We start from the raw sequence: 57,671 nt of genomic DNA, 5'->3' as shown, positions 1-57,671 counted from the left end.
GCTCGGCCGGCAGGTTCGGGGTCGCGGGGGTCTCGGGCTCCGCGTGTGCGCTCGCCGCCAAGGGTCCGGCGACGAGAACCGCGGTGGCCGCGATCGCCGCAGTTCGGACAAGGGACCGCGGGCGTCGGCCCGCGGCAGGCATGGAGGCGCGCATACGTGGCAGGAGCATGGCCCCGACTATATGGTGTCCGGCCCGTTATGCCTACTTATTGCCAGATGACGTTTCGGTATTCGCCGAGCAAACGGCAGGCATGGGAGATTGACCCCCAATGCGGGGGATGTCCGATTTTCGCGGCCCGTCGCACCGGGCCGCGAATCCGTCACTCGGCGTGAATCGCTGACGGAGTGAATCACTCACGTGTGCGAGCGAGTCCGCACCTGAATTCCGCTGCCGACGCCGCCGCCCGAATTGGCGTCGATTTCGTTCAGAATCGGGCGCAGCGGGATGCCCAGCGACGCGGTGCCGCCGTACTGCGCGAGCTGCGTGTTGGCCTCGTTGCAGTTCGGTGCGTCCGCCGCGTTGGAACCGCTGGTGATGCCCAGCGCCAGGGTGCCGGTGACGATGGCGCCGCCGCTGTCACCGCCCAGGGTGCAGGCGCTGGAGGCGAAGCCGCGGATCGTCTTCGAATTGCCCTCGGTGGTGTAGAGCTGGGTCTCGACCCGGTCCGCCACCACGAAACCGCAGGTGAACGTGGACGACTGGCCCGACTTGCAGACCGGCGCGCCGGTGATCGGGTCGGCCACACCGGTAATGGTGAGAGTGGTGCCGTTGGCGCCGCGCACCGACGGCTGATCCATGCCCGCCTTCACCGCGTCGTCATTGAGCTTGATGACCGAATAGTCCAGTGCGCTGCTGCCGCCCAGGTTCGAGGTGACGAAAGTGCCGACCTTCGGACTGGACAACAGGTTTTTGACATTCGGCAGGTACACCTCGGCGCTGGTGCCCTTGTCCACATTCGGATTGCAATGCCCCGCGCTGATGTTCAGCGCATTGCCCGCGGAATCGACGCTGTTGAATCCGAACGAGCACACATCCACCCCGTGCAGCGAGGTGTCGAGCGGAGTCGGCGCGGTGATGTAGGTGTCGCCGCCCATCGGCCGCCGCTCCACCGGGCCGCCGGAGTTCGGCGACAGGATCACCTTGATATTGGCGATCAGGGTGGGCAGATTCAGCAAATGGCCGCCCGGGGTGTTGGCGACGCTGAGCACCAGCTGGCTGTTGAGGAAGTCGATGGCCACCGAATTGATCGCGCCCGAGATCTCCCGCGGCAGCGTGGTGATCCACTGGTTCAGCTGATCGACCGAGTTCTCCAGGCCGTCCGCGCTGATCGGGGCCAGCCGGGTCTGGTACCCGGCGGCCGCGGCGACCTTGGCGGCGTCGAGGGAGGTGACGGCCAGCACCGGCTTGCCGTCGGTCCCGATCCAGGCGCCGGCGAAGTCGTCGGGGCGCTGGGTGCGGAATTCGCTGGCGTAGTCCCGCAACTGCTGGGCCTTGGCCGCGCGGTCCAGGTATTCGGCCGGAGTCATCTTCAGATCGCGCTGGATGGCGGTCACCAGTTCGGCCGGAAGGCTCTCGGCGGCAAGCTGATCCGGGGAGGCCGGGTCTGCCGTGGCGGTGCTCAGAAGGGGCCCGATGAGAACGGTCGAGGCAACGGCGACGGTGGCTGCTCGGACCGCGGCGCGGCGCGCCATGAACTTGCGCATGGAGTCCCTTCGTAGTGCACCAGCAGACCGGCTTCGGCGGTGAAAGGTTCCCGGGTTACCTTCCGGAAGGTCGGTCAGCGCACCACTTTAGGGCACAAACCTCGGATGGTCGCTACGAAATCAGCGCTGACTCTGTCCCCACGGGTCCTGCAGCACCGGAGCAGGCGGCAGGCCGAATGTCGGTACCGGCGGGATCTGATAGATCGGCGGATACGGGCGGGTGGTGGTCGGCACCGTGGTCGCCGGAACCGGCGGCAGGGTGGTCGTCGGCTCCGGAGTGGTGGTGGTCGGCGGCGGCGTCGTCGTGGTCGGCGCCTCGGAGGTCACCGGGGCGTCGGCCGGATCGACGGGCGCGGCCGCGGTCGGATGCAGCGAACCGGTGGGCGGTAGCAGCGGCGGCGCCACTCCCGCGGTGGCGTCCGGTTCGTTGCGGACCTCGCCGCGCGGCGGGCCGGGGGTGGAGTCGTCCTGGCGCAACACCGCCGCCACTCCGACGCCAACGAGCAGCAAACCGATCAGCGCGGCCGCCCCGGCGATGATGTACGGGCCCCGGGAAGCACGGGGCGCGTGCGTGACCGCGGCCGCCGGAATCGATCGGGTGACCACCGGCTCGGCGGCGGTGGCGGCCGGAACCGCCGCGACCGCGGCCGAATAGGCCTGCGCCAGCGGCTCGGACGACTTCAGCGCGGGCAGCACATCGGTGACGTCGGCGGCGTTCACGGCGGACGCGGTGGCATCGGGCGGGGTCAGCCCGGCCGGTGTGGACAGCACCGCCGCCAGGGCCGCACGGGCCGCGTTGTAGGCGAGGGTCTTGCCGGTCTCCGCGTCCGCCTGCGGTAGGTCGCGCTCACTGACCAGCACCACCGACTTCAGGCCCAGGTAGTCCAGGGCCTCGCGCAGCGAGCGCACGTGCGGGTCGGTCCAGCCGGTCGGGTGTGCGAGATAGAATTCGGCGGGCCCGTTGAGGTGTTCGGCGGCCTGACTGATCAGGCAGAACACCGCCGTGGCCATCAGGTCCTCGGCCCGGTACGCCTCCCCGTCGTCCACCGCCAGCCCGGCCGGGTCGCCGACCGCGCCGACGAAGCCGCGAATGGAGTGCGAATAGCCCTCCGGCGCGTCCCCGCCCAGCACGGCGTCCCCGTCGTCGGACATGTGCAGCACCGATTCACGCACGGTGTAATGCACCGGGAGCGTGGCGTCGTCGCCGGTCACCACGGCTACGACGGATTCGTCGTCCGCGATCCGCAGGCCCACGCCAGTGGCCATTCTCGTTACCTCACTCGGTGCGTCCGGTCTCTCCGCGCCCGGATCAGACCAGGAGTGAACCGTGACCCATGGCGCGGAGCATTGACAATAACTCCGAACGCGACCCCGCACCGATTCGACGTCTCATCCGGGCCACGTGATGTTCCACGGTTTTGGCCGAGATGTAGAGCCGGGCCCCGATCTCCCGGTACGTCAAACCCAGGAGCACCAGTTCGGCCACCTCGCGTTCGCGTTCGCTCAGCACGGTATCGGTGACCGGTTCCGGGCGTGCCTGCGGGGCCGCGGGCTCGGGCACCCGGACCGGCGATTCCGGCGGCCGGGACTGCGCCCGCACCGTGCGGGCCAGCTTCAGCAGGGCGGTCGCGGTGGCGGCGTCGCTCGCCGCCAGCGCGGCCTCACTGGCCAGACGGGCGGCGTCCCAGCGCAGGCCGAGCCCGGCCAGTCGCGCCACCGCGCCCTCGACCCGATCCCGCACCACCTGTCCGCGCAGCACCAGCACCCAGGTGCGGCCCGCGTCGGCCAGCACGGCGGCCTGCGGATCGCCCGCCGAGGCGGCCGTCTTCAGCCGATGGGCGTGCGGCAGCAGCGCTTCCGGGCTCTCCTGGGCGATGGCGGCCTGAATCGCGTACCAGTGGAAGGCATTCGACCAGACCGGCGGTTCGCCGAGGCGGCGCAGCAGTTCGTCGGCGCCGGTCACCAGGGCGGTCATCCGCGCCTCGTCGCGCAAACGGATGCCGGCCAGCCACAGTTCGCCGATGGGCAGCAGCGCCAGCAGGTCCGCGCCGACCTCGTCGAACAGCGGGTAGGCCTGCTGCCAGGCCAGGGCCAGCGCGGCGTGGTCGCCGCTGCGGCGGGCCAGGCCGACGATCACGCCGTGCGCGAGCAGGCGATCACGCGGATCCAGTTCCGCCACCGGCACTTCCGACATGAGGGTGGCGGCCGAATGCTCGTCGCCGCCCAGCATGGCCACCCAGGCGCCGAGCACCAGGCTCTGCGGCGTGGGGCTCGCGCCGCGCAGGGCGTCGGCGGCGCGGCGGGGGTCACCCATGCTCAGGCACAGCAGCACCGCGATCGACACCGCCGAGCACGGCAGGAAGCGATCGCCGCCGTCGTCGGCCGGGGCCGGACCGGAGTGCGCCGCGTGGATCAGCGCCGACGCCGCCGACACGGCCGCACCGCGGCGAGCCTGCGCCGGATTGGCGAAACGCTGCCCGGCGAGGGTCGCCGGGGGGACAGCCCGCATCTCCGCGGTGAAACCGGTTGGGGCCGAGGCGGTTCCGAAGTCGCTGACCTGCGCCGGCGAATGCGGTCGGGCGCCCGTGACGGTGTGGCCGCGGTGGTCACCGGCGGCGAGCGCACCCGCACCGCCGGGTCCGCCGTTGCGCCCGGCGACCCCGTCGTGCGCGCCGCGGGCCGGGTCGGTCCCCGGCGCAGGGCGGTGGAAAGACGCGGGCGCCGAGGAGTATTCGGTTCCGGTGCGACCGTTGCCGGCCGCGCCGGGCGACGGTTGTCCGGTCCCGGAACGCCCGCCGCCGAGCGTTCCGGACGCGGTCACTCCGCGCTGCGCGGCACCGGGGCGGTGGGCCGGCTGGGCTCCGGGCGATCCGATCGAATCGGACAGGGCATGCGCGATGGACGCGGCCCGTGAGGTCGCCTCGGTGGGCGGCCACTGCCCGGCATTGACCGAGAGGGCCCGGGCGCCTCGGACATCGCCGGACAGGTACAGCACGGTGGCCGCCACCGCCCAGTCCGCGCCCACCCGGGCGGGCCCGAGCCACGTGTAGAGCTGCGCCGCTCGATCCGCCAGACCGCGCCGGGTCCAGACGCCCGCGCAGACACGGACCGCGACGGCCAGATCGGCGAGCGGGATCGCCGGATTCGCCAGGCTGGGCTCGGCCAGGCGCAGCGCGGTGTCGCCGTCGCCGCTGCGGGCCGCGGCGTCGGCCCAGCGGACCGCCAGCGCCTCCGGGTCCGCACCGGCGGCGGCCGCTGACGCGTAGTAGCGGACGGCCTCGTCACCGGCGCGTTCCGCGGCGGCGCACAGGAACGCGGCCAGCCGCTCGTCGCGGAGTCCGGATTCGGCGAGCAGCAGCGCGGTGTGGTCGCGCAGCAGTCCGGCCTCCAGGCGGGCGTGCAGCAGCCGGCGGGCGACGGTCAGGAAACGGCGGTCGCCGACGAGGGTGCGCAGCGGCGCGACCGCCGGGGCCAGCAGGAGATCGGCATCGGTGACCAGGGCGCTGCCCCGGGCCCGGTCCACCAGGCTCTGGGCGTCGGCGGGGGAGAGGTCGAGGACCTCGGTCAGTTCGCCGGTGTCCAGGCCCGCGCCGATGGCGGCCACCACCAGGGCGTCGAGCAGGTCCGGGTCGGAGTCGTCGAGCCGGGTCCGGGCCCACGCGGTCACCGCTTGATCGACGGCCGTCACGCCCGCGTCCAGGCGGGTCGCGCAGGCGGCGGTCAGGGCGGCCACCACGCCGCCGTGGATGCCGCCGGTCTGGCGATGGATGTGCTGGGCCAGGCCACGCGGCACCATCATGCCCAATTCCCGTGCGAACGGGGCGATCTCGGTCGCACCCAGGGCGCGCAGATCGATCACGCGGCCGCGGCGGGCCACCAGATCGGTGAGCCCGCGCAGCCGGGCGTCGTGCGGCCGCGACCGCAGCGCGATGACGACCGGGTACTCCCCGGATTCGGCCGCGGCGCGGAGCAGATCGAACTCGGCCGCGCCGAGGGTGTGCGCGTCGTCGACGACCAGGGCGGTCCGGGGGCGGCCGGTCTCCGCGCCGCCGGGACGCGGGGCCTGTGCCGGATGGTCGGTGAGCGCGACGCCGCGGGCGCGTAGCCGCGCCCGGATCGCGCCCAGCAGGGTGGACTTACCGGTGCCGGAACGGCCGCGGATGAGGTACAGCACCGCGCCGGAATCGCCGGAATCCAAGTCCCGGAATATCTCTCGCGCGCCCGGAAGTGAATCGAGCGCGACTGGGGTAACGCCTGTCACGAGGAACCAACTCTCAGCCGTGCGTACCGGGAATTTTCCCGAGTCCGTCGACGGCGTTGTTCAAGGCTCCCGTCGGGAGCTGGGGCGCCGGCACCTGCACGGGGGCGGGCACGGGAGGCTGCGGCAACTGCATGGTCTGCACCGGCGGCTGCTGCTGCGCCGGGGCGGGCTGCGGCTGGGTCTGCGGTGCGGGTTGCGGCTGCGCCTGCTGGGTCTGCGGCGACTGCTCCGGCACCGGATTCTGTTGCTGGGCAGGGGTATCCGACTGGCCGCCCGGGGCGGCCGGAGCGCCCACGGGGGCGCCGGAGGCCGGTGTGCCGGGCTGGGCGCCGCCCGGCTGGGTGGCGCCGGGCTGCTGGGGCGAGTTCACCGCGGCGATCGGACTGCCCGGCACGGTCGCGGCGGGCGCGCCGGAGGGGGTGGCCCCGCCGTTCGGCGCGGCCTTGTCCAGGGCCACCGCCGAGGTCGAAGGGGTCGGCGTCCCCGCGGGATTCGCGGGGGTGGACCGGTCGCCGGTGCCCATGGCCAGCGTGCCGGTCGCCACGGCGGCCACCGCGATGGCGGCCGCGCCGAACACGGCCAGCCGCTTCCAGTGCCGGAAGCCGCTCCGGGGTTCCTCGACGGGCAGTTCGGGCAGCAGCGGAATACGCGGAGCCGCGGCGGGTTCCGTCGTCTCGAGTCCGGCGGCCGCCGCCGGGGCGGCGTCGGCGGATTCGGGTAGGGAGCCGCCGCCGATGCGGCGGGGCATGCCCGCGGCGGTCCGGGGCGGAATGAGTGCGGTGCTGCCGTCGGCCTCGGCGTAGGTCGGGCCGCCGATCGCGATGGCCGGGTGGGCCTCGGTCTCGGTGATGTCGGCGAGCAGGTCGGCGGCCAGCAGGGCCGCGCCGTGCGCGCTCAGGTGGGCCGGGTCGGCGGCGGCCGCGACCGGGACGCCGAACTCGGTGGACAACAGCTCGGTTACCAGCGGGATGCTCGCGCCGCCGCCGATGAGCAGGAAGCCGTCCAGATCGGCGGCGGTCAGTCCGGCACGGCGCAGCGCCTCACGGACCAGGTCGGTCGAACCGAGGAGCGGACCCCGCAGCAGCTCCTCGATATCGTCGCGAACCAGTCGCACATCGGCGACGCCGAGCATGGGTAAACGTACCGGCACCATGGTGGCGGTATTTGTGGAGAGAGTTTCTTTCGCAATTTTGCAGCGTTCCCGGAGCGCCGCCAATTCTTGTTCCACTACCGGGTCGAAAGGATCGAAATCTTTTTCGCCGACCGCATAGGCGAGGACATATCTCATCGTCAGCAGATCGAATTCCGAACCCGCCACCGCGGTGCTGCGGACCGGTTCGCCGAGCAGGCCCGACATAGCGCCCGTGCGGGCCACCGAGACGGTCAGTCCGGTGGCTCCGAGGTCGTACACCACCATCGCGCCGTCATGGCTGGAGCCGTTCACGTCCTGCAGCCAGCGCATGGCCGCCGCCGGTTCCGGGACCAGGGCGACCTCGCCCAGTCCGGCCGCGTCCAGCGCGGTCCGCTGCGTTTCCACGGTGTGCTGCGACCACCAGGCCGGGTAGCAGGCGACCGAGGCGCCCGCCGGGCCCATATCCGTCACCACGCGGCCGATGGCGGTCGCCACCAGGTCCGCGGCCCGGACGACGGAACCGTCGCGGGTGCGGATGTCCACGGGATCCCCGACCCGGGACAGGAAACTCTCCGGAACCTCCGTCTCCGCGCCCAGCGTGCTGGGCCGGGTATGGAGCTTGTGCTGTCCCCCCGAAGTTGTCACGGCAACCGTGTTCGACGACCCGACCGTGATGCCGAGCGCCAGCCCCTGACTCATTCGAGTTCCCCTGTCATTACCGGACACGCGGTGGGTGTTGCGCGTGCCGCTCGAAAGCTCTTGGTCCGATATGTCTGAAAACCCTCTGTTAGGCCGGGCGGCCCACCGAGCCTGTCGGTTGCTGGGGGGTTCTCGTTACCGATTCCCCGGCAGGTTTGGGGAAATTCCCCTAATGTTCGCCGGACCCCCAAGGTGATCGATGGGGAAACCGGGGGAGTTCACCCCACACGCGTAACAAGTCGTCTTCCCAACGTGAAAGTCAATTCGAGCAGTGCGGGTCAACGGGGCCCGCCCCACCAGGGAGACGATTCATCATGAGCCCCAACGCAATTCTCGAGTTCATCCTCAACCTGCTGCGCGACCACGAGGCCGCCGTCAGTTATTGCACCAATCCGGGCGCGGCCCTCGCCGCCGCCGGCCTGGACATCGTGACCCCGGAGGACATCGCGGCCGTGGCGCCGATGGTGGCGGAATCCGCGCTGGTTGCCGGAGGTTCGCAGCTGTCGAGCATCATCGCCGCGGGCGGCGGGGCCGCCGGCCTCGGCGCCGCCACCGGTCTGGACGCCGGCCTCGGCGCGGACGCGGGTCTCGGCGCGAACGCCGGCGTGGGCGCGGTCACCGGAGTCGGTGCGAACGTGGGCATCGGTCTCGTCGACAACGCGGCTCTGAACCTCGGGGCCGCCACCCTCGCCGCCACCCAGGTCAACCTCGGCACCGAGGTCGGCACCGGCCTGGAGCTGGGTCTCGCCAACAGCGTCGGCGCGGCCGTGGACGCGGCCGCCGGACTCGGTGCGGGCCTGACCGCCGGACTCGGCGGTGCGCTCGGCGCGGCCGCCGACGTCGCGGCCGGTGTCGAAGCCAATCTGGGCGGCGTCCTCGGCGCACAGGCCGCCGCCGACCTGACCTCCGCCCTCACCGGCGGCCTGGCGGCGGGCGCGGGCCTGGAAACCGGCCTGCAGGGCGCGCTCGACGCGGTCGCCCACGGTGGCGCGGATCTCACCACCGGACTGACCGGAGCGATCACCACCGCCGCCGACCTGGAGGCCGGGCTCGGCGCGGGGCTCTCCACCGCCATCAATGCCGCCACCACCGCGGGCGCGGGCCTGCAGACGGGCCTGAACGGCGCCCTCGACACCGGCGCCGGTCTGCAGACCGGCCTCAATGCCGCGGTGACCACCGGTGCCGCCCTCGGCACCCAGCTCGGCACCGGCCTGGAGACCGGCCTCTCCGGCACCGCCGACGCCCTCCTCGGCGCGGGCACCCAGCTCGGCGCGGGCCTGGACACCGGCCTGCACGCGGGCGCGGACCTCGGCACCCAGCTGGGCGGAAACCTGGGCGCGGGCGTCGACACCGCTGTCGGTGCCGGCACCCAGCTGGGCGCGGGGCTGAACGCCGGACTCCAGGCGGGCGCGGATCTCGGCACCCAGCTGGGCGGCGGTCTCGGCGCGGGGCTGAACACCGCGGTCGGCGCGGGCACGCAGCTGGGCGCGGGTCTCGGGACCGGCCTGAACACGGGAGCGCAGCTGGGTACGGGTCTCGACGCCGGGTTGCACACCGGTGCGGACCTCGGGACGCAGCTGGGTGCGGGCCTGGGTACCGGGTTGCAAACCGGTGCGGACCTCGGGACGCAGCTGGGCTCGGGCCTGGACACCGGGCTGCACACTGGTGCGCAGCTGGGTACCGGTCTCGATGCCGGGCTGAACACCGCGGTCGGTGCGGGTACGCAGGTCGGTGCGGGGCTCGAGACCGGGCTCAATAGCGCGGCGAATGTGGGTACCGGGCTCGGCGCGCAGGTCGGAAGTGGTTTGGAGACGGGCATTTCCGGCGTGGGCGGTGCGGCGACCGGAATCGGCACCGGCGTGCAGGGCGGGCTCGACACCGGCCTCCACGGCGCTGTTGGCGCCGGGACCCAGGCCGGGACCGGTCTGGATGCCGGGGTGCACTCGGCGGTCGGCGCGGGTTCGCAGGTCGGCGCGGGTCTCGGCACCGGTCTGACCGGGGTCGGGAACGCGGTGGCCGGGCTCGACACCGGGGTCACCGGGGCGACGCAGGTCGGCGGCGGGGCCCAGGTCGGGACCGGTCTGGATGCCGGGATGCACGGCGGCGGCGCGGTGGACGCCGGGCTGCACGGCGCGGGTGCGAATCCCTGGGCCGGAGTGGATGTTTCGCAGGCCTTCGGTGGCGGAGTGCACACCACCGGTCCGGACGCGTCGCTGTTCGGCGACGGCGGCGCGCACACCGGGGTGGATCTCGGGGCCCACGCGGGCGGCGATATCGTCGGCGACATCCTGCACTCGTGACGCGAGGGGTCGCTCACCGCGGGTTCGCCGCGGTCAGCGACAGTCTCTCGAAGGTGCACTCGGAACACGGACGGCTGGAGCAGGTCGGTGAGCAAGCTGTGACAGGCATGGTGGCGGCGAATCCGCTGTTGACGATGGTCTCGGAGACCATTGCGGTGGCGCGGGCCGCGGAACGCGGCGACCTGGTCGCGCGGCTGGAGACGGTGGCGGGCAAGGTGCGCGATCCGCGCCGCCGGATCCTGGTGGCGGGCTTGGGGAATCAGGGCAAGAGCCGATTCGTCAATGCGCTGGTCAATCTGGATGTGTGCCCGGTCGCCGACGATATCGCCACCGCGGTCGCCACCGTCCTGTCCTACGGTCCGCAACCGCGCGCGACGGTGGTCGCGGCGGGCGCGGACGGCGGCGAGAACACTCGGGAGGCGGTGCCGTTCGAGGCCGTCCCCGCGCTCACCGCCCGCGGCCCGCAGGGCCGCGCCGTGCTCCGCGTCGAACTCGAGGCCCCGAGTCAGCTGCTCGCCGACGGCATCGTGGTGGTGGACACGCCCGGGCTGGGCGCGCACGGAACCACCGGCGCGGCAGGCGTTCTCGCGCAGGCCCCGGCCGCCGACGCCGTGCTGGTGCTCACCGACGCCTCCACCGAGCTGACCGATCCCGAGGTGGATTTCCTGCGGCAGGTGCGGGAGTTGTGCCCGGCCGTCGCGGTGCTGGTCACCAAGATCGATCTGTACCCGCACTGGCGGCAGGTGTTCGAGGCGAACCGGAAGCACCTGCGTGCCAATGAGATCGAGATGCCGATCCTGCCGGTCTCGGCGGTGCTGCGCTCCCACGCCATGCGCCTGCAGGACGAGGGGCTCGGCCGCGAGTCCGGGTTCGGTCCGGTCTTCCAGTTCCTGCGGGAGCAGGTGGTGGCGCGGGATCAGGCGGCCATGCAACGCGCGGTCGCCCTCGACATCTCCTCCGCCGCGGAGCATCTCGCGCTGGCGTTGGGCAGTGAGCTGGTCGCCTTGCGGGATCCGGCGCGCGGCGCGGCCGCCATCCGGGAACTGCACGCCGCCAAGGCCGAGGCGGAGAAGCTGCACCGCCACACCGCGGCCTGGCAGCAGACCCTCGGCGACGGCATCACCGATCTGGCGGGCGATATCGACCACGATCTGCGCAACCGGCTGCGGGACATCTCCCGCACCGCCGAGGACTGGATCGACGACCACGATCCCGGCAAGCACTGGGACAGCATGGACGAATGGCTCACGGCCACCGTCGGTTCCGCGGTCGGGGACAACCTGGTGTGGACCGGCACCCGGGCGGTGAAGCTGGCCGAGCGGGTCGCCACCCATTTCGCCGATCTGGGCGCGGTGGATCTGCCCGAGGTCCGCGACACCCTCGACGACGACTCCCGCACCGGGTCCTGCACTCTCGCCGATCTGGAACCGGATCTCGGCTTGAGTCACAAGCTGCTGGTGGGCGTGCGCGGCTCGTACGGCGGCGTGATCATGGCGGGCATGGTCGGCACCATGGCGGGGATGGCGCTGATCAATCCGCTCTCCCTGGGCGCGGGAGTTCTGCTGGGCGGCAAGGCGTTCAGCGACGACAAGAAGGCCCGCCTGGCCAAGCGCCGCGCCGACGCCAAGATGGCGGTGCGCCGCTATCTCGACGACATCGCCTTCCACAGCGGCAAGGAGACCAAGGACCGCCTGCACCGTATTCACCGGTTGCTGCGCGACCATTTCACCGCCATCGCCGACCGCACCCTGCGCTCCCTCGACGAGTCCCTGCGCGCCGCCCAGGAGGCCGCCAATGTGGAGGCCGCGCGTCGCACCGAACGGGCCGCCGAATTGGAACGCCGCCTGCACGTCGTGGGGGAACTCCGCCGCCACGCGGGCGCGCTCCTCGGCCCGGAGTCGCCCGGCGCACTGCCGCCGGGCAATCACCCCCAGCTCCCGCCCGCCGCGCGCTGAACCCGTCGCGCGCGCCGAGCCTCAGGGGGCTTGGCGCGCACGGGGAGGCCCCGGCGCCGGCCGGTGCGGCACACCGAGGCCGGGTCGGGGGATTCGCTCGGGGCCGGGCAAGATCAGGGTGTGGCGGACGGAGTCGTGTCCCCGGGCGGCGCGGGCCGATGCCCGGGCCTGGGAATCGGCTGTGAGACCCGGCGGGGTCTGATAACGATTCCGCGTGTCCCGGCGAATGCCTTGCGGATGCGTGGAGGTGCGGTGTGCTTCGGAATCGGGAGCCTATGAGGGACGACGCGAGCGGTGTCGGATACGGGCTGGTACCGGAGACGCGCGGGCTGCTGGCCGCGGCCCGGCGGGCGCTCGGCGAGCAGCCGCGGGTACGGGCTCAACTGGACGAGTGCGCGCGGCGGTTGGACGAGCCGCTGCGGGTGGCCCTGGCAGGTCAGCTGAAGGCGGGCAAGTCGACCCTGTTGAACGCTCTGGTCGGGCAGGACATCGCGCCCACCGACGCCACCGAGTGCACCCGCCTGGTCACCTGGTACCGCAATGGGACCGCGCCCCGGGTCACCGCGTACAGCGTGGACGGCGCCCGCGCCGATGTGGTGGTGCGCCGTGGCCGTGGGGCCGAGGGGCTGCCCGGCGCTCACGGTCTCACCTTCGATCTGTCGGCGCTGCGCTGGAATTCGCCGACCCCGCGCGAGGTGGATCAGCTGGCGGTGGAGTGGCCGTCGGCCGAGCTGGCGCAGACCACCATCATCGACACCCCCGGGATCTCGTCGCTGTCGCGGGAGGTGTCGGCCCGCACGTCGCGGCTGCTGACCCCCGGCGGCCCTGGCCCGGCGCTGCCGCCCGCCGACGCCGTGCTCTACCTCCTGCGCCGGCTGGACGCCGCCGATGTCGATTTCCTGGAGCGGATCGGCGGCGGTCACAACGGTAGTAGCGTTGCGCCGCAGGGTTTCTCGGGGCCACTGGGTGTGGTCGGCGTGGTGTCGCGGGCCGATGAGATCGGTGCGGGCCGCATCGACGCCCTGCATTCGGCGCGCGACGTGGCCTCCCGTTTCGCGACGGAACTGGAGCGAACGGGCCTGTGCCAGTCGGTGATTCCGGTGGCGGGTCTGCTGGCCTTCGCGGCCGCCACCCTCCGGCAGCGGGAGTACGACGCCTTCGAGACGCTGGCCGCCATCCCCGTCGACGACCTCACCACCGCCCTTCTCTCGGCCGACCGTTTCGCCCACCCCGACCTGCCCCTCCCGGTCCCCGCCGACCTCCGCGCCCACCTGGCCGCGCGATTCGGCCTGTTCGGTATCCGACTGGCCGTCACCCTGGTCCGCCTGGGCGTCCGCGGCTCGCAGGCGCTGGCCGCCGAACTCTCCAGCCGCAGCGGCCTCGACGAACTGCGCACCGTCCTGGATGTTCAATTCGCCCAGCGTGCGGACGAATTGAAGGCCCACTCGGCACTGACCGCGCTGGCCCGCATTCTCGCCGCCAACCAAGGCTCCCCGGCCGACGCCCTGCTCCCGCGCGTCCGCACCCTGCTGGCCGACGTCCACGGCTTCGCCGAACTACGTCTGCTGTCGCACCTCCGCTCCGACGAACTCCCTTTGCCCCCGGAGGATCTCGCGGAACTCAACCGCCTGATCGGCGGCACCGGCGTGGCCCCCACCCTCCGCCTGGGCCTGCCCGCCCACACCGACGTCCCCACCCAGCGCGAAGCGGCCTTGGCCGCGGTTCAGAAGTGGCGGAACCGGGCCCGCCACCCCTTGGCCGATCAGTTCACAGCGAATGCCTGCCTCACCGCCGCGCGCAGCGCCGAGGGCCTGCTGGAGATCCTCCACGAGCCCCCGACGACCCCGTTCCCGGCCCTGCGCCCCGGCCGATAACGTCCCCGGTCAGGGCGCGGTGCGGTCGCTGCGCGGGTCGATGAGGATCTTGGCGTGGTGCTCGGGGGAGGCGAGGGCGGTGAAAGCGGTGTCGATACCGTCGAGGCCCACGGTGCCCGTGATCAGCGGTGACGGGTCGACCTTGCCGTCGGCGATCATGTGCAGGGTGTCGCGGAATTCGCCGGGGTCGTAGCCGAGCACGAAGCGCAGCTCGATCTCCTTGTTGATCGCGGTGGCGGGATGGAACGCGTCCTGCTGCATGCACACGCCGACGACCACGACCCGGGTCAACGGCGGTGCGGCCGTGAGGATCTGGTCGATGATGCCGGGGACGCCGACGCATTCGAAGACGACCGGACCGGAGGGCCCGCGTTGGAGCGTGTGGGCCGCACGGAACAGGTACCACCACGGAATATTGGGGATGCGCCGCAGGCGTTCCATGGCGTCGAAGCCGAGGTTGAGAATGTCGGCGGCGCCCGTGATGCGGGACTTCTTCGGAGTGGACTCCCACGGGGATTCGGTGGCGGGGTCGACCACCACATCTGCTCCACAGGCCGCGGCCAGTTCCCGGCGGCGGGGGGAGAAGTCGCTGGCGACGACGGTGTGGACGCCCGCGGCCTTCAACATGGAGATGACGGCCAGGCCGATCGGCCCGCAGCCGATGACGAAAGCGGTCTGGCCCTTGGTGATCCGGCTCTTGCGGACCGCGTGCCAGGCCACGGCCATGGGTTCGGTGAGGGCCGCGTGGTCGGGGGAGAGGCCGTTGGGGACCGGGAAGGTCATGGGTTCCTGGATCAGGACCTGTTCGGCGTAGCCGCCCGGCGCGTGCGCGGACAGCCCCGTCAGTTCGGGCTGCCGCCCGGTGCGCAGGATCGGCAGGGCGACCACCGGGGTGCCGGGCTTCCAGCGCCGCCGGGTGCCGGGACCGTATTCCGCGATCTCCCCGGTGAATTCGTGCCCCATGACGATGCGCTGTTCGGACCGCATGAACCGGTCGTAGCCGGTGGCGGCGGCCAAGTCGGCGAGTTCGTCGCAGTGCAGGCGGGCGTGCAGGTCGGAGCCGCAGATGCCGCAGCGGGTGACGGAGATGAGCACTTGGCCCGGCCCCGGCACGGGAGTCGGGAGGTCCTCGACCTGGAATTCGCCCTTGCTGACCACGGCCGCGCGCATGACTGGCTCCTGTCGGAAGTCGATGATTCGTCTGGATTCTTCCCCGGAAGCGGCCGCCGGTCAGAGGAATTCCCCGAACCGGCGGCCGTCGCGCGTGGCGGTCAGACCCCGAGCAGGTCCTCCTCGGCCGCCATCTCGTGCTGTTCGAGCCGGGTGTCGCGCGGCAGCGCCAGGAATCCGACGCAGACCAGGGCCATCAGCCCGATACCCCACCACAGCGTGTACTCGAAGGTGTGCGCGAAGTTGACCGCGTTGGCGTCTTCGCCCGCCCGCGTCAGGATCCCGCCGATCGCGGGGTCCGCGGGAGCCGACTGACAGCTGGGCGGAACCACCGATGGGTCCACCGCACCGGAGCGGTCCCGCACGCAGGCGGAGAAGCCCGCGAGAATCTGCTCCCGCGCGCCGTCCGGCACCCCGGCGGCGGCCAACTCCGTGCGGGTCTGTGCCGCGACGGAATCCACGCCTCGTGCCGAGTCGTGATCCAGCTGCCCGAAGAACAGGATCCCGACCAGCGCCACGCCCAGCGCCAGCCCCAGCTGCTGTCCGGTGTTCAGCAGCCCCGACGCGGCCCCGGCCTCACGGTCGGGAATCTGCCCGAGCAGCATGTCGATGGTCGGCGCGACCACGATGCCGAATCCGATACCGGTTACCACCAGCGGGAACACCATTTGCCAGGAGGCGAAATCGGATTCGTAGCGGGTGGCGAGCACACCGTATAGGGCGAATCCGCCCGCGGTGATCAGCCCGCCGACCAGCAGCACCCACTTGCCGAACCGCGGCGCGAGGGCGCTCACCGAGACGCCCGCCCCGATGCCCGCGCCGACCGCGAAGAACGCCGAGGTGAGTCCGGCCCGCATGGGCGACCAGCCGAGACCGGCCTGCATGAACAGGGTCCAGATCAGGAAGAACCCGCCGAAGCCGATCCAGAACAGCAGCCAGCTGGCCAAGCCGACCGTGAACGGCCGCGACCGGAACAGCTCCAGGTCGATCAGCGGCGACCCGGTGGTGCGGGCCCGCCACCGCTCGTAGACCAGGAAGGCCGCGAAGGTCACCGCCGCCGCCCCGATCATGACGAAAGTCCAGGCGGGCCAATCCAATCGGCGGCCCTCGGTGAGCGGGTACACCAGCAGTAGCACCGCGGAGATGGCCAGCACCATGCCGACTATGTCCAGCCGCGGCGCGTGCGTGGACCGCGAATCCCGCATGACGACGGCGGCCGCACCCAGCGCGAGCAGCCCGACCGGCACGTTCACCAGGAAGATCGGCCGCCAGTCCAGGTCGAACAGATTCCACTCGACGAGCAGCCCGCCCAGTGACAGACCGACCGCCGACGCGGACCCGCCGACCCCGCTGTACACGGCGATCGCCTTGGCGCGCTCGTCCTTCGGGAAGGTGACCCGGATGATGGCCAGGATCTGCGGCACCATGAGCCCGGCCATCGCGCCCTGCACGAACCGGGAGCCGATGAGCATGCCGGGCGAAGTCGCCAGGCCGCAGGCCAGCGAGGCCGCGGTGAATCCCGCGACGCCGATCAGGAACAGGCGTTTGCGGCCGTAGATGTCGCCGAGCCGGCCGCCGGTGATGAGCACCGCCGCGAAGGACAGCACGTACGCGGCGATGATCCATTCGATCTGCGAGTAGGCCGCGCCCAGGTCCTTCTGGATGCTGGGGACGGCGACATTGACGATGGTGACGTCGAGCAGGTCCATGAATCCCGCGGCCAGCACGACGGCGAAGGCGATCCAGCGGCGTGGATCGAGGGTGGGGGTGTTGTCGGTATCCACTGCGAACTCTCTTCGATTCGGTGTGGGTGGAGGTCTGCCTCAAACTATGCACCTGAAGTGATTATCAATCAAGAGGGCAATCATGGATCGGGCATTGCTGTAGTCTGTGCCGGTGACCGATGCCGATCCCCAGCACTCGCCGCTGTTCGAAAGTCCCGCATTCCTCTTGGGGCAGTTGGGGTCGCATTCCGCGTACCGGTTCGATCAGCTGCTCGCGCCCCTGGGGATCAAGCCCCCGCAATACGGCACGCTGCGGCTGCTCGAGGCCAATGACGGCCGCACCCAGCAGCAGTTGTGCGACACGCTCGGAATCCACCGCAATGTCATGGTCAGCCTGATCGACGCCCTGGAGCAGCGGGGTCTGGTCGAGCGCCGCCGCCACCCCGTCGACCGTCGCGCCCACGCCGTGCATCTGCTGCCCGCCGGCCGCGAGGCCATCGCCCGCGCGGCCGAGCTCGCCGAACAGCTGAACGCCGAGCTGCTGGCCCCGCTGGAACCGGAGGATCGGCCGCGGATGCTGGCGCTGCTGCAGCGCCTGGCCGTCGGCAATGGCCTCACTCCGGGCGTCCACCCGGGTCTGACGCTGAAGCCGGGCGCGATGTATGACCCAGGTCACAGCTGAGGGCTGTCACAAGCCGTCCGGGCGTGTGTCCAACCAGGTGTAGGCAACTCACCCGGAAGGACACCACGATGGCCACCATCGACGTTCTGGACTCGTTCATCAACTACACCGACACCGGCAGTGGGCCCGTCGCGGCCGGTACCGTCCCCGTCGTCTTCCTGCACGGCAACCCCACCTCGTCCTACATCTGGCGCGATGTGATCCCGCACGTGAGCGGTGAAACCCGCGTCTTCGCACCGGATCTCATCGGCATGGGCGCCTCCGGCAAGCCGGACAGCGACTACCGCTTCGTCGATCACGCCCGCTACCTGGACGCCTGGTTCGAGGCCCTGGGTCTGGACCAGGTCGTCATCGTCGGTCACGACTGGGGCGGCGCGCTCGGAATGGACTGGGCGGCACGGCATCCCGAACGGGTGCGCGGCATCGCCGTGGTGGAGACCTTCCTGCGCCCCATGAGCTGGTCGGACATGCCGCCGCAGGGCGCGGAACTGTTCCGCCGCTTCCGTTCTTCCGAGGGTGAGGAGATGGTGCTGGAAAAGAACATGTTCATCGAGTTCAACCTGCCGGCCTCGACCCGCACCCTCACCCTGGAGGCGCTCGACGCCTACCGCGCGCCGTACCCGACGCCGGAGTCGCGCAAGCCGATGCTGGTGTGGCCCCGGGAGTTCCCGCTCGACGGCGAGCCCGCCGACGTGGTCGCCATCATCGAGAACTACGACGCCTGGATGGCGGCCAGCCCGGAGGTGCCCAAGCTGCTCATGCACGTCGAGGACGGGGTCGGCCTGGGTTCGCCGGAGGCGATGGAGTGGGCGGTGCGCACCTTCGCGTCCGCCGAGCTCGCCAATATAGGCCCGGCCGGACACCACTGCCCGGAGGATCAGCCCGACGCCATCGGCCTGGCTGTCGCCGGCTGGCTGCGCGAGCACGCCCTGCTCACCGCGCCCGCTGTCGCCTGAGTGGCGGCCGACCTGACGGCCCCGCGATGTCGGACCCGGTCCCTATGCTGGCGGTATGGAGACCGGATCGGAGATCGACGAGCGCGATCTCGTCGCGCGGGCCGTCGGCGGTGATCGCGCCGCCGTCGCGGATGTGGTTCGGCTGCTGCAGGATCCGATCTACCGGCTGGCGCTGCGCATGGTGTGGCGGCCCGCCGACGCCGAGGACGCCACCCAGGAGATTCTGCTGCGCGTGGTCGGCAATCTGGCCAGCTGGCGGGGCGAGGCCAAGCTCACCACCTGGGCGTACCGCATCGGCGTCAACTATCTGCTGAATCTGAAGCGGCAGACGCCGCAGGAGCAGCGGCAGCTCAGCCTGGACGAGTTCGGCGAGGGACTGCGGGAGGGCTTGGCGGAGGAGGACTATCGCGGTCCGGAGGCCACGCTGCTCACCCACGAGGTCCGCCTCAATTGCAGTCAGGCGATGCTGCAATGCCTGGGGCGTGACGAACGAGTCGCGTACGTGCTCTCCGATGTGTTCGAGGTGAACTCGGAGGAGGCGGCCTGGATCGTCGGCGCGACACCGGCCGCGTATCGGAAACGGGTGGAGCGGGCCAAGAAACGGCTCGGCAACTTCCTGCGGTCGACGTGTGGCCTGGCGAATCCGCAGGCGTTCTGCCGGTGCTCACGGCGGGTGGAGAAGGCCGTCGAACTGGGGCGGGTGGATCCGAAGCGCCCGGCTTTCGCCGCACACCCGGTGACGCCGGGCGGCCGGAGTGTGGCGGAGGCGGAGCGGCAGATGATCCGGCTGCACGACGCCGCGGCCGTGCTGGGCGCGCACCCGGATTACGCTGCACCGCAGGCGAAGATGGAGGCCATCGCCGGGTTGCTGGCCTCGGGCCGGTTCCCGCTCCTGGAGTGAGGTTCTCCGGGATGAGGCTCCGTCAGGAGCGCGACGCCGAGGTCCCGTACTTCAGTTCGTACGCCCACGGCGAGAGTTCCGCGGTCACGTCCGACAGCTCGGGTGTGGCATCGCAGTCCGAACATTCCAGGCGCAGGGCGACTTTCCCGCCGCAGCCGGTGTGCCGGTAGGTGACCGGCGGCCCGTCCGGCGCGGCCCAGCGGTCGCCCCATTCGGTGAGCGCGAGGATGGCCGGTTTCAGGTCGAGTCCCTTGGCGGTGAGCAGGTATTCGGGATGGCCGCCGGTGCTGCGCTGCTCGAAGATCCCGGCCTCGACGAATTCGGCGAGCCGTTTGGTCAGGATGTTCGGTGCGATGCCGAGCGCGCGCTGGAACTCGGTGAACCGGGTCATGCCCGCGAACATGGCATTGCGCACGATCAGCAGGCTCCAGCGCTCGCCGACCAGCTCCAGCGTGCGTGCCGCCGAGCAGACCTCCCCGTCGTACATGCGTCCCAACATGACTCCAGGGTGACTTATCCGCTTGTGTGATGCAAGCAACGCCGCTATCGTGATGCAAGTAAGTTCTCGCGAGACAGTCCCCCATCAACCCGCCGACCCCTGAGAGAAGAGCCGGGACCTGCCATGACTGATCAGAACTTCACCACCTCCATCACCGTCGACCGCACCCCCGCCGAGGTCTTCGCGGCCGTCCTGAACGCCCGCGGCTGGTGGTCGCCCGGTATCAAGGGCGGCACCGAACGGGCGGGTGACCGTTTCGTCTTCGAGGCTCCCGGCGTGCACCGCAGCGAGATCGAATTGACCGAGGTGGTGCCGGACGAGCGCGTGGTCTGGCTGGTGAAGGACAACTTCATGTCCTTCATCGAGGACCAGACCGAATGGGTGAACACCGAGATGCGCTTCGATATCGCCGCGACCGACGGCGGCACCGAACTCACCTTCACCCACGTCGGCTTGGTGCCGGACTACGAGTGCTACGACGCGTGCTCCCCGGCCTGGACCTTCTACATCACCGAGAGCCTGCGCGACCTGGTCACCACCGGCGTCGGCCAGCCCAGCGAGTTCCCGGGCCAGATCGAGGCCGAGGCCGCCGCCGCGGCCGCGCAGAACTGATTCGTCGCCGAGCGGAGCCGGATCAGAGCTCCGCCAACAGCTTTCGCGCGAGGGGCACCACCTGTCGCGCGAAGCGCTGCACCTGGTCGACATCGAATCCGGGCGGCCAGTAGATGAAGGTGTCGAATCCGCCCGTGTGCGCGAGGTTCGCGATGATGCTCGCCCATTCCTCGGGCGATCCGTGAATCGGGTCCGTGCCCTGCGGATTCGGGTGCAGCGCGCGGTCGCTGACCACTCCGGGCAGCGCGGCCAGCCGGGCGATGGAGCGGGGGTCGCGATCGTGTGCGCGGGCGGCGGCGTCGATGCGAGCATTGGCCGCGGCCCACTGCTCCCACGGCATCCAATTCGGCAATGGCGCGACCCATCCGTCGGCGGTCGCCCCGATCAGGTCGAGGGCGTGCGGGCCCATGGCGCCCAGCCAGATCCCGATCCGGTGTCTGGGCGCGGGCCCGCCCTCGATCCCCTGCACCGTGTATTCGGTGCCGACCACCGACACCGGCTGTCCGGGCCGCCATTCGGCCCGGATGATGGCGATGCCCTCGGCAATGGCCATGAGCGCGGCCCGGCCCTTGCGGGCGGGACCGCCCATGGCCACCACGCCGCTCTCGAAAGCGCCCGCCCCCAAACCCAATTCGAAGCGTCCGCCGCTGAGGATGTCGAAGGTGGCGGCCTGTTTGGCGAGCATGGCGGGTGTCCGCAGCGGCAGGTTCGCGACCCCGGGATAGAGGCTGACCCGCCCGGTCGCGGCGAGGCAGGCCCCGATGACCGCGAAGGCGTCGCCGAACTGCGCGTTGTACGGGTGGTCCTGGATGCCGACCAGATCGAGTCCCTCGGCGTCGGCGGCGAGGGCCATGTCGATGACGTCCGGCAGCGCGGACGCGACGGGCGGGATCGAGATACCGAACCGGGCCTGCATAGAACCTCCTCTACCAGGGGAAATCCATACTTCTGATCTTCGTGGGCCACAGAGCGCAACCCCGGCATTTCGGACCTCGACACGCATCCCGGGCGTGTCCGTGGGTATGCCGGGGGAAGAGAGGAGGCGATGCCGATGACCCCGCAGGACACCGTGCGCACGCTGCTGGCCCGGGCCGGGACCGGTTATGCCGCCGAGGCCGGAATCCGGCTGGCCGACAAGCCCGCGCCGCTCTACCAACTCCTGATGCTGGCCCAGCTGCTCAGTACCCGGATCTCGGCCCGCATCGCGGTGGCCGCCGCCCGGGAACTCCGCGAGTCCGGCTACACCACTCCGCACCACGTCGCCGAGGCCGAGTGGTCCGATCTGGTCGCCGCGCTGGGCCGGGCGCATTACGTCCGCTACGACGAATCCACCGCCACCCGGCTGATCGCCAATGCCGCCGAGCTGATCGAGCGGTGGCACGGCGATATGCGCGGGCTCGCAATCGAATCCGGGCACGACCCCGCCGCTCTGGCCGAGCTGCTCCAGGGTTTCCGCGGCATCGGCCCGGTCGGCGCGGACATCTTCCTGCGCGAGGTGCAGGACACCTGGACCTGGCTGCGCCCCTACTTCGACGAGCGGGCCCGTCGCGGCGCGCGTGACCTGGGCCTGCCCACCGATCCGGCCGCCCTCGCCGCCCTGGCTCCGGCCGGCCGCGACGCCGAACTGGCCGCGGCCCTGGTGCGCGTGACACTGGACCACGGCCTGAAGGACGATCTCCGCATCGGATGAGCCACATCTTCGGGCGTGGATAAGGCGCGCGACCGGACCGGAATCCGTCTACGATCCCCGCGTGAGCTCGAAAACGTCCGGATCGGCCGGGGATTCGCCCGCGGCCGGGCGTATGCGGGCGCGCGACATCGACCGCGTCAACGCGCGGACGCTGCTCGACGCCGCCTACGCGGAGGGCGAGCTCGGGGCCGACGAGTATCACCAGCGGTCCGATCAGGCCCAGTCCGCGCAGACCCTCGGTGAATTGCAACGGCTCATCGCCGATCTGCAGCCGAGCACCAAGACCGCCGATCTCACCCCCGCGCGCAAGTGGTCGCGGCGGCCCGCCTCGGGCGGTTACCCGCCGCGGACGCGGGCCCGCGACGCCGATCGGCAGGCCACCTGCGCCCTGCTCGACGCCGCGCTCGCGGACGGCCAGCTGACCACCGCCGACCACCGCACCCTCACCGAGCTGGCCGGCGAGGCCCGGACTCTGGGCGACCTGTCCCAGCTCACCGACGATCTACAGCGGCACGCCGACGCCGCCCCCGACCCGATCCCGCCGAAGTCGCGGCGCGAGAACTGGTTCGCCGCCGGCGTCGCGGCGATGAGCATCGCGGTGGCGGTGGGCACCTTCATGGCCGTGGCCCGCCCGGCCACCCCGCCCGCCGGGCCGCCTGCGGTGGACCTCGGCATCATCCAGCCGCTGGTGCTCCCGCGGCCGAAACTCACCGAGGCCGAGGGCATCTCCTACTTCCGTGACGTCTACAAAGCGAAGTTCGGCGACACCCTGCTCGACGAGGTGGACTTCTACCCCGGCTACGCGGTGTTCACGCGCGCGACGCAGGCCAATCGGAAGGTGCACTACAACTACTTCGGCGGTTTCGACCAGACCGACCAACCCCAGACCCGGGACCCGAAGACCCCGACCGTGGACCTGGCGGCCTTGAACGTGCAGGCCGTCGCGGCGCTGGCGGCTCAGGCTTCCGCCCTCACCAAGGTCGATCAGGGTGTGGTCAGCTACATCGATATCCAGGGCAGCGGCGCCGGGCCGGTGGTCCGGATCTATGTCGGCAACCAGGCCAAGGAGACCGGCTACATCGAGGCCGCCCTCGACGGCCGGGTCACGCGCACCGTGGCGTTCGGGGGATAGGCGAGACCATGTCTGACGCACGCTCCCGGGGAGTCCGGGCCCGCGACACCGATCGCGTGGACGCATGCACCCTGCTCGATTCGGCGCGCGACGCGGGCGAGCTCACCGAGGCCGAACACGCGAACCGGACCGCGAAGGCCATGGCGGCCAAGACCTTCGGCGATCTGGACGCGGTGCTCGACGATCTGCAGATCCCGGCCAATCTGGTGAATTCGCCGGTGGTGCGGGCGAATCGGCGCGGGCCGTCCACCCGCTGGAAGGTGGCGGCCGCGATCGTGGTGGCGGCCGCCCTGCTGGGCGCGTTCGCGGGCTGCGTGTCCCGGGTCGCCGCACCGAAGCCGGACCTGCCGGACCCGACCACGGGTCAGGGCCTGGCCAGTTTCGTCGAGGCCTACAAGGATCATTTCGGCGACACCAAGGCCGACGAGGTCACCCTGTTCCCCACCTACGCGGTCATCGAGCGGCGTCCAGTGGATCCGAACGCGCCGCGGGACGACTACTACCGCTATGACGGTAGTTTCCGCAGTACCGGCGACATTCCGAGGTCGCCTGGCACCGACATCATCGACCTGTCGGTCCTGGATCTGAAGAAGCTCGCGGGCCTGCTCGCGGGCGCGCCGAAGTCGGCGGGCGTGCCGAACGGCCGGATCAGTCACATCATCATCGGGCGCGGCGAGGACGGCGGGCCGATGGTGACCGTGTACGCCGTGGACGGCGCCAAGTCCGGCTACATCAAGGTCACCGCCAGCGGTGAGCCGATCATGCTCAACTGGCCCTCCTGATCGGTCACGATCCGGATCCATCCGCGGTTCCAGACCGGCCGGTATGGACACAATGGCAGCGCCCGCGCCTCGGCCGCGGGCGTCGGGCCGCGCCCGCCCGCGAAGAAATTTTCTGCGACTCGTGGAATAGATGACGCGCGCCGCCCGTTGGGACAGGTCAGCAAGGTTGAGCGAGTTGGACTCAAGTTAAAGTTGCGCACCGCCGCCGGCGGAGGCAAGATTGAGCCGACCACGCTCAGTGTCACTGAGATGTAGTTCCAACTAGGAGGAATCACCATGGCTCGTGCGGTCGGTATCGACCTCGGGACCACGAACTCTGTCATCGCCGTTCTCGAAGGCGGCGAGCCGGTCGTCGTGGCCAACTCGGAAGGATCGCGGACCACCCCCTCGGTCGTCGCGTTCGCCAAGAACGGTGAGGTGCTCGTCGGGCAGCCCGCCAAGAACCAGGCCGTCACCAACGTCGACCGCACCATCAAGTCCGTCAAGCGCCACATGGGCGAGGACTGGTCGGTCGAGATCGACGGCAAGAAGTACACCCCGCAGGAGATCTCCGCGCGCACGCTGATGAAGCTGAAGCGTGACGCCGAGGCCTACCTGGGTGAAGAGATCACCGACGCCGTGATCACCGTCCCCGCCTACTTCGAGGACGCGCAGCGCCAGGCCACCAAGGAGGCCGGCCAGATCGCGGGCCTGAACGTCCTGCGCATCGTCAACGAGCCGACCGCGGCCGCGCTGGCCTACGGCCTCGACAAGGGCGACAAGGAACAGACCATCCTGGTCTTCGACCTCGGTGGCGGTACCTTCGATGTCTCGCTGCTGGAGATCGGCGAGGGCGTCGTCGAGGTTCGCGCCACCTCCGGTGACAACCACCTCGGTGGCGACGACTGGGACGAGCGCATCGTCGGCTGGCTGGTCGACAAGTTCAAGGGCACCTCGGGCATCGACCTGACCAAGGACAAGATGGCCATGCAGCGTCTGCGTGAGGCTGCCGAGAAGGCCAAGATCGAACTGTCGTCCTCGCAGTCGACCTCGATCAACCTGCCCTACATCACCGTGGACGCGGACAAGAACCCGCTGTTCCTCGACGAGCAGCTGACCCGCTCGGAGTTCCAGAAGATCACCTCCGATCTGCTGGACCGCACCCGCAAGCCGTTCCAGTCGGTCATCAAGGACGCCGGCATCTCGGTCGGCGACATCGACCACGTGGTGCTCGTCGGTGGCTCGACCCGTATGCCCGCCGTCTCCGATCTGGTCAAGGAACTGACCGGTGGCCAGGAGCCGAACAAGGGCGTGAACCCGGACGAGGTCGTCGCCGTCGGCGCCGCCCTGCAGGCCGGTGTGCTCAAGGGTGAGGTCAAGGACGTCCTGCTGCTCGATGTCACCCCGCTGTCGCTGGGCATCGAGACCAAGGGCGGCGTGATGACCAAGCTCATCGAGCGCAACACGACGATCCCGACCAAGCGCTCGGAGACCTTCACCACGGCCGACGACAACCAGCCGTCGGTGCAGATCCAGGTCTTCCAGGGTGAGCGTGAGATCGCCTCGCACAACAAGCTGCTCGGATCGTTCGAGCTGACCGGCATCCCGCCGGCCCCGCGCGGCGTGCCGCAGATCGAGGTCACCTTCGACATCGACGCCAACGGCATCGTCCACGTGACGGCCAAGGACAAGGGCACCGGCAAGGAGAACACGATCAAGATCCAGGACGGCTCCGGCCTGTCCAAGGAGGAGATCGACCGGATGGTGAAGGACGCCGAGGCGCACGCCGCCGAGGACAAGGCGCGTCGCGAGGAGGCGGAGACCCGCAACCAGGCCGAGTCGCTGGTGCACCAGACCGAGAAGTTCATCAAGGACAACGAGGACAAGGTCCCGGCCGACGTCAAGACCAAGGTCGAGGCGGCCATCGTCGAAGCCAACGACGCGCTGAAGGGCACCGACATCGGGGTCATCAAGACCGCGGTGGAGAAGCTCGCCACCGAGTCGCAGGCGCTGGGCCAGGCCATCTACGAGGCCTCGGCCGCCGACCAGGCCGCGCAGGGCAACGGCGCGGGCGCGCCCGAGTCCGATGACACCGTCGTCGACGCCGAGGTGGTCGAGGAGCCGGAGAAGAAGTGACGAACCAGAACCCGGACAACATGGTCGATCCGGCCACGGGTGAGGTCTTCGAGGCCGCGGCGGACGCCGCCGCGGCCGCGGGGGCCGAGGGGACTCCCGAGGTCAGCGAGGACGCCCTCGCCGACACGATCACGGCCGAACTGGCCGAGCGCACCTCCGATCTGCAGCGCCTGACCGCGGAATACGCCAACTACCGCCGCCGGGTCGAGCGGGACCGCAAGGTCACCATCGACACCGCCAAGGCCGCGGTGGTCAGCGAACTGCTGCCGGTGCTCGACGATCTGGACCGCGCCCGCGCGCACGGTGACCTGGACAACGGCCCGCTCAAGTCGGTCGCCGACAAGCTGGTCACCGCCCTGCAGAAGCAGGGCCTCGAGGAGTTCGGTTCGGAGGGTGAGCCTTTCGACCCGACCCTGCACGAGGCCGTGCAGCACGAGGGCAGCGGTGCGGACCCCGTGCTGGGCATGGTGATGCGCAAGGGTTACCGCTTCGGCGATCGCGTGCTGCGGCACGCGCTGGTCGGCGTCACCGACGGTGTGGCGGATCTGTCTGCGGCGCAGCCGGATTCGCAGAACGCTGGCACCGATGCCGCTGGCACTGATTAACAGCAATCGGACGCACCCCGCGTCCTCGACAACACCGACGCCTCCGGCGTCACCGACAACACGGAAAGGAGGAGATGCCCGGTGAATCGAGAGTGGCTCGAGAAGGACTTCTACAAGGATCTGGGTGTTTCCTCCGGCGCCAGCCAGGACGAGATCAAGAAGGCCTACCGCAAGCTGGCCCGAGACCTGCACCCGGACAAGAACCCCGGGGACAGCAAGGCCGAGGAGCGGTTCAAGGCCGTCAGCGAGGCGAACGCCGTGCTGTCGGATCCGGAGAAGCGCAAGGAGTACGACGAGGCCCGCAAGCTGTTCGCGGGCGGCGGTTTCGGCCGCGGCGGATTCCCGCCCGGCGGCGGGTTCTCCGGTGGCGAGTTCAACCTGGGTGACATCTTCGGGGCCGGCGCCGGTGGCGCGGGCGGCGCGGATGGCGGCCTGGGCGACCTGCTGGGCGGACTGTTCAATCGCGGCGGCACGCGGGCGTCCTCGCGTCCCCGGCGCGGTTCGGACGTGGAGACCGAGACGACCCTCGGCTTCCGCGAGGCCGCCCAGGGCGTGACCGTCCCGCTGCGCATGACCAGCCCGGCCGCCTGCACCACCTGCCACGGCAGTGGTGCCAAGCCCGGCACCAGTCCGCGGGTCTGCCCGCACTGCAATGGGACCGGCGTGGTCAGCCGGAACCAGGGCGCGTTCGGCTTCAGCGAGCCGTGTGAGGACTGCCGGGGCACCGGGTCGATCATCGACGACCCGTGCGTCGACTGCCGCGGCTCGGGCATCCAGAATCGGACCCGCACCATCACCGTGCGCATTCCCCCGGGCGTGCGCGACGGGCAGCGGATCCGGCTGGCCGGTCAGGGCGAGGCGGGCCTGCGCGGCGCGCCTCCGGGCGACCTGTACGTCACCGTGCACGTCAGTCAGGACAAGGTCTTCGGCCGCAATGGCGACGACCTGACCCTGGTGCTGCCGGTCTCCTACGCCGAACTGGTGCTGGGCACCACGGTGTCGGTGCCGACCCTGGACGGCCGCGTGGGCGTCAAGGTGCCGCCGGGCACCGCTGACGGCCGCACCCTGCGGGTGCGCGGGCGCGGTGTGCCCAAGCGTGACGGCGGCGCGGGTGACCTGCTGGTCACCGTGAAGGTCGCGGTCCCCCAGAAACTGGACGACGATGCCACCGAGGCGCTGCGGCGCTACGCGGAGGCGGAGAAGACCAGTGGATTCGATCCCCGTGCGGGATGGGCGGGTGCGTAATGAGTTCCGATCCGAAGCAGACCGAGGCCCAGTACTTCCTGATCTCGGTGGCCGCGCAGCTGGCGGGCATGCACGCCCAGACGCTGCGCACCTATGACCGGCTGGGTCTGGTTACGCCGCAACGCACGTCGGGCGGCGGGCGGCGCTATTCGAACCGGGATGTGGAGCTGCTCCGCGAGGTGCAGCGCCTGTCCCAGGACGAGGGCGTGAACCTGGCCGGCATCAAACGGATCATCGAACTCACCAACCTGGTGGACGAGCTGCAGCAGCGGGTGAGCGAGCTGACCGCCGAGGCGGAAAGGCTGCGGGCCGGGTACCGGCCCACGCACCTGACCCCTCAGCCCAGCACCGCTCTCGTGGTGTGGCAGCCCCGAAACCGGCGTAAGCCGCAGTAGGGCAAGACAAGCCGGAAGGCGGTGTCCCGAATGGGCACCGCCTTTCTGCTGTCTGGATACCGCCTGCGCACGTTCACCCGGTTGCGATTGTTGCGGCCGATGTGCTGAGTTGCGGCAGCGGGCTGTGTGATTGGCGAACCCGGTGGGACTGTTTATAACAAACGGACCGGTAGGTTATTAATTGCTGCCGATCGTGAGTTTTGTCCGTATGCTGCAGGGGAATTCATGGCCTGACGTAGTTGCGGCGGGATCGCTGTTTTCCTGAGCCTTGCAAAACGGATCAGCCAGAGTCGACGACTGAAAACCCGTGTCGCGCGGCGTTTTCCAGTTGATCAGTCGGTTTTCTGCTCGGAAGGCCCGCAACGTTCACGTTTTCGAGGAATAAAGAGCCCGTTATTGAAACGTCCCGTTCCGTTGCTGACTAACCTCGCTTACACTTGCTTGGCAACGGCTGCTGTCGAGTGTCCCGCAGCACTTCACTCGCCGGTCACGCCTGCGTTCGATTGCGAAATGGGGTTGTGGCACAAATGGATTCGCGGACCGTCGCATTGATAAGAACAACGTTCAAGGCGGTTGCTGCGGAAGAAGGTGGCCCCGAGAAACTCGCGCGGTCGTTCTACGCCATCCTCTTCACGGAGTACCCCCACGTGCGGGACTTCTTCCCCGCCGCCCTGGACGCCCAGCGCGACCGGCTGGTGAAGGCCATCGCCTACGTGGTCGACCGGCTGGAGGAACCCGACCGGCTGCTGCCCTTCCTGGCCCAGCTCGGCCGCGACCACCGCAAGTACGGCGTGGTGGCCGATCACTATGAGGCCGTGGGGAAATCGCTCAAGAGCGCGCTCGAGGCCTACGCGGGCACCGAGATCTGGACCGACGAGGTCGGCCACGCCTGGGACGAGGGCATCGGCATCATCGCCGGCACCATGATCAAGGCCGCCGACGGCGAGACCACCCCGCCGGTGTGGACCGGCACCGTCATCGAGCACCGCGAAGTGCTGCGCAACCTGGCGGTGGTGCGCCTGAAGCTGGACCAGCCCATGCAGTACGCGGCCGGTCAGTACATGAGCGTGCAGATCCCGTCCCGCCCGCGCATGTGGCGCTACCTGTCCCCGGCCATCCCCGCCAATGCCGACGGCGAACTGGAATTCCACATCCGCGGCGTCACCGGCGGCTGGGTCAGCCCGGCCATGGTCGGACACAGCCGGGTCGGCGAGCAGTGGTTGATCGGATCGCCGCTGGGCGGTCTCGGCGTGCCCCGCAACACCCGCCGCAAGATGCTGATGATCGGCTGCGGCACCGGCATCGCGCCGCTGCGCGCCCAGCTCATGGCCATGACAACGCGGCGGTCCAACCCCAAAGTGGACGTGTTCGTCGGCGGCCACTACCCGTGCGACCTCTACGACCTCGAGGTGCTCAGCCAATTGGCCTGCGCCAACAAGTGGCTCACCGTGCACCCGGTCACCGAGTCCACCGAGAACCCGTGGTGGCATTTCAACAATTCCGAGGAGACCCGCGAATACCCGGGCCTGCAGCCGCGTATGGTCGGTCAGATCGGCAAGATCGTGGCGAGCCATGGCTCCTGGGAGGATCGCGACGTGCAGATCGTCGGAGCCCCGGCCATGGTGCAGACCACCAAATTCCGGCTCATGGCGGCCGGCACCTCCACCGAGAACATCCGCCACGACCCGCTGTTCTGACCCGCCGCTGCGGGACTACAGCGGGCGGCGAAGAGCCGTGGCCGTTTTCGAGTCGCCGCGTCGGCAACTGTCAAAAACCCTCATAGCGAATGGATTCGGCCGGCGCGCCGATCGCGACGAGCTGGTCGATGGTGTTGCGCACCATGGCCGCGCCGCCGCACACCAGGATCTGGTGGTGGTCCAGCGGGCCGAACCGCTCCGGGATGTCGGCGATGGTGCCCGGCATCATCTCCTCCGGGCGGAAGCCGATGTCGACGCGGCACTGCTCGTACCAGGTGTCGACGAAATCCGGGTCGTACTCGTCCTGCACCACGGGAACCACGGTGAGCCAGGGCATTTCGCCGGTCAGCAGGTAGAGCATGTCGGAGGCGTACAGGTCGCGCGGGTAGCGCGCCCCGACGAACAGGTGGGTGCGCGGCGGCTGCTCGCGGCGCGCGAGATCCAGCAGCAGCGCGCGCATCGGCGCCAGCCCGACCCCGTCGGCGATCATGACCACCTCGGTGGCGTCCGGCTCCACCGCCAGCCAGCCGCCGGGCGCGCTGATCCGCCATTCGTCACCGGGATGGGAGTCGGCCACGATGGAACCGCTGCACCACCCGCCCGGCAGAGTCCGCACGTGGAACTCCAGCTTGCCGTCCAGCGACGGCGGCAGCGCGGAATACATGCGGCGCACCATGTTCGGATGCTGCGGCGTGCGCACCTCCACCGACTGTCCCGCCGCGAACGGCACGAACTCGCCGATCAACCGCACCACCGTGGTGTCCTCGCGCAACCGGTGCGCACCGACTACCGTAGCGGTCCACTCGGTCTGCGCGTCCACAGGAATAGCACCGGTCTCATCAGGGCCGATCGTCAAAACAACTCCTCATCGAAACACTTTGCGCCCCTGCGGACTCGATCCGCATCGCCCACCGACTCGCCCCAAGGTTCACGGCCGTCCCGATTCCGGACTGCGGCTTGATCGACCTCCGCCTGGGAGCGGGGGAGCGAAGCGGAGGAGGGAGAATCGGGACCAGGGGCCGCGAACCCGCCCGGAGCGGGCGTAGGGCAAATCAAACGGGGTCTGAGCTTATTGCGGACTCGGGGGCTCCCACCGCGAGCAGGGCTCGCTTGGTGTCGGCGATCATGCGGGCCGAACCGGCGATCTGGATCTGCCGATCAGCCCAGGCGCCGAAGCTGGCCACCACCGCACCAAGGTTCCCGATCAGCCGACGGTGCATGCCGAAGGGTGGATCGGCGGGCGGGTAGGGGTGCCACCAGGGGTTGGTCTCGTTCTCGCAGACCGGGATCACCGTGAGCCACGGATTGGACTGCGAGAGCTGCCACATGTTCTCCACGTCGTAGAGGTCACACGGGTAGCGGCCGCCCATGAACAGGTGCACGCGAGGGTTGATGCCGCGCCGTCCCATCTCGATGAGCTGGGCCCGCAGCGGGGCGATGCCGGTGCCCGCGCCGATCATGAGCACGTCCTTGCGGCGGCTCAGGTCGACGTGCAGGCCGCCGAGCGGGGCGGCGATCATCCAGCGGTCGCCGACCTGGGTCTCGTTCACGATGCCGGGGCTGACCCAGCCGGTCCGGACCTTGCGCACGTGGAATTCGATCTCGCCGTACGGGTTGGTGGGGATGGCGGGGGACAGGTAGCGCCACATCTTGGGCCGCTGCGGGATGGCGACCGGCACGTACTGCCCGGCCTGGTAGGGGATCGGGGTGTCGGTCTGCAGGCGCACGATGGCCAGATCGTCCACCACCCGCCGGTGCCCGACCACGGTCGCCTCCCAATAGGGCTGCGACTTATCGGAATTCGCTCCGATGGCCATGGACGCCGAGATCAGGATGGTGATGTCGCGCCAGCCCGCCTCGAGCGGCCGCGACCAGTTCGCAACCCCGTTGTAGCTCCGGAAAGCATGCAGCAGGGCGCGCCCGGCGATGTCGTAGTGCGCCGCCTCCACCCCGTACTTGCGGTGGTCGCGGGCGAGTTGCTCCAGGAAGCGCTGGGCGCGATCCCAGTCCTCCAGGTTGTCGAGGACGAACGAGATGGCCGTGACCAACCGTTTCGCCTGCATGTCCATGGCGGAGGGGAAAAGTTCCCGCAAAGCGGGGATCTCCGCGAAAAGATGACCGTAGAACGCGCTGATCAGCCGTTCCGGCCCGTTGGGGGCCTCAACGACTGTCCGAAAGTTTGCGCGGACCAGCGCTGCCGAACGCGCATCCACGACGTCGAGCTTTCCTTCCTGTCCAACTACCCCGAACCGCCTGCTGCCAGCCGGCCCTCCGCGTCAAGTATCCCTTAAAACCCGGTGGTCGCACGGATATAGCCGGAGGTGGATCGATTTCCGTAACCCGGGGTTCAGATCACCAGCACCGTCTTGCCGCGCGCACCCGACGCGCCGATCATGGCGGGCGCGTCGGCCAGCGGCGGCAGATTGCGGATCGGCACCACCAGATCGCCGGTCGCGACCAGGCGCAGCAGTTCGCTCAATTCGGCCGTGCCGCCGCGGGATTCGAGGTTGCCGCCGGCGATGCCACGGGTCTTCAGATCCGCCTCGTCGGCCGATCCGATGGTCGAGTAGGCATGGCCGCCCGGCTGCACGAGGCTCGCGTTGTCGGCGAACACCGGCGGCGGGCTGACCAGATCGAAGACCGCGTCGATGCCTCCCGGATCGGTGATCCGCACCGAATCGGCGACCGACAGCCGTGCGGCCTCGGCATGGGTGGGCGAGTCGGTGACGGTCGTGCGGCCGTAGTTCACCACCTCGGTCGCGCCGAGCCGGATCATGCGGTCGGTGTCGTCGGGCCGGGCGGTCGCGATGACGTGCGCCCCGGCCATGGCCGCCAGTTGCACCAGGTAGGAGCCGACGCCGCCGGACGCGCCGACGATCAGCACCCGCTGCCCGCGCTGGACACCGGCCGCGTGCAGCAGGTCCAGGGCGGTGATGCCGGCGGTCGGCAGCGCGGCCGCGCGCACCGCGGTGACTTCGTCGGGGAGCTTGACCAGGGTGCCGCCGTCGGCGGCGACCACGTATTCGGCGAAGGTGCCGTGCCCGAGCGGCGGCGACAGGAACTTGCCGACCACCCGGTCGCCGATGTCGAAGTCGTCGACGCCCGCGCCCACCGCGCTGACGGTGCCGGCGCCGTCGACGCCGGGGATCATCGGAAAGTCGTGGGGCAGTTGGCCGTCCAGGAAGCCGTCGATGATCCGCTGGTCGACGGGATTCACCCCGGCCGCCTCCAGATGGATCTGTATCTGTCCCGGTCCGGCCTCCGGGACCGGCATGTCGGCGGGTTCGGGGGTGCCACCGAATTCTCGGACGACGATCGCGCGCATTGCTGCTCCATTCGTTCGGGCGAGCCGGGATGGATGAGCTGGTGTGATGCGTCAACGAATGGGGCCATCGTACGCGTAGCGTGTGGAGGGGCCGCTGGTCGTGAGAGAAAGGGCCTTGGTCCCTGGTGCCGTCGCCGGAAATTGGTCAGACTTGAGCGGAACAGACTCAACTTCTACCGCGTTGTAGACAGCAACGACTAGTAGGAAGGTGACAGTGGACTCGTTCAATCCCACCACCAAGACCCAGGCGGCCCTGACCGCCGCGCAACAGGCGGCCTCGGTCGCCGGTAACCCGGAGATCCGTCCGGCTCACTTGCTGGTGGCGTTGCTGGATCAGACCGACGGCATCGCCGCACCCTTGCTCAAGGCCGTCGCCGTCGACCCGGCCACGGTCCGGCGTGAGGCCCAGGAGATCGTGGATCGCCTGCCGCGCGCCACGGGGGCCACCACCACACCCAACTTCGGCCGCGAAGCCATCGCCGCGCTCACCTCGGCGCAGCACCTGGCCACCGAGCTCGGCGACGAGTACGTCTCCACCGAGCACCTCGTCTACGGCTTGGCCGCAGGCGATTCCGATGTCCAGCAGCTGCTGCTGAAGTACGGCGCGACCGCGGACGCGCTGCGCGAGGCGTTCACCGCCGTGCGCGGCAACGCCCGCGTCACCTCGCCCGATCCCGAGGGCTCCTACCAGGCGCTGGAGAAGTACTCCACCGACCTGACCGCCGCCGCCCGCGAGGGCAAGCTGGACCCGGTCATCGGGCGCGACACCGAGATTCGCCGCGTCGTGCAGGTGCTGAGCCGCCGCACCAAGAACAACCCGGTGCTGATCGGCGAGCCCGGCGTCGGCAAGACCGCCATCGTCGAGGGCCTGGCCCAGCGCATCGTCGCGGGCGACGTCCCCGAATCGCTGCGCGGCAAGAAGCTGGTGTCGCTGGACCTCGGCGCGATGGTCGCGGGCGCGAAGTACCGCGGTGAGTTCGAGGAGCGGTTGAAGGCCGTGCTCGAGGAGATCAAATCCTCGGCGGGGCAGATCATCACGTTCATCGACGAGCTGCACACCATCGTGGGCGCGGGCGCGACCGGCGAATCCGCCATGGACGCCGGCAACATGATCAAGCCCATGCTGGCTCGCGGCGAACTGCGTCTCGTCGGCGCCACCACCCTCGACGAGTACCGCCAGCACATCGAGAAGGACCCGGCCCTGGAGCGCCGGTTCCAGCAGGTGCTGGTCGGCGAGCCGTCGGTGGAGGACACCGTCGGCATCCTGCGCGGGCTCAAGGAGCGCTACGAGAACCACCACCACGTGCGGATCACCGACTCCGCGCTGGTGGCGGCGGCGACCCTGTCCGACCGCTACATCACCTCCCGGTTCCTGCCGGACAAGGCGATCGACCTGGTCGACGAGTCGGCCTCGCGGCTGCGCATGGAAATCGATTCCCGCCCAGTGGAAATCGACGAGATCGAGCGCGTGGTGCGACGGCTCGAGATCGAGGAAGTGGCCCTGGCCAAGGAGACCGACGACGCGTCCAAGGCGCGCCTGGAGAAGCTGCGCTCCGAACTCGCCGACGACCGCGAGAAGCTCAACCAGTTGATGACCCGCTGGCAGAACGAGAAGCAGGCCATCGACGCGGTATCGGTGCTGAAGGAGGAGCTGGAGTCGCTCAAGGGCGAGTCCGAACGGGCCGAGCGCGACGGCGACTACAACAAGGCCGCCGAACTCCGGTACGGGCGAATCCCCAAGCTGGAGAAGGAACTCGCCGAAGCCGAGGCCAAGGCGAAGACGGCCGCCGACGGTGACGTCATGCTCAAGGAGGAGGTCGGGCCGGACGATATCGCCGAGGTGGTGTCGTCGTGGACCGGTGTTCCCGTGGGTCGCATGATGGAGGGCGAGACCCAGAAGCTGCTGCGCATGGAGGACGAGCTGGGCCGCCGGGTCGTGGGGCAGAAGGAAGCCGTGCAAGCGGTGTCGGATGCCGTGCGCCGGGCGCGGGCCGGGGTCGCCGACCCCAACCGGCCCACCGGTTCCTTCATGTTCGTCGGCCCGACCGGCACCGGTAAGACCGAGCTGGCGAAGGCGTTGGCGGACTTCCTGTTCGACGACGAACGCGCCATGGTCCGCATCGACATGAGCGAGTACGGCGAGAAGCACTCGGTGGCGCGTCTGGTGGGCGCGCCCCCCGGCTACGTCGGCTACGACCAGGGCGGCCAGCTCACCGAGGCGGTGCGGCGACGCCCGTACACGGTGGTCCTCTTCGACGAGATCGAGAAGGCCCACCCGGACGTCTTCGACATCCTGCTGCAGGTGCTCGACGAAGGTCGGCTCACCGACAGCCAGGGCCGCACCGTCGACTTCCGCAACACCATCCTCATCCTGACCTCGAATCTGGGTGCGGGCGGTGATCGGGACACGGTCATGAACGCGGTGCGCCGCGCTTTCAAGCCGGAGTTCCTGAACCGGCTCGACGACGTGGTCATGTTCCACGCCCTCGACGAGGAACAGCTGGAGCGGATCGTCGACATCCAGCTGAACCAGCTGCAGAAGCGGCTCGCCCAGCGCCGCCTCACCCTGGACGTGTCCGACTCGGCCCGCTTCTGGCTGGCCGTGCGCGGCTACGACCCGGCCTACGGCGCCCGCCCGCTGCGCCGGCTGATCCAGCAGTCCATCGGCGATTCGCTCGCCAAGGAGCTGCTGGCCGGGGAGGTGCAGGACGGCGACACGGTGAAGGTGAACGTCACCCCGGACGGTGACACCCTCATCGTCGGCCGCTGAGGTACCGAGATGAATGGCCCCGAGACACGAGTCTCGGGGCCATTCGCGCAAGGTTCGCGGCCCGCCCCGATTCCGGACTGCGGCTTGATCGACCTCCGCCGTGGAGCGGGGGAGCGAAACGGAGAAGCGGAGGAGGGAAGAATCGGGGCCGAAAGGGCCGCGAACAGCCGAAGCGAAGCGGAGACAAATCAAACACCGCTCGAGTTCGCGGCTGGGTAGCCGTACTCCGCCTACCCTGGAGGCCATGACTGATCCGAGCGATCCGTGGTCGCGGCGGCCGGAACCGGGCTCCGGGGAGGGGCCCGCCGAGCAGGCCGTCCCCGGCGGCCACACCTCGGACAGCGCCGCGGCGTACGGGCCCACCGAGTCCATACCCGCCGGTCCGACCGACTATTTCGGGCAGCAGCCCGGGCCCGAGGCGACCCGGGTGTTCCCGCCCGCCGACGCCGGGTGGGGTGGGTACGACACCGGCGGCGGCTACGAGCCGACCGCTGTCTACCCGGGGCAACAGGGGTACGCGCCCGCGGGGGCCTACGGCGCTCCGGGCTATCCGCCCGCGCCCGGTGCACCCGGCTATCCGGGTGGTGCGGGCATGCCGCCGCCGGGCGGCTATCAGCCCGCGGGTTTCCCACAGAATCCGGCGCCGCCCCCGCCGCCGCGCAAGACCACCATGTGGATCGCGCTGGGTCTGGCCGCGATCATCGCGGTCGCCATCGTCGGGGTGATCGTGGGAACGCTGCTGAGCAACAACAACTCGTCCGACAGCGCCGCCGGACCCAGCACCTCCGGTCTCGGCCTGCCCGCCTTCCCGGGCAATACCTCCGCCCTGCCGCTGCCCAGCGGCGTGCCCACGATTCCGGGCCTGGGGGATCTGGACCAGCTCGGCGCGGACATGGGCACCATCGCCTCCAACGACGGCTCGACGCTCACCATCACGGCGCTGTCCGGCAGCACGGTGACCGTGAAGACCGACGACAAGACGCAGGTAATCTCCCTGGGCAGCACCAAAGTCGCGGACCTGCCGGTCGGCGAAGTGGTGATGGTGCAGGGCGACAAGAACTCCGATGGATCCATTCAGGCGAAGTTGATCTTCAGCACGTCCCTGCCGAGCGGGACTCGATGAGCAAGAATGCTGTGGGCGTGCCGGGCAAGACGCCCTCACTCTGGATAGGGTAGGCGGCGATGACGGCTATATGGTTCGGGCTGGCGGCGATCGCGCTCGTGGGTGCGATCGTGCTCCTCTATTTCGATCGGCTGCAGCGGCAGCGCACCGGGCATGTGCGACAGGTCTGGGCGAAATCCCAGGGCTATACCTATGTTTCGGTGGAGCCCGCGCTCGCCTCCACCTGGCGGCGCGGCGCGCTCGCCAAACTGGGCTACCTGTCCGCGGTGGACGTGGTGTCGGGTAACCGCAAGGGTGAGAAGTTCGTGCTCTTCGATCTGGAGGACGCCGCCACCCTGGTCGCGGTGCGCCGTCAGATCGGCTCGGACATCGATATCGACCTGCGGCTGAAAACGGCGGCGCCGCCGAAGGATCACGATCTCGAGCTACTCGGCGCCATCGGCGACCGGGTGGTCTTCGCGACCAATCCCGATGTCGCGCGGCACGCGGTGGATCAGCGCATGGTGGCGTTCATCGAGTCGCTGCCCGACGAGGTGCAGCAGCTGTGGTCCGAGGGCAACTGGACGCTCGGCATGCTGCCGGTCGGCGCGGTCGCCAAGGACTGGGAGACCGCCATCGACGCGGTGCTGAGGCTGTCCGGCCTGCTGCACGTGCTGCCGCCGGTCATCAATGCCGAGCGTGGCCGCGACGAACTGCCCGAACCCGGTCGCTCGCAAGCGGTTCCCGGAGACGACGACTACGACGGCCACGACGAGTTCGGCGACTACGGTGACCAGGAGCGCGACCCGCGCGCCCAGCGTCCCGCCCGCGACGACCGCCCCCGTGACGACGCCGGCGATTACGACTCCCCGCTGGTCAGCGATATCGCCGGGGGTGGGGAACCGGACGGCGAGCCCGAAAGCTGGCGCCCCGCACTGAAAGTCGTGCCGGATCCGCGCAATCGCCCGCGCCGCAACTGGCCGCCCGCCCCCGAGGGCGAGCAGGACGGCTACGACGTCGACGGCCCCGACCACGAGGACCGTTGGGACGAGCCGGAATCCGGCGACCGGCGCGCCGAATCGGATCCGGACCGCGAGCCCGAGGAGGGCTGGCGCCGGGATCAGGGCCGTAGCGCCCCGCCCGGCGGACCCTTCCATCCGGGCTTCCGCCCCTACCAGGGACCCGCGCCGAGGTGACGCCTGGCCGTGTCTACGCGCGGCGCGCCGCAGCCACAGAGTGTCTGCGCGAATTCGCCGCGTGTGGGTCGGCCAGGGACCAGAATGAGGGCGCAGTTCAGGTCATCGCCGACCACTCCCCGATCGTGCGAGTGATGGGCCGTCGATGACCGAGAGTTTCCCTGATCAGGTGCGCCTGCCGGGCGCCCGCCGTCCGGTGGCCTTGGTCACCGGGCCGACCTCCGGCATCGGCAAGGCGTACGCCACCAGGCTCGCCGCCCTCGGCTACGACCTGGTGCTGGTGGCGCGGGATGAGGAGCGGCTGGCCGCGCTGGCCCATGACCTGCGGGTGCGGTTCGCCGCGCGCGCCGAGACGCTGCCCGCCGATCTGAGCCGGGCCGCGGATCGCGACCGGGTGGCCACGCGCCTGGCCGAGGGCGTCGAATTCCTGGTCAACAATGCCGGATTCGGCATGTCGGGTGAGTTCTGGACGCAGGACGCCGACGCCCTGCAGCACCAACTCGATGTGAACGTCACCGCTGTCGTGCAGCTCACCCGGGCGGCCCTGCCGCCCATGCTGCACGCGGCCAAGGGCACCGTGGTGAATGTGGCCAGCGTCGCGGGTCTGATCTCCGGGCGGGGATCGACCTATTCGGCCTCCAAGGCCTACGTCGTATCCTTTTCCCAGGGGCTGGCCGGCGGGCTGGCCGGAACCGGAGTCCGGGTGCAGGCCTTGTGCCCGGGATTCGTCCGCACCGAATTCCATGAGCGGGCCGGCATCGAGATGGCCTCGCTACCGCGACCCCTGTGGTTGAGCGTGGACGAGGTGGTGGCCGGTTCGCTGCATGATCTGGAGAAAGACCGGGTGATCAGCGTGCCCGGAAGGCAGTACAAAGCGATCGTCGCGATCGCCGGGCTCATCCCACGAACCCTGGTGACCCGCCTGAACCGGGGCCTGTTCAACGCACGCGGAAGGACATAGACACAGCAATGCAGGTAACGACGACCGACCGGGACAGACTCGCGGCTCTGGTGCGCGAACTCGCTGTCGTGCACGGGCGGGTGACCCTGTCCTCGGGCAAGGAAGCCGACTACTACGTGGACCTGCGCCGCGCCACCCTGCACCACGAGGCGGCCCCGCTGATCGGCAAGCTGCTGCGCGAGCTCGTGGCGGACTGGGACTTCGACGCGGTGGGCGGGCTCACCATGGGCGCCGACCCGGTGGCGGCCGCGGTCCTGCACGCGCCGGGCCGGCCGATCGACGCCTTCGTGGTGCGCAAGGCCGCCAAGACCCACGGCATGCAGCGCCAGATCGAGGGCCCCGACATCGTGGGCAAGCGGGTGCTGGTGGTCGAGGACACCACCACCACCGGTAACTCCCCGATCACCGCGGTGCGCGCGCTGCGCGAGGCGGGCGCGATCGTGGTCGGCGTGGCCACCGTGGTGGACCGCGAGACCGGCGCGGACGGCATCATCGCCGCCGAAGGTTTGGAGTATCGATCGATTCTGGGCCTGAAAGACCTCGCATTGGGGTAGGACTTATGGCCCTGGCGCCAGGGCATGTCCTTACTGGACGGTTAACAAGACTTGGCTCTGGGCTGAAACCTTGCTCTGGGTTAGCCTGTGTCCTGGTCTTACGTCCGACAACGGTGTCGACAATGATTGTGCGAAGGGTCGTGTGAGTCACCTGTGGTGAGCATTGCAATCAACAAGGGTCAGCAGAATATTGCGATGCTCGGCATCGGTGCCTACCGGCCCCAGCGCGTCGTCAGCAATGCCGAGGTGTGCGAGGTCCTCGACTCCACCCCGGAGTGGATCTTCGAGCGGACCGGCATCCACAACCGGCGCTGGATCTCCGGCGACGAGACGCTGCGCAGCATGGCGGTCGCCGCGGGCGAGCGGGCGCTGAAGAACACCGGCATCGACCGATCCAAGATCGGCGCCCTGATCCTGGCCTCCTCCAGCTGGCTCAAGCTGACCCCGCACGGCGCGCCGACCGTCGCCTCGGACCTGGGCATGAACGGCATCCCGGCCTTCGACCTGGTCTCCGGCTGCGGCGGCTTCGGCTACGGCCTTGGCGTGGCCGCCGACATGATCCGTTCCGGCTCGGCCGAGTACATCCTGCTCATCGGCGCCGAGACGATGACCGTCGGTCTCGACCCGACCGACCGCGGCACCGCCATGATCTTCGGTGACGGCGCGGGCGCGGTCGTGATCGGTCCCGCCGAGGAGAACGGCATCTCCCCGACCGTGTGGGGCTCCGACGGCGAGAACGCCGAGGCCATCGCGCAGGACGTGGACTTCCTGGAGTTCATGAACAAGGCGCAGCGCCTGCAGGGCACCGACCCGGCCGTGGAGTCCGTGGGCCGGATGTCGCTGCACATGGAGGGCCCCAAGGTCTTCCGCTGGGCCGCCGTCACCCTGCCGCGCGCGCTGTCCAGCGCGATCGAGCTGTCGGGCGTGGCCAAGGACGACATCGAGGTGTTCGTCCCGCACCAGGCCAACGCCCGCATCAACGAGCTCATGAAGAAGAACCTCGGCCTTCCCGACGATCTGCCGATGGCCAATGACATCGAGAACACCGGCAACACCTCCGCCGCCTCGATCCCGCTGGCCATCGAGGAGATGCTGGTGACCGGCAAGGCCAAGGGCGGTCAGCTGGCGCTGCTGCTCGGCTTCGGCGCGGGCCTGTCCTACGCCGGCCAGGTCGCGGTGCTGCCGCCCGCCCCGGCCGAGCCCAGCTTCTGATGGCGAGCCCGTTCCGTGCCGCCTTCGTCGGCGCGGCGGCGGTGACCGTCTACGGTGCGGTCACCGGTCGCGAGAAGCTGCAGTGGGTCGCGAAGCCGTTGCTGATGCCGCTGCTCGCCGCCGACGTGGCCGTCAACGGCAAGCGCCTGCATCCCACCGACCGCACCGTGCTGCTCGGCTCGCTGGCCGCGGCCACGGTCGGCGACGTGCTGCTCATCGAACCGGACGACGACCGCCGATTGATCGCGGGCGCTTCGTCTTTCGCGGTCATGCAGACCGGCTACTCGTGGCTGTGGTGGCGGCGCGGGGCCCGGCCCCGGCCCGCCATCGCGGGCCAGCGGCTGGGCGCCTGGCTGGGCGCGGCGACGCTCATGCGGTTCAAGGCCCCCACGGTGGCGGTGCCGCTCACCGTGTACGGCGCGACGCTGGGCACCGCGGCCACCCTGGCCTCGGATCCGGAACTCGCCCGCGACGCGAAGAACATTGCGGGCGTGAACGTTCCCAACGCCGATCCGCGCAGCCGATTGGGTCTGGGCGCGCTGCTGTTCACCGTGTCGGACGGATTGATCGTGCTGCGCCGCATTTTCGCGCGCGGTGAGAAGTCGCGCCGGATCACCGAGGGTGTCATTCTCGGCACATATGCCGCCGCGCAATATCTGCTCGCGGATCCGCGCGCGCATCGGTAGGCAAATCGGTAGGTGTATCGGTAACCGAATAGGTCACCGTATCCGTCACCCGGAATTCGATACGAAAGAACCCCATCCGGAAATATCTGGATGGGGTTCTTCGTATCTACGATGTCCGGGGGATCAGGGCAGGATCTGCGGAACGGAATTCGGGGCGATCGCTCCGACGAGCAGGCCGACCAGCGCGAGCTGCAGGCCCGGGCCGACCGCGCAGAGCGGGATCAGCGGAATTCCGATGATGGTGACGCCACAGATCACGGCGCCGGTCGCGGCCCCGATCACGAAGCCGAGGGCGGCGGCATTGGCCATCGGATCGTGGTTCTGGGCATTCGGGTCGGTGGCGATGTCCTGCGGCTGCGAGATCTCGGCCGCGGCGGGGGTGACATCCGAGGTCACGGGCTGTGCGGCCGCGGGAGCCATGGGCTGCGAGACCTCGGCCGCGACCGGGACCACCGGGGTGAACGCGGCGAGCTGCACGACCGGGGCCGCCTGCGGGGCCTCGGTCGGCGCGGTGGCGGAAGCCGTTCCCGCGCTCGCGAAGGTGGCGGCCACCGCCAGCGGCAGAGCCGCGACAACTGCCTTACGACCGAAATTACGAAGAGTGCGACGCATGATTATTCCTATCCTCCCGGACCCCCGATGCACGCTGAACTCAGATGGCGTGCAGAACGATTCGCGTTGCCAGAAAAGCAACAGAACAAGTTCTAGCGGATCGCGGTCGCGGAATCAAGTTCACTTCGCGTTCACTTCGCGGCGGCTATGGCGGCCCGCAGTTCTCGGCCGGAAACGGATTCCCACCATTCGGTGTGGCCGAGAAAGTAATCGGTGTAGGCGATTTCGGCATTCTCCGGATTACCGCCCGGTACCACCCCGAGGAAGTAATCGATCTCGGACAGTTCGTATTCGCAGTGCACCAGGGGTAGCAGGGCGGGGAGGGCCCGGCGTTCGGCGGGCGTGCGGGGCCGGACCGATTCGTAGGCTTCGAGCAGGGCGCGGACCTGATCGAAGCGCACGTGCGCGGGGCCGCCCGCACGGACCGAAATCCAATCCACCGCAGCGCGTTCGATGGCGGTGGTCAGGTCGTGGACGGCCGTGGTGCGGTCGCACAGCCCGAAGTCGATGACCGAGGTGACGGCGTGGTCGCGCCACAGCAGGTTGGTGCCGTGCCAATCATTGTGCGTCCACAGCGGTTCCAGGTCGGCGAGCAGCGGGTGCAGGCGCTCGCAGGCGGGGAGCTGGACGCGGGTCATGTCGGCGCGCCACTCGCGGCCGGCCAGGAACGCACCGAGCGCGGGGCGCAGGGCCGCGCGACACGCCACGGCCGCAAGGGGATCGATGGCGGAGAACAGGGTGAATCCTGCCTGGAGGGGCCGGCCCGGGCGGGCCGGGGCGTCGTATCCGGTGGCGGCCAGGTGCAGGCGGGCCAGCATGCGACCGGCCGCGGCGGCGTCGGCGAGTGAACGGTACGGGGACCAGGAGAAGACGCCGGCGTAGGCGTCGTCGCCGGGGCCGAGTTCCTGTACCTCGTAGGCGAATTCGTCGAGCTCGGCAGTGCGCAGGACACTCGGCACCGGAATTCCGTGCGCGCGTAGGTGGTCCATGAAGGCGTGTTCCTCGCCGAGCGCGGCGGCGTCGCGCAGCGCCCGGGGCAGGCGTTTGAGGATGACCTCGCGGTGGTCGGGCAGCCGGATCCGCGCGGTGGCCGAGAGCGGTCGCGGACTGCGCCAGGCGATCCGGGCGTCCGCGCCGAGCACGGCTTCCACCTCGGCGGAGGTGAGTGCGGGCCAATCGGGTTCGACCAGTGGGTCGAGCCCCATGCCGTAGACCCGGCCGTCGGTCATCCCCGGCGCAGCCGCACCAGGATCGCCGTCACGGCGGCGGCCGCCAGGAACGAGTACAACGAGGCCGAGGCCCACCAGCCCGGATGGATGCCGAGCGCGTTCTGCGCCTTGGTCCAGAAGTCGCTCCACCAGGTGATCGAACCGGGGTTGAAGAGCTGGTAGACGACGAATCCGAGCGCCCACGGCAGCAGCATGAGCGGACGGGTGGGGGCGTACTCGGTGAGGTCCCAGCCGGTGCGGCCGCGGCCGAAGAAGTAGTCGACGACCAGGACCGCGCACAGCGGCACGAAGACCGACCCGATCAGGTACAGGAAGTTGGCGTAATTGCCGAAGTCGCGCACGGGCAGCGCGAGCAGCGTCACCAGCGCGCCGACCAGGGTCGCCAGCAGCCGCCGATCCACCCGGGGCAGCAGGTTCTGGATGGACATGGCCGTCGAATAGATATTGGCGAAGGACTGATCCGATTCGCGCAGCACCAGCACCGCGAAGAACAGCCACCCGGCGGTGACGCCGAGGAAGGTGTCGAAGATGTGGTCGGCGCTGCCCGCCTGCAGGATCGCGAGGATGCCGAGCAGATAGCACCAGACCTGCGCGACCGAGTAGCCGATCACGGTGGCCCCGGCGGCGGTTCGAGCCGATCGCGAGTGCCGGGTGTAGTCGGCGGCCAGTGGCACGAAGGAGATGGAGACCGCGAGGGTGGCGTCGACTGCGGGCCAGAACCCGCTCCAGCTGGTGTCGGCCGGCATCGGAACCGGTTGCCGCAGCAGCTGAATCGTGAAGTAGACCAGGGCGATGCCGACCGCCACGGAGACGTATTTGCGCAGCGCGCGCACCGCGGACAGTGGCCACACGGCCATTACGGTGGACAGCACACCCGCGCCGACGATGACGATCCAGTGCGGCACCCGGTCATGGGTGAGCGCGGAGACGCCGAGCGTGATGACGGTGAGCTCGTACACGCCCCAGCCGATGCACTGCACGATATTGGCGACCGTCGGCACATACGACAGCCGGGTGCCGAACAGTCCGCGCAGCACCGCCATGGCCGGCGCGCCGGTGCGGGCGCCGATGGCGGCGGGCCCGGCCACCATGGCCGCGCCGACCACGGTGCCGAGCACGGTGGCCAGTAGCGCTCCGGTCAGCGGCAGGTTCGCGCCGGCGGGGGTGAGCACGACCGCGGCGCCGCTGAACCCGATCAGGCTGACGCCGAGATTCAGCCAGAACGCCGACTGATCGGTGAAGCCGAGGGTGCGCGGCGGCTCGGTGTCGAGTACCAGCGGCGCTTCCCGGCGGTCCGGTGTGTCGGCGATCGTCATGGTCAGGATGCTACGGCCCGGATCGGGCGAATCCGGCAGACCGTCCCGACGAGCGCACCCGGCCCGGGCGCGGTGCCACCCCGTGCGGGCGGTCCGGTGAGCGCCGGGTCACCGGCCCGCCGGGACGCGGCTCACAGCACAGCGGAGCGCGGCTCACAGCAGAGCGAGACGCGGGTCACACGCACGGCGGGATGCGGTTCACAGGGACAGCCGGACGCGGTTCACAGGCACAGTATGATGCGGTCGCGGTTGCGCGGATCGACGCGGATCGAAATCGTGCCGCCCACAGCGATTCTCGGCTTGACCACGGGTTCGACGTCGAACACGATGCTGCCGTAATAGGTTTCCGACCCCGGCACCACCAGCTCGAGGTCGAGTTCGGTGAGCTCGGTGCAGTGGTCGGTGCGCTGCAGCGGGTGCACGCCTTCGATATTCGCCCAGCCTTCGAGACCGTGCCGCAGCAGCTTCCGGTCCGAGCGGGTGGGGCGCTGGGCGAGCAGCATGCCGAGCCCGAGGAAGGTTCCGTACAGGCCGACCAGTGTGACGACCTGGACCGGGATGGTTCCGGGCGGGGTGAGCGGGACCAGCCAGCCCAGCCAGAGGCCGAGTGCGACGAGATATGCCGCCGTCACTCCGAGCACGGTTCTGGCTATGCGCGCGTGGTCCATAACACCCTCCAACCACGGCCTCCGGGACTCCAGGATAGTCCCGAATTTTGTCCCGTGTGGACCGATCAGGCGAGGTCAGAGGGTATGCGCGGCAAATCGAGAACTGTCCGGGATCACACCGAGACGCCGGCGGGGCGGAGCGCGGTGAGCGCGTCCAGGTCCAGGGGCAGGCCGATGTCGTCGAGCTCCAGGGTCACCTGTCCGACATGCTCACCGGTCGGTATGTACTGGCCGTCCTGCAGTCGAAAGGTATACAGCCGCAACACATCCTCGGCCTCCAGCAGCCAGTAGTGCCCGATTCCGGCCGCCGCGTACTCCGCGAACTTCATCACCCGGTCCACCCGCCGCGACCCCGGCGCCACGATCTCGATGGCCGCCAGCACATCCGGGGGCCGTACCCGGGTGGCGTGCTCGGCTCCGGCCACACCGCCGACGATCAGCACGTCCGGCACCCGCACCGTCGGCGGTGTGCCCTCGTCGATCAGCAATTCGATGCGCGCCATGGCGGCCATGCGCCGCGGCAGCGCGCGCTCGAGCTGAGCTGCCAAGCGCCACACCGCGAGTTGATGCCGCGGCGGTTGCGGCGCCACGACCAGCACGCCGTCCACCAGCTCCCGGCAGTGCCGGTTGTTCTCGGGGAGCAGCGACCACTCCGCGATGGACAGCAGGTGATTCGGCCAGTATTCAACCGATTTCAGCAATTCCGCGGAACTCGACCGAGTCATGGTTCCAGTCTTCCACGCCCGGCAACCGCGCAGCGACGTTTCAAACCTTCGACCGCGGAAGCGCCCGCACCCGTTGTGGCGCACCACCACCTAGGCTTGCGCGCATGACCTACGACGCGCCCCCGCCGGGCTGGGATCCGCAGTCCCAGGGCCAGCAACCGGGCTACTACCAGCAGCCCGGTTACAACCCCGGCTATCAGCCGCCGGTCCCCGGCTACTACCCGCCGGGCTATTACGGCCCGCCCGCCCCGGACCATCCGCAGGCCGTCGTGGTGCTGATCCTCGGCGTGATGAGCCTGGTGTTCTGCCAGCTGCTGGGTCCGGTGGCCTGGATCATGGGCGGCAAGGCCCGCCGCGAGATCCGCGACTCCCACGGCGCCATCGGCGGGGCCGGGATGGTGACGGCGGGCTGGATCTGCGGGATCGCCGCCACCGCGCTGATGCTGATGCTGATCCTGTTGGTCGTGTTCGCGATCATCGTGGGTGGGGTCGGGGCGTCCCAGTACTGATTCGCCCGGCAACTACCATCGCCGGGTGAGCTTCACCCCGATCGCCGACGAATCCGGCGCCCCTGGCCAGGCCGAAGCGGAGGCCCCCGGTCCGACCGAGTGGGGCGAGCATCCGCACGGCGTCGGACCGTGGCGGGACGAGTTCGGCACCGAGCCGCCCGCCGATCCGCGACTGGATCCGGAGCTGCTCGCGCACGGCGACCGCCGCAATGTGGTGGACGCGTACCGGTATTGGCGGCGCGAGGCGATCGTCGCCGACATCGACAACCGAAGGCATCCGCTGCACGTGGCCATCGAGAACTTCGGCCACGACGCCAATATCGGCACCGTGGTGCGCACCGCCAACGCCTTCGCCGCGGCGGCCGTGCACATTGTCGGGCGCAAGCGCTGGAATCGGCGCGGCGCCATGGTCACCGATCGCTACCAGCACATTCGCCATCACCACGACACCGCCGAGCTGCTCGGCTTCGCGGCGGAGGCCGGGCTGACCGTGGTCGCGGTCGACAATGTGCCCGGCGCTGTGCCGCTGGAAACGGTGGAGCTGCCGCGTGATTGCCTGCTGTTGTTCGGTCAGGAGGGGCCGGGGGTGACCGAGGCCGCGAAAGCGGGCGCGTTGCTGACCGTTTCGATCGCGCAGTTCGGTTCCACCCGCAGCATCAATGCCGGGGTGGCCGCGGGCATCGCCATGCACGCCTGGATCCGGCAGCACGCGGACCTCGCGCGGGCGTGGTGAGGCGTACGACTCTCGGTAACAAATAAGCCACGAACACTGTTGTCCGATTGGCATTATTAGTCCCATGACATCGCGGACCGGACGCAATATCGAGCCGACGGCTGCCCTCTGGTCGCAGCGGGCCGATCTCGCCGAATCCGCGATTCTGTCCCGTCACCTGCGCAAACTCTGGGGCTGCCCGGGTACGCAGCTCGGGGTGGTGGGCTGGCCCGCCACCAAACGCGAGCGCACTTTCGCGTTCTGGCACTACTGGTGGCAGGCCCACCTGATCGACTGCGCGGTCGACGCCGCCAATCGCGCGCCGACCCCCGCACGACAGCGTCGGCTGTGGTCCATCGCGCACGGCATGCGGCTGCGCAATATCACCGGCTGGACCAACAACTACTACGACGACATGGCCTGGCTGACCATCTCGCTGGAGCGGGCCGAGCGCACCCAGGGCGTCGAAGAGGTCCGGGGCGCGCTGCTGATTCTGGAGAAGACACTGGTCAACGGGTTCGAGCCGGAGTTCGGCGCGGTGCCGTGGCGGAAGGGCTCGGATTTCTACAACACCCCCGCCAACGGACCGGTCGGGATTGCCATGGCGCGGCTGGGCCGCTACACCCGCGCCCAGGAACTGGCCGACTTCCTCGACACGAACCTGCGCGACCAGGAGACTGGTCTCATTTTCGATGGCATCCACTTACCGTCCGGCGAGGTGGAGAAGCCCGTCTACAGCTACTGCCAGGGTGTCGCCCTCGGGCTCGAGACCGAACTCGCGGTGCACACCGGCGAACCCCGGCACGCCGACCGCGCGGTCCGGCTGATCGACGCCATCGACGAGCACCTGACCGAGAACGGCATCGTGGTCGGTGACGGCGGCGGCGACGGCGGCCTGTTCAACGGCATCCTCATTCGCTACCTCGCGCTGGCCGCGCTCATGCTGCCCGGCGACGAACCCGACCGGGTGACCGCCCGCCGCAAGGCCGCCGCCATCGTCCGCGCCTGTGCGACCGCGGCCTGGGAGCACCGCCTCGATGTCGAGGGCGAACCGCTGTTCGGCGCGGACTGGCGGCAACCCGCCCGGCTGCCCGGCATCGCGGGCGCCGGCGCCTTCGAGGGCGGATCGGTGAGCGCCTCCCAGAGCCCGGAACGCGATCTGTCGGTGCAGCTCTCGGGTTGGAAACTGATGGAGGCCGCGCACACGATCACGGCCGCGGGACTCTAGCGGCGGATCACGCCGGGATCAGGCGTGGTGCTGCCGGGGGAGCGGGATGGTCGCGGGATCGTCGATATCGACGTCGAAATCCTCGGCGGGCCGCGCCATTTCGGCCCGATACTGCCGTACGCCGATCACGGTTCCCAGAACCAACCCGACGACCAGGGTCCCGATGACCGCGGGCATCAGCCAGGAGATGTCCTCGATGAAGCTGCCCGCGTAATAGCTGGCCAGCAGGATCACCGGCGCCCAGATCACCGCCCCGATCGACGAGGCGATGGTGTACTTGCGGTGATCCATCCCGGCGGCGCCCGCGACCAGCGGGCACAGCGTGCGCACCCAGGGAATCCAGCGGGCCACCAGCACCGCCAGGAATCCGTGCTTGTGCAGCAGTTCCGAGACCCGCGCCAGATTGCGGGTGTTGATGTACTTGCCGTTCTTACGCGCGACCAGGTGATGCCCGGTGCGCTGCCCGAACACGTAGCCCACCTGATTGCCCGCGATCGCGGCGATCATGGTGCCCACCGACAGCGCCCACACGTGGCCCTCGCCATTGACCTGGGAGGCCAGCACCACGCCCGCGGTGATGAGCATGGAGTCACCGGGCAGGAACAGTCCGATGATGAGCGCGCACTCCAGGAACACGAACGTGAGGACGATGGTCCACACGAGCACCGGTCCGGCCGTCTCGAGCGGTCCGAACCCGCCGGAGGCGAGGGTTGTCGTTAGCGGGGTGGTCGTCGGCACCGAATGGCTCAGCGGGTCGACTCGTTCGACGAGGTGGCGAGCTCGGCCTGCTCCGGGTGCTGACCGCGGTGCAGCAGATTCTTACCGACCGCGATGATGCCCGGGAGAATGGACACGAACACGATCAGCAGGAAGATCGCCTCGACGTTCTTGCGAATGAATTCGACATTGCCCAGGAAGTACCCGAGCACGGTGACGCCGCCACCCCACAGGACCGCGCCGATGATGTCGACGGTCGCGAACTTGCGGTAGTCCATCTTCGAGACACCGGCCAGCACCGGCATGAAGGTGCGCACGATGGGCACGAAGCGAGCCAGGATGATGGTCTTGGGGCCGTGCTTCTCGAAGAAGGCGTGCGTCTCGGTGATGTAGCGCTGCTTGAAGAAGCGGGTGTCCTCCTTCTTGAACAGCGCCGGGCCGATGCTTCGGCCGATCCAGTAGCCGCTCTGGTCACCCAGCCAGGCCACGAACGCGGTGGCCGGGACCAGCCACCAGATGTTCATGCCGGCCGGCGGGTGCGCCTGGGCCGCCAGCAGACCGCCAGTGAACAGCAGCGAGTCGCCGGGGAGGATGGGGAACAGCAGGCCGGTCTCGATGAAGACGATGGCCAAGATCGCCGGGAGCACCGCGTGGGACAACCACGTCTCCGTGAGGAGGTGCATGGGGTCCAAGATCGCGGGCAGCGCGGCGTTGGTCGTCACGGCATCGGATACGGCCAGCAAGGTCACGGCCACCACAGTACCGGTACCCCGGACATCACACCGAACGTCGAAGCAACCTCACAAAGTTGTCGAGTATCCGAGGCCCCGGGCCGGGGAAAAAGGCGCTCCCCTATGGTGTGGGCTGACAGAATTTTGTTGTATCGCAGCACACACCCCACGGAGGTCCACGTGCCCATCGCGACTCCGGAGATCTACGCCGAGATGATTGCTCGGGCCAAGCAGAACTCCTTCGCGTTCCCCGCCATCAACTGCACGTCCTCGGAGACGATCAACGCGGCCATCAAGGGCTTCGCGGACGCCGGTTCCGACGGCATCATCCAGTTCTCCACCGGTGGTGCGGAATTCGGTTCCGGCCTGGGCGTGAAGGACATGGTCACCGGCGCGGTCGCGCTCGCGGAGTTCGCGAACGTGGTGGCGGCCAAGTACGACGTCACCATCGCGCTGCACACCGACCACTGCCCGAAGGACAAGCTGGACACCTTCGTGCGCCCGCTGCTGGCCATCTCGGCCGAGCGCGTGAAGAACGGCCTGAACCCGCTGTTCCAGTCGCACATGTGGGACGGTTCCGCGATCCCGATCGACGAGAATCTCGAGATCGCCAAGGAACTGCTGAAGCAGGCGCACGCCGCCAACATCATCCTCGAGGTCGAGATCGGCGTCGTCGGCGGTGAAGAGGACGGTGTCGAGGCCGAGATCAACGAGAAGCTCTACACCTCGCCCGAGGACTTCGAGAAGACCATCGACGCGCTCGGCGCCGGCGAGAACGGCAAGTACCTGCTGGCCGCCACCTTCGGCAACGTGCACGGCGTCTACAAGCCGGGCAACGTGGTGCTCAAGCCCGAGGTGCTGGCCGAGGGCCAGCGCGTGGCGGCCGCCAAGCTGGGCCTGGGCGCGGACGCGCAGCCCTTCGACTTCGTCTTCCACGGCGGTTCGGGCTCGCTGAAGTCGGAGATCGAGGACTCGCTGCGCTTCGGTGTGGTGAAGATGAACGTCGACACCGACACCCAGTACGCCTTCACCCGTCCGGTCGCCGGCCACATGTTCGGCAACTACGACGGCGTCCTGAAGATCGACGGCGAGGTCGGCAACAAGAAGGTCTACGACCCGCGCAGCTACCTCAAGAAGGCCGAGACCTCGATGGCCGCGCGCGTGGTCGAGGCCTGCAACGACCTGAACTCGGCGGGACGCTCGATCAGCGCCAAGTAAGCTCAACGCTCGGGATTCCGCGCAGCGCAGCGGAATCCCGGGCAATTTTCGAGCGGCGGGCGCGCCGCGGTCTCTATCGAGGCAGGTGGCATGACTGTCGATGTACGGGTCCTGGGCCCCGTGCAGCTGTTGGTCGCCGGCCGGTCCATACCGGTCGGCGGTCCCAAGCCCCGCGCACTGCTGGCGGCGCTGGCCGTGAACCGGCGGCGTGCCGTGTCCTCGCAGGCCCTGGCCGACATCGTCTGGAACGATGATCCGCCGGACTCCTATCAGGCCAGTCTCCAGGTGTTCGTCTCGAACATCCGCAAGACGCTGCGCACCGCCGGGATCGACCCGGTGGCGTTGCTGCGCACCGAATCCTCCGGCTACCGCCTCGAAATCGAGGACGACGAGTGCGATCTCGGGCGTTTCGAGACGCTGCGCCGCGAAGGCTCCGAGGCCGCCGCGATCGGCGACCCGGCCAGCGCATCGCGGCTCTTCGGCGAGGCCCTCGCCGAATGGAGCGGGCGCGCGCTGGACGACCTGTCGGGTCTCGGTTTCGCGGAGAGCTTCGCTACCGCCATGGACGAGGAGCGGCTGCTGGTCGCCTCCGCCCGCATCGACTCCGAAATCGCCCTGGGCCGTGCGTCTTCCGTGGTCGGCGAACTGGTGTCGATGACCAACGCCCATCCGCTGCGGGAACCGTTGTGGGCGCAGCTCATCACCGCGCTCTATCTGTCCGGCCGTCAGGCCGACGCGCTCGACGCCTGCCGCCGGGTGCGGACCGTGCTCGCCGACGAGCTCGGCATCGATCCGGGGCCCGCGCTGATCGCGCTGGAACAGAAGGTGCTGCGCCAGGAACCGTTGAGCACCGGGCAGATTCACGAGGTCGAGCGGATGGCGAAGGCCATGACCGAGACCGTCACCGAGATGCCGCGCGCGGTGCGTGCCGGGCAGCTGTGCCTGGCCGACGGACGCGTGGTGCCGATCGGCGCCAATGGTGTGAAGATCGGTCGCATGACCGACAACGATCTGGTGCTCGATGATCCGAAGGCCAGCCGGTACCACGCGCAGATCACGCCGAGCCGGGCCGGGCTGCTGATCAAGGATCTGCACTCCGCCAACGGGATCTACATCAACGAGCAGACCATCGAGTCGGCCGCGGTGCTCGCCGACGGCGATGCCATCCGGATCGGCACGACCGTGATCACCTTCCAGGCCCTGCGCTGATCTGTGGGGTAGGGTCCTTGCCCGGATGATGTCCGGATAACCCTAATGTCGAGAGGGTTGAACGCATGGCCAAGCGGCTCGTGGCGGCTGCCGGAGCGGTGATCTTCGGGGCGGGAGTACTGGTCGGTATGGGCCGACCGGTGGCGTCGGCGGATTCGGAAACCGGTGCGACACCGGCGGTTCCGGGCATCGGCGCCTGCAAGACCGATCCCAGACCCGAACACGAGTCGTTGGTGCCCAAGACCGTCGAGGTGCCGATGGCCTACCCGGTCGTCACGGTCGACACCGGGCCGCTGCCGGAGAACACCAAGCGCGTGACGATGGAACTGCCGCCGGACCCGTGCGTGAACCCGTGCCCGGACCTCACCGACACACCCGCCGCGCCACCGGGACTCGCCGAACAACTCGGCATCCCGAAACTCATCGTGCGGCCGCAGCCGTTCAATTTCGCACTGCCCAACCCGAATCCGCCCACGCTGCCGCCCGGGCCCGAACCCGCGCATCCGTCCAGCGAGCCCGCCGAGCGCACCCCCGCCCGGCCCACGCCGCAGGTCTCCGACGTGCGCGAGGTGTCCAAACTGACCGGCGCCAACTCGATCAACCGCACCGACAAGCGCTGGCAGGTGCAGGGCACCGACCTCGGCATCATGTGGCAGAGCGCGCCCGACGAGATCGCCATCGCCTTCGGCGACACCGTCGGCCGCGACTTCCATCCGCCCGGCGGCATGGGTGAGGACTGGCGCTCGAACCTGCTGGCGTTCAGCAAGAATCGCGACCTCGCCAATGGCGTCGTCTTCGACCGCATGGTCACCGACGACCGCTGCCACGCCGTGGAACTGCTGAGCAGCCGCAAGCTGGACAATATCGAGATCACCACCATCCCCACCTCGGGGTTCGCGCTCGGCGACCGGCAGTACATGAGTTACATGTCGATCCGCACCTGGAACAGCCTGCCGGGCACCTGGTTCACCAACTACGGCGGGCTCGCCTACTCCGACGACCACGGCGAACATTGGACCAAGGACCCGTACGCCAAGTGGGAGAACATCTTCGGCGTCTCCAGCTTCCAGGTCGCGTCCATGGTGCCGCAGGGCGACTGGGTGTACATGTTCGGCATCCCGAACACCCGGTTGGGCGGGGTCGGGCTGGCGCGGGCGCCCAAGGAACAGGTGCTCAACCCGACCGCCTACCAGTACTGGCAGAACGGCTCCTGGGGGCCCGCCGTGAACGGAAACGTCAGCGCCACACCGATCGTCGACGCGCCCGCGGGGGAACTGTCGGTCCGCTACGACGAGAACCGCAAGGTGTGGCAGATGAGCTACCTGGACACCGCGAAGGCGGCTCTGGTTGTGCGGGAATCGGATTCACCGCAGGGCGCGTGGTCCGACAGCGCGGTCACGGTCAGCGCGCTGCAATTCCCCGAACTGTACGGCGGTTTCATCCACCCGTGGTCGACCGGTCAGGACCTGTACTTCACCATGTCGACCTGGAACGACTACAACGTCTACCTGATGCACGCCACACTGAACTGAGTGGACGAAAAGAGCGGGCCCGCACGGATTGTGCGGGCCCGCTCTCGTCAGGTTCCGAGGCTCAGCTGAGGCGCACTTCGGCGATGGCGCGACCGAAGAGCTTCTTGCCCTCCGACGTCGCGCCCAGCACGACGGTGGCAGCACCGGTGGCCGCGTCCACCGACTTCACCTTGCCGGTGAATTCGACGTAGGTCGGGGCGGTCGGCTCGACCGGCACGAAACCGGAGAAGCGGACGCTGAACTTGCCCAGCGCCGACGGGTCGCCCAGCCAGTCCACCAGGTAGCCGGCGGTCAGGCCCATGGTGAGCATGCCGTGCGCCACCACGGTCGGCAGGCCGACCAAGGTGGCGGCGGTGTCGCTGAAGTGGATCGGGTTCGGGTCGCCGGAGACGCCGGCGTAGTTGACCAGGTCGCCCCGGGTGACCGGCACCTTCGCGGCGGGCAGTTCGGCGCCCGCGGCCACGCCCGCGGCGGTCGGGACGGTGTTGACCGGCAGCGGCGCGGCGGGGGCGGCGGGCTCGGCCACCTCTTCCGGGGCCAGCAGGATCAGACCGTTCGGGTCGGTGTCGAACTGGCCGGGCTCGACGACATGGCCGTGCATGACCACGCCCGACACCGTCTCGACCGCGACCGGGTCGATCTCGACGCCCTTGCGGGCCACGATGGTGGTGGTGGCGACCAGCACCGGCCGCACGTCGGCATCGGTCAGGGTGACCTTGACGGTGATGAAGTCGTTGTCGCCGAAGCCGCGGATGTTCTCCACCACCACGTCCACGCCCAGCCGGTCCCCGGCCAGGATCGGGCGGTGGTACTCGAAGACCTGGTCGGTCTGGAGGATCTGCGAGACGTCGTACTCGGTGAGCACCGAGCCGATCAGCGAGCGGGTGGTGGCCGCGCCGATCACCGAGGCGAAGGTCGGCGAGGCCAGCAGACCGCCGTAACCGAGCTCGGCGGCGACGGTCTCGCGGTGGTGGGCGGCGTGGTCGTTGCGCACGGCGCGCGCGAATTCGCGGATCTTCTCGCGGCCCACGTCGTAGTGATCGCGCACCCGGAAGTGACGGCCGACCAGTTCGGCGGCGGTGGCCTTGGTCGGTTCCACGATGGTCTCCGCTTCCAGAACCGCCAGGGTCTCTGCCGCATCCGGCACGATGTGCTCAGCCGTATCCGGCATCCGTACTCAGCTCCTGCATTCGTAACTTTATGGACGGTGTACAACACCGCTGAAGTGCCGGAATGCCGAAATGGCCAGCCCAGACAACCCAGACACCCTACCGACGTGCAGGTCTATTGACCAGGTGTATGTGATGTTCATCGCGAGCACGAGCGAGAACGTGTCAGGCCATTTCGCCGAAGCTGTCGATACCGGTTTTCGCGCCGGTCAGTGCGCGTTCTTGGGCTCACACACCTTCCACGAACCACCCTCGTTCCGCAGGTCGAAGGTCCGCGAGGAGAGCTTCGCCGGATCCGCCTCGGTGAACACCGTCGCCTGCGCCAGCGCGGCATCGCCGGTGATCTGGATGGCGTCCACGCTCTTCACCTGCGGGATGCTCTTCTGCTCCTTGGAGGTCTTGTACACGCTCGCGAACTGGTCGGCCGAGATCTTCTGATAGAAGTCGTGCTGCGCACCGCAGGTCACCGTCCGCAGCGTGTCCAGGTTCCCGTTGTCCAGGGCATCGGTGTACGACGTGATCGTCTGCTGCACCAGCGCTTCCGGCGAATTGTCATCGTTGTGCTTCTTCACGCCGAGCACCACGCCGACGATCGCGACCACCGCGACCACCGCCGCGGCCACGCCGATCCATAGCTTCTTCGACCCGCCACCGGACTTCGCGGCGCCGTCGACCGGCTCGGCCGCCGGAACCCGCTGCGGCTGCGCCAGCCCGCCGATCCCGGGCACGCCCTGCGATCCGCCGATCCCGGGCTGCGGCGCACCGAGACCCGGCCGGCCACCCGGTCCCTGCGGAGCACCCGAACCCGGCTGCCCCTGCGGCGCATTCGGCCCGTGCGGAGCGTTCGGTCCCTGCGCACCCGGTCCCTGCGGTGCGTTCGGGCCGTTCAGCGACTGGGGTCCCTGCGGCCCACCCGGTCCCTGCGGACCCTTGGGCGCGTTCGGTCCCTGCGGTCCGCGCGGACCCTGCGGCGCACCGGCCCCGACCCGCTGCGGCGACGCGATCCTCGGCCCGCCGATCGGCTGACCCGGCATGGTCGACTGGGTGTCCGCCGGAGACGGCGCGGTCGCGGGCCGGCGCGGGCCCATCGGAGGAGCCATCGGCGGCCGCGGCGGCGACGGCCGCGTCTCCTCGACGGGCGCGTCCGGAGCGGTCCCCTTCGGCCCGATATTCCGCGGCCCCGCGTTCAACCGAGGCGTCTGCGGCGGCTTGCTGACCGCCCGACCCTGCGGCCCCGAAACCCGAATCTTCTCGGTCCCGGTCTCACCCGACACCACCGGCAGCGCCGTCGTGGCGTCATCGGCCGGATTCGGCACCCGCTTGATCACCACGGTCGCCGCGTCCCCGGAGCCCTCGGCCCCGGACCCGCCGTCCTTCGCATCGGCGGGGGTCCCGGAATCACCGGTGCCACCGGACTTCTCACCGGCCGCGGCATCGCCCGACTTCTCGTCGTCATCGGCCGAAGCGGCGGGCATCCCCTGCGTCGAAACATCCTCCGGCGCGGTCTTCCCCGACTTCCCGCCCTTACCGGCAGCTTCGGCCGAGGCCGCAGCAGCCGCGCCGGCGCCCGCGGCGCCGACGGCCGCGCCGCCCGCGACGGTCTTCCCGGAATCGGTGGAGCCGGATTGCCCCTGCTCGCCGGGCTTCCCGGCGCCCGGACCACTCGCACCCCGTGCGGGCCGCTGAATCTTGATCATCTGCGTGGTGGCATCGGCCTGCGCGTCGGCGCCCTGCGCGCCTCCGCCCGCCTTCTCCCCGGCGGGTCGCTGAATCGGAATGAACTGGGTCGGAGCGTCATCGGCGGGCGACGGCGCTCCCGGCCCCTGCCCACGTCCGGCCGGCTGCGCGCCCGCACCGGATTGTCCAGCGCCGCTGGGCTTTCCGCCGGTCGCGGGCTGTCCGTCGGACGCCGCGGCACCCTGGCGTTCCCGGGACTCGGGAGCCTGGGGCTTTTCGTCCGGCCCGGATCGCGCGCCCTCCGAGGGGCGTCCACCCGCGGCGTTCCCGGAACCGGGTGCGGCAGCGCCGGACTGCGCGGACGCGCCCGGCTGTACGCCCGAGCCGCCGGGCGAGGGCTGCCCACTCGGCGTGCTCTGCGGCTTGAACTCACCCGAGCCCTGGCGCGCGGCCGCCGGCTGTCCGCCGGACCCACCCTGCGCT

The 57,671-nt window shown here is 69.7% G+C and carries 49 protein-coding genes (2 of these 49 only partly in view); 28 read left to right on the top strand and 21 right to left on the bottom strand.

The features are described 5' to 3' along the window. The 5 genes from ABZ412_RS26370 to ABZ412_RS26350 form a co-directional block, all read right to left on the bottom strand. Window positions 1–169, bottom strand: partial view of a S1 family peptidase gene (locus ABZ412_RS26370; protein ID WP_357284969.1) — the beginning only. 1,175 nt of this gene lie to the left of the window's left edge; the window shows 169 of its 1,344 coding nt (coding positions 1–169); its start codon is at window positions 167–169; its stop codon lies beyond the left edge, outside the window. Between the two features lie 185 nt (window positions 170–354). Beyond that, window positions 355–1,704 carry a S1 family peptidase gene (locus ABZ412_RS26365; protein WP_357284966.1) on the bottom strand — a complete coding sequence of 450 codons (1,350 nt, stop codon included), beginning with the start codon at window positions 1,702–1,704 and terminating at the stop codon, window positions 355–357. Window positions 1,705–1,824: 120 nt separating this feature from the next. Then, on the bottom strand, window positions 1,825–2,970 hold the full coding sequence (locus ABZ412_RS26360) for a hypothetical protein (RefSeq protein ID WP_357284964.1): 1,146 nt from the start codon (window positions 2,968–2,970) through the stop codon (window positions 1,825–1,827). Window positions 2,971–3,013: 43 nt separating this feature from the next. Beyond that, entirely contained in the window at window positions 3,014–5,902 is a 2,889-nt protein-coding gene (locus ABZ412_RS26355; protein ID WP_357284961.1) for a LuxR C-terminal-related transcriptional regulator, read from the bottom strand. Window positions 5,903–5,978: 76 nt separating this feature from the next. Next, window positions 5,979–7,796, bottom strand: coding sequence for an Hsp70 family protein (locus ABZ412_RS26350; RefSeq protein ID WP_357284958.1), 1,818 nt, complete (start codon window positions 7,794–7,796; stop codon window positions 5,979–5,981). Window positions 7,797–8,110: 314 nt separating this feature from the next. On the opposite strand from ABZ412_RS26350, the gene ABZ412_RS26345 reads away from it, so the two are divergent. From ABZ412_RS26345 to ABZ412_RS26335, 3 genes are all read left to right on the top strand, one after another. Then, window positions 8,111–10,096 (top strand): IniB N-terminal domain-containing protein, encoded by a 1,986-nt coding sequence (locus ABZ412_RS26345; RefSeq protein WP_357284956.1) that lies wholly within the window; start codon window positions 8,111–8,113, stop codon window positions 10,094–10,096. A gap of 107 nt (window positions 10,097–10,203) precedes the next feature. Further along, window positions 10,204–12,051 (top strand): dynamin family protein, encoded by a 1,848-nt coding sequence (locus ABZ412_RS26340; RefSeq protein ID WP_357284990.1) that lies wholly within the window; start codon window positions 10,204–10,206, stop codon window positions 12,049–12,051. A gap of 275 nt (window positions 12,052–12,326) precedes the next feature. After that, window positions 12,327–13,925, top strand: coding sequence for a dynamin family protein (locus ABZ412_RS26335; protein WP_357284954.1), 1,599 nt, complete (start codon window positions 12,327–12,329; stop codon window positions 13,923–13,925). A 9-nt stretch (window positions 13,926–13,934) separates the two neighbouring features. Here ABZ412_RS26335 and ABZ412_RS26330 read toward each other — a convergent pair whose 3' ends face one another. Both ABZ412_RS26330 and ABZ412_RS26325 read right to left on the bottom strand, forming a co-directional pair. Then, window positions 13,935–15,095 (bottom strand): zinc-binding dehydrogenase, encoded by a 1,161-nt coding sequence (locus ABZ412_RS26330; protein WP_357284951.1) that lies wholly within the window; start codon window positions 15,093–15,095, stop codon window positions 13,935–13,937. 101 nt (window positions 15,096–15,196) lie between these two features. Next, window positions 15,197–16,879, bottom strand: coding sequence for an MFS transporter (locus ABZ412_RS26325; protein ID WP_357284948.1), 1,683 nt, complete (start codon window positions 16,877–16,879; stop codon window positions 15,197–15,199). Window positions 16,880–16,991: 112 nt separating this feature from the next. On the opposite strand from ABZ412_RS26325, the gene ABZ412_RS26320 reads away from it, so the two are divergent. Genes ABZ412_RS26320 through ABZ412_RS26310 form a run of 3 tightly spaced genes read left to right on the top strand, consistent with a single transcriptional unit; the run spans window position 16,992 to window position 19,358 of the window. Further along, a complete protein-coding gene (locus ABZ412_RS26320) occupies window positions 16,992–17,501 on the top strand; it encodes a MarR family winged helix-turn-helix transcriptional regulator (protein WP_357284945.1) in 510 nt (169 codons plus the stop codon). Between the two features lie 23 nt (window positions 17,502–17,524). Beyond that, a complete protein-coding gene (locus ABZ412_RS26315) occupies window positions 17,525–18,457 on the top strand; it encodes a haloalkane dehalogenase (RefSeq protein ID WP_357284942.1) in 933 nt (310 codons plus the stop codon). Window positions 18,458–18,512: 55 nt separating this feature from the next. After that, entirely contained in the window at window positions 18,513–19,358 is an 846-nt protein-coding gene (locus ABZ412_RS26310) for an RNA polymerase sigma factor (RefSeq protein ID WP_357284940.1), read from the top strand. 22 nt (window positions 19,359–19,380) lie between these two features. Here the strand turns inward: ABZ412_RS26310 and ABZ412_RS26305 are convergent, their stop codons facing one another. Continuing rightward, complete coding sequence (locus tag ABZ412_RS26305) at window positions 19,381–19,857, bottom strand: helix-turn-helix domain-containing protein (RefSeq protein ID WP_357284937.1); 477 nt, start codon at window positions 19,855–19,857, stop codon at window positions 19,381–19,383. Between the two features lie 123 nt (window positions 19,858–19,980). On the opposite strand from ABZ412_RS26305, the gene ABZ412_RS26300 reads away from it, so the two are divergent. Then, complete coding sequence (locus ABZ412_RS26300; RefSeq protein ID WP_357284935.1) at window positions 19,981–20,469, top strand: SRPBCC domain-containing protein; 489 nt, start codon at window positions 19,981–19,983, stop codon at window positions 20,467–20,469. 22 nt (window positions 20,470–20,491) lie between these two features. On the opposite strand, the gene ABZ412_RS26295 is transcribed toward ABZ412_RS26300, so the two are convergent. After that, window positions 20,492–21,385, bottom strand: coding sequence for an LLM class flavin-dependent oxidoreductase (locus tag ABZ412_RS26295; protein ID WP_357284932.1), 894 nt, complete (start codon window positions 21,383–21,385; stop codon window positions 20,492–20,494). A gap of 135 nt (window positions 21,386–21,520) precedes the next feature. Here ABZ412_RS26295 and ABZ412_RS26290 point away from each other — a divergent pair, with 135 nt between their 5' ends. The 8 genes from ABZ412_RS26290 (at window position 21,521) to ABZ412_RS26255 (ending at window position 30,130) form a co-directional block, all read left to right on the top strand. After that, window positions 21,521–22,159, top strand: coding sequence for an endonuclease (locus tag ABZ412_RS26290; protein ID WP_357284929.1), 639 nt, complete (start codon window positions 21,521–21,523; stop codon window positions 22,157–22,159). 61 nt (window positions 22,160–22,220) lie between these two features. Further along, on the top strand, window positions 22,221–23,291 hold the full coding sequence (locus ABZ412_RS26285; protein WP_357284927.1) for a DUF1707 domain-containing protein: 1,071 nt from the start codon (window positions 22,221–22,223) through the stop codon (window positions 23,289–23,291). Between the two features lie 8 nt (window positions 23,292–23,299). Further along, a complete protein-coding gene (locus tag ABZ412_RS26280) occupies window positions 23,300–24,073 on the top strand; it encodes a DUF1707 domain-containing protein (RefSeq protein WP_357284925.1) in 774 nt (257 codons plus the stop codon). Between the two features lie 276 nt (window positions 24,074–24,349). After that, window positions 24,350–26,188, top strand: coding sequence for a molecular chaperone DnaK (gene dnaK / locus ABZ412_RS26275; RefSeq protein WP_357094292.1), 1,839 nt, complete (start codon window positions 24,350–24,352; stop codon window positions 26,186–26,188). Beyond that, complete coding sequence (gene grpE / locus ABZ412_RS26270) at window positions 26,185–26,793, top strand: nucleotide exchange factor GrpE (RefSeq protein WP_357284922.1); 609 nt, start codon at window positions 26,185–26,187, stop codon at window positions 26,791–26,793. Before dnaK ends, grpE begins: the two co-directional genes overlap by 4 nt. 81 nt (window positions 26,794–26,874) lie before the next feature. Beyond that, window positions 26,875–28,038, top strand: coding sequence for a molecular chaperone DnaJ (gene dnaJ, locus ABZ412_RS26265; RefSeq protein ID WP_357284919.1), 1,164 nt, complete (start codon window positions 26,875–26,877; stop codon window positions 28,036–28,038). After that, window positions 28,038–28,433, top strand: coding sequence for a helix-turn-helix transcriptional regulator (locus tag ABZ412_RS26260; protein WP_357284916.1), 396 nt, complete (start codon window positions 28,038–28,040; stop codon window positions 28,431–28,433). The genes dnaJ and ABZ412_RS26260 overlap by 1 nt, the downstream gene beginning before the upstream one ends. A 527-nt stretch (window positions 28,434–28,960) precedes the next feature. Next, a complete protein-coding gene (locus ABZ412_RS26255; RefSeq protein WP_357284913.1) occupies window positions 28,961–30,130 on the top strand; it encodes a globin domain-containing protein in 1,170 nt (389 codons plus the stop codon). A 70-nt stretch (window positions 30,131–30,200) separates the two neighbouring features. Here ABZ412_RS26255 and ABZ412_RS26250 read toward each other — a convergent pair whose 3' ends face one another. The 3 genes from ABZ412_RS26250 to ABZ412_RS26240 all read right to left on the bottom strand — a co-directional run bounded on the left by ABZ412_RS26250 (window position 30,201) and on the right by ABZ412_RS26240 (window position 33,455). Next, window positions 30,201–30,950: an FAD-binding oxidoreductase gene (locus ABZ412_RS26250; RefSeq protein ID WP_357284910.1), complete on the bottom strand. Its 750-nt coding sequence runs from the start codon at window positions 30,948–30,950 to the stop codon at window positions 30,201–30,203. 232 nt (window positions 30,951–31,182) lie between these two features. Beyond that, window positions 31,183–32,343, bottom strand: coding sequence for a globin domain-containing protein (locus ABZ412_RS26245; RefSeq protein WP_357094304.1), 1,161 nt, complete (start codon window positions 32,341–32,343; stop codon window positions 31,183–31,185). Window positions 32,344–32,477: 134 nt separating this feature from the next. Next, window positions 32,478–33,455 carry an NADP-dependent oxidoreductase gene (locus tag ABZ412_RS26240; RefSeq protein ID WP_357284907.1) on the bottom strand — a complete coding sequence of 326 codons (978 nt, stop codon included), beginning with the start codon at window positions 33,453–33,455 and terminating at the stop codon, window positions 32,478–32,480. Between the two features lie 214 nt (window positions 33,456–33,669). Here ABZ412_RS26240 and clpB point away from each other — a divergent pair, with 214 nt between their 5' ends. The 7 genes from clpB (at window position 33,670) to ABZ412_RS26205 (ending at window position 41,936) form a co-directional block, all read left to right on the top strand. Next, a complete protein-coding gene (gene clpB, locus ABZ412_RS26235; RefSeq protein ID WP_357284905.1) occupies window positions 33,670–36,225 on the top strand; it encodes an ATP-dependent chaperone ClpB in 2,556 nt (851 codons plus the stop codon). Window positions 36,226–36,469: 244 nt separating this feature from the next. Further along, complete coding sequence (locus ABZ412_RS26230) at window positions 36,470–37,348, top strand: DUF5666 domain-containing protein (RefSeq protein WP_357284902.1); 879 nt, start codon at window positions 36,470–36,472, stop codon at window positions 37,346–37,348. Between the two features lie 59 nt (window positions 37,349–37,407). Beyond that, window positions 37,408–38,523, top strand: coding sequence for a hypothetical protein (locus ABZ412_RS26225; RefSeq protein ID WP_357284899.1), 1,116 nt, complete (start codon window positions 37,408–37,410; stop codon window positions 38,521–38,523). 145 nt (window positions 38,524–38,668) lie between these two features. Further along, window positions 38,669–39,484 carry an SDR family oxidoreductase gene (locus tag ABZ412_RS26220; protein ID WP_357284896.1) on the top strand — a complete coding sequence of 272 codons (816 nt, stop codon included), beginning with the start codon at window positions 38,669–38,671 and terminating at the stop codon, window positions 39,482–39,484. An 8-nt stretch (window positions 39,485–39,492) separates the two neighbouring features. Next, window positions 39,493–40,038 (top strand): orotate phosphoribosyltransferase, encoded by a 546-nt coding sequence (pyrE, locus tag ABZ412_RS26215; protein ID WP_357284893.1) that lies wholly within the window; start codon window positions 39,493–39,495, stop codon window positions 40,036–40,038. Window positions 40,039–40,191: 153 nt separating this feature from the next. Then, window positions 40,192–41,250, top strand: a complete 1,059-nt coding sequence (locus tag ABZ412_RS26210) for a beta-ketoacyl-ACP synthase 3 (RefSeq protein ID WP_357284890.1) — start codon at window positions 40,192–40,194, stop codon at window positions 41,248–41,250. Beyond that, on the top strand, window positions 41,250–41,936 hold the full coding sequence (locus ABZ412_RS26205; protein ID WP_357284888.1) for a lysoplasmalogenase: 687 nt from the start codon (window positions 41,250–41,252) through the stop codon (window positions 41,934–41,936). The genes ABZ412_RS26210 and ABZ412_RS26205 overlap by 1 nt, the downstream gene beginning before the upstream one ends. 123 nt (window positions 41,937–42,059) lie before the next feature. Here ABZ412_RS26205 and ABZ412_RS26200 read toward each other — a convergent pair whose 3' ends face one another. The 5 genes from ABZ412_RS26200 to ABZ412_RS26180 form a co-directional block, all read right to left on the bottom strand. Beyond that, window positions 42,060–42,548, bottom strand: a complete 489-nt coding sequence (locus ABZ412_RS26200) for a hypothetical protein (protein WP_357284885.1) — start codon at window positions 42,546–42,548, stop codon at window positions 42,060–42,062. Between the two features lie 131 nt (window positions 42,549–42,679). Further along, on the bottom strand, window positions 42,680–43,777 hold the full coding sequence (locus tag ABZ412_RS26195; protein WP_357284882.1) for a phosphotransferase: 1,098 nt from the start codon (window positions 43,775–43,777) through the stop codon (window positions 42,680–42,682). Further along, window positions 43,774–45,093, bottom strand: coding sequence for a cytosine permease (locus ABZ412_RS26190; protein WP_357284879.1), 1,320 nt, complete (start codon window positions 45,091–45,093; stop codon window positions 43,774–43,776). Before ABZ412_RS26190 ends, ABZ412_RS26195 begins: the two co-directional genes overlap by 4 nt. A 221-nt stretch (window positions 45,094–45,314) precedes the next feature. Continuing rightward, the gene (locus ABZ412_RS26185; protein WP_357284876.1) at window positions 45,315–45,761 is read right to left on the bottom strand and encodes a hypothetical protein; all 447 of its coding nucleotides are present in this window, start codon (window positions 45,759–45,761) and stop codon (window positions 45,315–45,317) included. Between the two features lie 113 nt (window positions 45,762–45,874). After that, window positions 45,875–46,486 (bottom strand): Uma2 family endonuclease, encoded by a 612-nt coding sequence (locus ABZ412_RS26180; RefSeq protein ID WP_357284873.1) that lies wholly within the window; start codon window positions 46,484–46,486, stop codon window positions 45,875–45,877. Between the two features lie 104 nt (window positions 46,487–46,590). Here ABZ412_RS26180 and ABZ412_RS26175 point away from each other — a divergent pair, with 104 nt between their 5' ends. The 3 genes from ABZ412_RS26175 (at window position 46,591) to ABZ412_RS26165 (ending at window position 48,935) form a co-directional block, all read left to right on the top strand. Beyond that, window positions 46,591–46,995, top strand: a complete 405-nt coding sequence (locus ABZ412_RS26175) for a DUF4190 domain-containing protein (protein ID WP_357284870.1) — start codon at window positions 46,591–46,593, stop codon at window positions 46,993–46,995. A 40-nt stretch (window positions 46,996–47,035) separates the two neighbouring features. Further along, window positions 47,036–47,728 (top strand): TrmH family RNA methyltransferase, encoded by a 693-nt coding sequence (locus ABZ412_RS26170; protein ID WP_357284988.1) that lies wholly within the window; start codon window positions 47,036–47,038, stop codon window positions 47,726–47,728. 64 nt (window positions 47,729–47,792) lie between these two features. Beyond that, the gene (locus tag ABZ412_RS26165; protein WP_357284867.1) at window positions 47,793–48,935 is read left to right on the top strand and encodes a glycoside hydrolase family 76 protein; all 1,143 of its coding nucleotides are present in this window, start codon (window positions 47,793–47,795) and stop codon (window positions 48,933–48,935) included. An 18-nt stretch (window positions 48,936–48,953) separates the two neighbouring features. On the opposite strand, the gene ABZ412_RS26160 is transcribed toward ABZ412_RS26165, so the two are convergent. Beyond that, on the bottom strand, window positions 48,954–49,673 hold the full coding sequence (locus tag ABZ412_RS26160) for a DedA family protein (protein ID WP_357284864.1): 720 nt from the start codon (window positions 49,671–49,673) through the stop codon (window positions 48,954–48,956). An 8-nt stretch (window positions 49,674–49,681) separates the two neighbouring features. Next, entirely contained in the window at window positions 49,682–50,335 is a 654-nt protein-coding gene (locus ABZ412_RS26155) for a VTT domain-containing protein (RefSeq protein ID WP_357284985.1), read from the bottom strand. A 228-nt stretch (window positions 50,336–50,563) separates the two neighbouring features. Between ABZ412_RS26155 and fbaA the strand changes: the two genes are divergently transcribed. The 3 genes from fbaA (at window position 50,564) to ABZ412_RS26140 (ending at window position 54,342) form a co-directional block, all read left to right on the top strand. Further along, window positions 50,564–51,601: a class II fructose-bisphosphate aldolase gene (fbaA, locus tag ABZ412_RS26150; protein ID WP_357284861.1), complete on the top strand. Its 1,038-nt coding sequence runs from the start codon at window positions 50,564–50,566 to the stop codon at window positions 51,599–51,601. Between the two features lie 90 nt (window positions 51,602–51,691). Continuing rightward, window positions 51,692–52,810: a BTAD domain-containing putative transcriptional regulator gene (locus ABZ412_RS26145; protein WP_357284859.1), complete on the top strand. Its 1,119-nt coding sequence runs from the start codon at window positions 51,692–51,694 to the stop codon at window positions 52,808–52,810. Window positions 52,811–52,875: 65 nt separating this feature from the next. Further along, on the top strand, window positions 52,876–54,342 hold the full coding sequence (locus ABZ412_RS26140; RefSeq protein ID WP_357284856.1) for a DUF4185 domain-containing protein: 1,467 nt from the start codon (window positions 52,876–52,878) through the stop codon (window positions 54,340–54,342). 61 nt (window positions 54,343–54,403) lie between these two features. On the opposite strand, the gene ABZ412_RS26135 is transcribed toward ABZ412_RS26140, so the two are convergent. Beyond that, window positions 54,404–55,513 carry a fused (3R)-hydroxyacyl-ACP dehydratase subunits HadA/HadB gene (locus ABZ412_RS26135; protein ID WP_357284853.1) on the bottom strand — a complete coding sequence of 370 codons (1,110 nt, stop codon included), beginning with the start codon at window positions 55,511–55,513 and terminating at the stop codon, window positions 54,404–54,406. Between the two features lie 207 nt (window positions 55,514–55,720). Continuing rightward, window positions 55,721–57,671 carry the 3' portion of a hypothetical protein gene (locus tag ABZ412_RS26130; protein ID WP_357284851.1) on the bottom strand. The gene runs 575 nt beyond the window's last position, so 1,951 of the gene's 2,526 nt are visible here — the last part of the coding sequence; its start codon lies beyond the right edge, outside the window — the gene reads right to left on this strand; it ends in the stop codon at window positions 55,721–55,723.

The organism is Nocardia sp. NPDC005746 (assembly GCF_040630785.1).
Classification (GTDB): domain Bacteria; phylum Actinomycetota; class Actinomycetes; order Mycobacteriales; family Mycobacteriaceae; genus Nocardia.
The sequence above is the reverse complement of the archived record's forward strand: the minus strand, read 5'-3'. Positions and strand labels throughout refer to the sequence as shown.

Coding starts and splice junctions, on each gene's coding strand:
- ABZ412_RS26365 (WP_357284966.1), bottom strand. CDS start 1,704: ATGCGCAAGTTCATGGCGCGCCGCGCCGCGGTCCGAGCAGCCACCGTC.
- ABZ412_RS26360 (WP_357284964.1), bottom strand. CDS start 2,970: ATGGCCACTGGCGTGGGCCTGCGGATCGCGGACGACGAATCCGTCGTA.
- ABZ412_RS26350 (WP_357284958.1), bottom strand. CDS start 7,796: ATGAGTCAGGGGCTGGCGCTCGGCATCACGGTCGGGTCGTCGAACACG.
- ABZ412_RS26345 (WP_357284956.1), top strand. CDS start 8,111: ATGAGCCCCAACGCAATTCTCGAGTTCATCCTCAACCTGCTGCGCGAC.
- ABZ412_RS26340 (WP_357284990.1), top strand. CDS start 10,204: ATGGTGGCGGCGAATCCGCTGTTGACGATGGTCTCGGAGACCATTGCG.
- ABZ412_RS26335 (WP_357284954.1), top strand. CDS start 12,327: ATGAGGGACGACGCGAGCGGTGTCGGATACGGGCTGGTACCGGAGACG.
- ABZ412_RS26330 (WP_357284951.1), bottom strand. CDS start 15,095: ATGCGCGCGGCCGTGGTCAGCAAGGGCGAATTCCAGGTCGAGGACCTC.
- ABZ412_RS26310 (WP_357284940.1), top strand. CDS start 18,513: ATGGAGACCGGATCGGAGATCGACGAGCGCGATCTCGTCGCGCGGGCC.
- ABZ412_RS26305 (WP_357284937.1), bottom strand. CDS start 19,857: ATGTTGGGACGCATGTACGACGGGGAGGTCTGCTCGGCGGCACGCACG.
- ABZ412_RS26300 (WP_357284935.1), top strand. CDS start 19,981: ATGACTGATCAGAACTTCACCACCTCCATCACCGTCGACCGCACCCCC.
- ABZ412_RS26295 (WP_357284932.1), bottom strand. CDS start 21,385: ATGCAGGCCCGGTTCGGTATCTCGATCCCGCCCGTCGCGTCCGCGCTG.
- ABZ412_RS26290 (WP_357284929.1), top strand. CDS start 21,521: ATGACCCCGCAGGACACCGTGCGCACGCTGCTGGCCCGGGCCGGGACC.
- ABZ412_RS26280 (WP_357284925.1), top strand. CDS start 23,300: ATGTCTGACGCACGCTCCCGGGGAGTCCGGGCCCGCGACACCGATCGC.
- dnaK (WP_357094292.1), top strand. CDS start 24,350: ATGGCTCGTGCGGTCGGTATCGACCTCGGGACCACGAACTCTGTCATC.
- ABZ412_RS26260 (WP_357284916.1), top strand. CDS start 28,038: ATGAGTTCCGATCCGAAGCAGACCGAGGCCCAGTACTTCCTGATCTCG.
- ABZ412_RS26255 (WP_357284913.1), top strand. CDS start 28,961: ATGGATTCGCGGACCGTCGCATTGATAAGAACAACGTTCAAGGCGGTT.
- ABZ412_RS26240 (WP_357284907.1), bottom strand. CDS start 33,455: ATGCGCGCGATCGTCGTCCGAGAATTCGGTGGCACCCCCGAACCCGCC.
- ABZ412_RS26230 (WP_357284902.1), top strand. CDS start 36,470: ATGACTGATCCGAGCGATCCGTGGTCGCGGCGGCCGGAACCGGGCTCC.
- ABZ412_RS26225 (WP_357284899.1), top strand. CDS start 37,408: ATGACGGCTATATGGTTCGGGCTGGCGGCGATCGCGCTCGTGGGTGCG.
- ABZ412_RS26220 (WP_357284896.1), top strand. CDS start 38,669: ATGACCGAGAGTTTCCCTGATCAGGTGCGCCTGCCGGGCGCCCGCCGT.
- pyrE (WP_357284893.1), top strand. CDS start 39,493: ATGCAGGTAACGACGACCGACCGGGACAGACTCGCGGCTCTGGTGCGC.
- ABZ412_RS26205 (WP_357284888.1), top strand. CDS start 41,250: ATGGCGAGCCCGTTCCGTGCCGCCTTCGTCGGCGCGGCGGCGGTGACC.
- ABZ412_RS26200 (WP_357284885.1), bottom strand. CDS start 42,548: ATGCGTCGCACTCTTCGTAATTTCGGTCGTAAGGCAGTTGTCGCGGCT.
- ABZ412_RS26195 (WP_357284882.1), bottom strand. CDS start 43,777: ATGACCGACGGCCGGGTCTACGGCATGGGGCTCGACCCACTGGTCGAA.
- ABZ412_RS26190 (WP_357284879.1), bottom strand. CDS start 45,093: ATGACGATCGCCGACACACCGGACCGCCGGGAAGCGCCGCTGGTACTC.
- ABZ412_RS26185 (WP_357284876.1), bottom strand. CDS start 45,761: ATGGACCACGCGCGCATAGCCAGAACCGTGCTCGGAGTGACGGCGGCA.
- ABZ412_RS26180 (WP_357284873.1), bottom strand. CDS start 46,486: ATGACTCGGTCGAGTTCCGCGGAATTGCTGAAATCGGTTGAATACTGG.
- ABZ412_RS26175 (WP_357284870.1), top strand. CDS start 46,591: ATGACCTACGACGCGCCCCCGCCGGGCTGGGATCCGCAGTCCCAGGGC.
- ABZ412_RS26165 (WP_357284867.1), top strand. CDS start 47,793: ATGACATCGCGGACCGGACGCAATATCGAGCCGACGGCTGCCCTCTGG.
- ABZ412_RS26155 (WP_357284985.1), bottom strand. CDS start 50,335: ATGCACCTCCTCACGGAGACGTGGTTGTCCCACGCGGTGCTCCCGGCG.
- ABZ412_RS26145 (WP_357284859.1), top strand. CDS start 51,692: ATGACTGTCGATGTACGGGTCCTGGGCCCCGTGCAGCTGTTGGTCGCC.
- ABZ412_RS26140 (WP_357284856.1), top strand. CDS start 52,876: ATGGCCAAGCGGCTCGTGGCGGCTGCCGGAGCGGTGATCTTCGGGGCG.
- ABZ412_RS26135 (WP_357284853.1), bottom strand. CDS start 55,513: ATGCCGGATACGGCTGAGCACATCGTGCCGGATGCGGCAGAGACCCTG.